The sequence below is a fragment of the Oxalobacteraceae sp. CFBP 8761 genome, assembly GCA_014841595.1.
Taxonomy (GTDB): domain Bacteria; phylum Pseudomonadota; class Gammaproteobacteria; order Burkholderiales; family Burkholderiaceae_D; genus Telluria.
In genome coordinates this window covers 977374-1035044 of sequence record JACYUE010000002.1, presented here as the reverse complement: position 1 = coordinate 1035044, position 57671 = coordinate 977374, and the positions used below count along the sequence as shown (strand labels likewise).

General features: G+C 63.5%; 42 protein-coding genes, 1 tRNA gene and 1 other RNA gene (1 of these 44 running past the window's edge). 16 read left to right on the top strand and 28 right to left on the bottom strand.

Annotation, left to right across the window (positions count from 1 at the left end; genetic code table 11):
* Positions 1-289, bottom strand: the 5' portion of a protein-coding gene (locus tag IFU00_16895) for a phosphatase PAP2 family protein (protein MBD8543962.1). The gene continues 461 nt to the left of window position 1, outside the view; 289 of the gene's 750 nt are visible here — the first part of the coding sequence; its start codon is at positions 287-289; its stop codon lies beyond the left edge, outside the window.
* 140 nt (positions 290-429) lie between these two features.
* On the opposite strand from IFU00_16895, the gene IFU00_16890 reads away from it, so the two are divergent.
* The 3 genes from IFU00_16890 (at position 430) to IFU00_16880 (ending at position 2986) form a co-directional block, all read left to right on the top strand.
* Positions 430-642, top strand: a complete 213-nt coding sequence (locus tag IFU00_16890; protein MBD8543961.1) for a hypothetical protein — start codon at positions 430-432, stop codon at positions 640-642.
* 110 nt (positions 643-752) lie between these two features.
* Positions 753-1754 (top strand): sulfate ABC transporter substrate-binding protein, encoded by a 1002-nt coding sequence (locus IFU00_16885; protein MBD8543960.1) that lies wholly within the window; start codon positions 753-755, stop codon positions 1752-1754.
* A 209-nt stretch (positions 1755-1963) separates the two neighbouring features.
* Positions 1964-2986 carry an SDR family oxidoreductase gene (locus IFU00_16880; GenBank protein MBD8543959.1) on the top strand — a complete coding sequence of 341 codons (1023 nt, stop codon included), beginning with the start codon at positions 1964-1966 and terminating at the stop codon, positions 2984-2986.
* Here IFU00_16880 and IFU00_16875 read toward each other — a convergent pair.
* The 4 genes from IFU00_16875 to IFU00_16860 form a co-directional block, all read right to left on the bottom strand.
* Entirely contained in the window at positions 2948-3382 is a 435-nt protein-coding gene (locus IFU00_16875; GenBank protein MBD8543958.1) for a hypothetical protein, read from the bottom strand. The genes IFU00_16880 and IFU00_16875 overlap by 39 nt on opposite strands.
* Positions 3383-3481: 99 nt before the next feature.
* On the bottom strand, positions 3482-4459 hold the full coding sequence (locus IFU00_16870) for a porin (GenBank protein MBD8543957.1): 978 nt from the start codon (positions 4457-4459) through the stop codon (positions 3482-3484).
* Between the two features lie 130 nt (positions 4460-4589).
* Positions 4590-5321, bottom strand: a complete 732-nt coding sequence (locus IFU00_16865) for a helix-turn-helix domain-containing protein (GenBank protein ID MBD8543956.1) — start codon at positions 5319-5321, stop codon at positions 4590-4592.
* A 55-nt stretch (positions 5322-5376) separates the two neighbouring features.
* Positions 5377-7074, bottom strand: coding sequence for a GGDEF domain-containing protein (locus IFU00_16860; protein MBD8543955.1), 1698 nt, complete (start codon positions 7072-7074; stop codon positions 5377-5379).
* A 274-nt stretch (positions 7075-7348) separates the two neighbouring features.
* Here IFU00_16860 and IFU00_16855 point away from each other — a divergent pair, with 274 nt between their 5' ends.
* Entirely contained in the window at positions 7349-8806 is a 1458-nt protein-coding gene (locus tag IFU00_16855) for a carboxylesterase family protein (GenBank protein ID MBD8543954.1), read from the top strand.
* A gap of 29 nt (positions 8807-8835) precedes the next feature.
* Here the strand turns inward: IFU00_16855 and IFU00_16850 are convergent, their stop codons facing one another.
* Positions 8836-10479, bottom strand: coding sequence for a HAMP domain-containing protein (locus IFU00_16850; protein ID MBD8543953.1), 1644 nt, complete (start codon positions 10477-10479; stop codon positions 8836-8838).
* A gap of 786 nt (positions 10480-11265) precedes the next feature.
* On the opposite strand from IFU00_16850, the gene IFU00_16845 reads away from it, so the two are divergent.
* On the top strand, positions 11266-12588 hold the full coding sequence (locus IFU00_16845) for a DUF4214 domain-containing protein (GenBank protein MBD8543952.1): 1323 nt from the start codon (positions 11266-11268) through the stop codon (positions 12586-12588).
* A gap of 97 nt (positions 12589-12685) precedes the next feature.
* Here the strand turns inward: IFU00_16845 and IFU00_16840 are convergent, their stop codons facing one another.
* The 6 genes from IFU00_16840 to IFU00_16815 all read right to left on the bottom strand — a co-directional run bounded on the left by IFU00_16840 (position 12686) and on the right by IFU00_16815 (position 19144).
* Positions 12686-12973: a hypothetical protein gene (locus IFU00_16840; GenBank protein MBD8543951.1), complete on the bottom strand. Its 288-nt coding sequence runs from the start codon at positions 12971-12973 to the stop codon at positions 12686-12688.
* Between the two features lie 640 nt (positions 12974-13613).
* Positions 13614-13703: transfer RNA gene (locus tag IFU00_16835), tRNA-Ser, on the bottom strand.
* Positions 13704-13834: 131 nt separating this feature from the next.
* Positions 13835-15898: an EAL domain-containing protein gene (locus IFU00_16830; protein ID MBD8543950.1), complete on the bottom strand. Its 2064-nt coding sequence runs from the start codon at positions 15896-15898 to the stop codon at positions 13835-13837.
* Positions 15891-17057, bottom strand: a complete 1167-nt coding sequence (locus tag IFU00_16825) for an HDOD domain-containing protein (GenBank protein ID MBD8543949.1) — start codon at positions 17055-17057, stop codon at positions 15891-15893. Before IFU00_16825 ends, IFU00_16830 begins: the two co-directional genes overlap by 8 nt.
* 91 nt (positions 17058-17148) lie before the next feature.
* Entirely contained in the window at positions 17149-17781 is a 633-nt protein-coding gene (locus tag IFU00_16820) for a response regulator transcription factor (protein ID MBD8543948.1), read from the bottom strand.
* Between the two features lie 4 nt (positions 17782-17785).
* The gene (locus IFU00_16815) at positions 17786-19144 is read right to left on the bottom strand and encodes a cache domain-containing protein (GenBank protein ID MBD8543947.1); all 1359 of its coding nucleotides are present in this window, start codon (positions 19142-19144) and stop codon (positions 17786-17788) included.
* Positions 19145-19346: 202 nt separating this feature from the next.
* Here IFU00_16815 and IFU00_16810 point away from each other — a divergent pair, with 202 nt between their 5' ends.
* Positions 19347-21413 carry a carbon starvation protein A gene (locus IFU00_16810; GenBank protein ID MBD8543946.1) on the top strand — a complete coding sequence of 689 codons (2067 nt, stop codon included), beginning with the start codon at positions 19347-19349 and terminating at the stop codon, positions 21411-21413.
* Positions 21413-21607 (top strand): YbdD/YjiX family protein, encoded by a 195-nt coding sequence (locus IFU00_16805; protein MBD8543945.1) that lies wholly within the window; start codon positions 21413-21415, stop codon positions 21605-21607. Before IFU00_16810 ends, IFU00_16805 begins: the two co-directional genes overlap by 1 nt.
* A 165-nt stretch (positions 21608-21772) precedes the next feature.
* On the opposite strand, the gene IFU00_16800 is transcribed toward IFU00_16805, so the two are convergent.
* From IFU00_16800 to IFU00_16790, 3 genes are all read right to left on the bottom strand, one after another.
* Positions 21773-22333, bottom strand: coding sequence for a GNAT family N-acetyltransferase (locus IFU00_16800; protein ID MBD8543944.1), 561 nt, complete (start codon positions 22331-22333; stop codon positions 21773-21775).
* Positions 22334-22408: 75 nt separating this feature from the next.
* Positions 22409-22627: a hypothetical protein gene (locus IFU00_16795; protein ID MBD8543943.1), complete on the bottom strand. Its 219-nt coding sequence runs from the start codon at positions 22625-22627 to the stop codon at positions 22409-22411.
* Positions 22628-22702: 75 nt separating this feature from the next.
* Positions 22703-23647 carry a LysR family transcriptional regulator gene (locus tag IFU00_16790; GenBank protein ID MBD8543942.1) on the bottom strand — a complete coding sequence of 315 codons (945 nt, stop codon included), beginning with the start codon at positions 23645-23647 and terminating at the stop codon, positions 22703-22705.
* 96 nt (positions 23648-23743) lie between these two features.
* On the opposite strand from IFU00_16790, the gene IFU00_16785 reads away from it, so the two are divergent.
* Entirely contained in the window at positions 23744-24379 is a 636-nt protein-coding gene (locus IFU00_16785) for an NAD(P)H-dependent oxidoreductase (GenBank protein ID MBD8543941.1), read from the top strand.
* A 261-nt stretch (positions 24380-24640) separates the two neighbouring features.
* On the opposite strand, the gene IFU00_16780 is transcribed toward IFU00_16785, so the two are convergent.
* Positions 24641-27298, bottom strand: coding sequence for a molybdopterin-dependent oxidoreductase (locus IFU00_16780; GenBank protein ID MBD8543940.1), 2658 nt, complete (start codon positions 27296-27298; stop codon positions 24641-24643).
* A 2-nt stretch (positions 27299-27300) separates the two neighbouring features.
* Entirely contained in the window at positions 27301-28044 is a 744-nt protein-coding gene (locus IFU00_16775; protein ID MBD8543939.1) for a 4Fe-4S dicluster domain-containing protein, read from the bottom strand.
* A gap of 283 nt (positions 28045-28327) precedes the next feature.
* Between IFU00_16775 and IFU00_16770 the strand changes: the two genes are divergently transcribed.
* Both IFU00_16770 and IFU00_16765 read left to right on the top strand, forming a co-directional pair.
* A complete protein-coding gene (locus tag IFU00_16770; GenBank protein ID MBD8543938.1) occupies positions 28328-31210 on the top strand; it encodes a response regulator in 2883 nt (960 codons plus the stop codon).
* Position 31211: 1 nt separating this feature from the next.
* Complete coding sequence (locus tag IFU00_16765) at positions 31212-33383, top strand: EAL domain-containing protein (GenBank protein MBD8543937.1); 2172 nt, start codon at positions 31212-31214, stop codon at positions 33381-33383.
* A gap of 20 nt (positions 33384-33403) precedes the next feature.
* On the opposite strand, the gene IFU00_16760 is transcribed toward IFU00_16765, so the two are convergent.
* From IFU00_16760 to ubiD, 6 genes are all read right to left on the bottom strand, one after another.
* On the bottom strand, positions 33404-35809 hold the full coding sequence (locus IFU00_16760; protein ID MBD8543936.1) for a penicillin acylase family protein: 2406 nt from the start codon (positions 35807-35809) through the stop codon (positions 33404-33406).
* A gap of 111 nt (positions 35810-35920) precedes the next feature.
* A complete protein-coding gene (gene recR / locus IFU00_16755; protein ID MBD8543935.1) occupies positions 35921-36511 on the bottom strand; it encodes a recombination protein RecR in 591 nt (196 codons plus the stop codon).
* 59 nt (positions 36512-36570) lie between these two features.
* Positions 36571-36900, bottom strand: coding sequence for a YbaB/EbfC family nucleoid-associated protein (locus tag IFU00_16750; GenBank protein MBD8543934.1), 330 nt, complete (start codon positions 36898-36900; stop codon positions 36571-36573).
* A gap of 39 nt (positions 36901-36939) precedes the next feature.
* A complete protein-coding gene (locus IFU00_16745; GenBank protein MBD8543933.1) occupies positions 36940-39153 on the bottom strand; it encodes a DNA polymerase III subunit gamma/tau in 2214 nt (737 codons plus the stop codon).
* A 171-nt stretch (positions 39154-39324) separates the two neighbouring features.
* Positions 39325-39423, bottom strand: an RNA gene (gene ffs / locus IFU00_16740) — signal recognition particle sRNA small type.
* A 69-nt stretch (positions 39424-39492) separates the two neighbouring features.
* Positions 39493-40977: a 4-hydroxy-3-polyprenylbenzoate decarboxylase gene (ubiD, locus tag IFU00_16735; protein MBD8543932.1), complete on the bottom strand. Its 1485-nt coding sequence runs from the start codon at positions 40975-40977 to the stop codon at positions 39493-39495.
* Positions 40978-41484: 507 nt separating this feature from the next.
* On the opposite strand from ubiD, the gene IFU00_16730 reads away from it, so the two are divergent.
* Positions 41485-42396: a transglycosylase SLT domain-containing protein gene (locus IFU00_16730; GenBank protein MBD8543931.1), complete on the top strand. Its 912-nt coding sequence runs from the start codon at positions 41485-41487 to the stop codon at positions 42394-42396.
* A 127-nt stretch (positions 42397-42523) separates the two neighbouring features.
* Here IFU00_16730 and nusB read toward each other — a convergent pair whose 3' ends face one another.
* The 3 genes from nusB to ribB are packed head-to-tail and all read right to left on the bottom strand — an operon-like array spanning position 42524 to position 44639.
* Positions 42524-42994: a transcription antitermination factor NusB gene (nusB, locus tag IFU00_16725; GenBank protein ID MBD8543930.1), complete on the bottom strand. Its 471-nt coding sequence runs from the start codon at positions 42992-42994 to the stop codon at positions 42524-42526.
* A gap of 19 nt (positions 42995-43013) precedes the next feature.
* A complete protein-coding gene (locus tag IFU00_16720) occupies positions 43014-43493 on the bottom strand; it encodes a 6,7-dimethyl-8-ribityllumazine synthase (protein ID MBD8543929.1) in 480 nt (159 codons plus the stop codon).
* Between the two features lie 33 nt (positions 43494-43526).
* Positions 43527-44639: a 3,4-dihydroxy-2-butanone-4-phosphate synthase gene (gene ribB, locus IFU00_16715; protein ID MBD8543928.1), complete on the bottom strand. Its 1113-nt coding sequence runs from the start codon at positions 44637-44639 to the stop codon at positions 43527-43529.
* A gap of 346 nt (positions 44640-44985) precedes the next feature.
* On the opposite strand from ribB, the gene IFU00_16710 reads away from it, so the two are divergent.
* The 5 genes from IFU00_16710 (at position 44986) to IFU00_16690 (ending at position 55655) form a co-directional block, all read left to right on the top strand.
* Positions 44986-47658 carry an EAL domain-containing protein gene (locus IFU00_16710; protein ID MBD8543927.1) on the top strand — a complete coding sequence of 891 codons (2673 nt, stop codon included), beginning with the start codon at positions 44986-44988 and terminating at the stop codon, positions 47656-47658.
* A gap of 114 nt (positions 47659-47772) precedes the next feature.
* Positions 47773-50697 carry an insulinase family protein gene (locus IFU00_16705; protein ID MBD8543926.1) on the top strand — a complete coding sequence of 975 codons (2925 nt, stop codon included), beginning with the start codon at positions 47773-47775 and terminating at the stop codon, positions 50695-50697.
* Positions 50698-50831: 134 nt separating this feature from the next.
* The gene (locus IFU00_16700) at positions 50832-51488 is read left to right on the top strand and encodes an MEDS domain-containing protein (GenBank protein ID MBD8543925.1); all 657 of its coding nucleotides are present in this window, start codon (positions 50832-50834) and stop codon (positions 51486-51488) included.
* Positions 51489-51502: 14 nt separating this feature from the next.
* The gene (locus IFU00_16695) at positions 51503-53950 is read left to right on the top strand and encodes a PAS domain S-box protein (protein MBD8543924.1); all 2448 of its coding nucleotides are present in this window, start codon (positions 51503-51505) and stop codon (positions 53948-53950) included.
* Between the two features lie 415 nt (positions 53951-54365).
* On the top strand, positions 54366-55655 hold the full coding sequence (locus IFU00_16690) for an AAA family ATPase (protein ID MBD8543923.1): 1290 nt from the start codon (positions 54366-54368) through the stop codon (positions 55653-55655).
* A 220-nt stretch (positions 55656-55875) separates the two neighbouring features.
* Here IFU00_16690 and IFU00_16685 read toward each other — a convergent pair whose 3' ends face one another.
* A complete protein-coding gene (locus IFU00_16685) occupies positions 55876-56508 on the bottom strand; it encodes a riboflavin synthase (protein ID MBD8543922.1) in 633 nt (210 codons plus the stop codon).
* Positions 56509-56514: 6 nt separating this feature from the next.
* A complete protein-coding gene (gene ribD, locus IFU00_16680) occupies positions 56515-57624 on the bottom strand; it encodes a bifunctional diaminohydroxyphosphoribosylaminopyrimidine deaminase/5-amino-6-(5-phosphoribosylamino)uracil reductase RibD (protein MBD8543921.1) in 1110 nt (369 codons plus the stop codon).
* Positions 57625-57671: the final 47 nt, after the last annotated feature.

The following is a 57671-nucleotide window of genomic DNA, read 5'->3' as shown; positions in this document are numbered from 1 at the left end:
CGCAGAAGGCAATGATGAGGATCCCTGGCGTACTGTGAATGTGGGTGATGAGCAGGAGCCCATCACGCAAGAGCCCGCCCTGGCGCGCGTGCAGGTGCAGCCAGTTGGCGATGTCGGCGTCGAACTGCGTGATCGGCGCGCCGGCCACGACGGCGCCGGCAAGCTGGGCGAACACGGCCATTGCAGCGAGCAGCAGGGCCACGCCGATGGTCAGGTGCAGCCCGTATTCGCCCTCGGCAGAGAAGCGGTTGGCGGCAAAGCGCTGGAGGCGTGGCAGTGTTTTGGTCATGATGACGCGATTATGACTGACTTGGCGAAAATACCACACACGACAAAAACTACTGTATGCCCGAACAGTAACTGTTGATTCATACAGTAGTTATGGTATTCTTACTTCACTGCATAACCACTCGATACGAGGAAACGAACATGACCACGCTCAATAGCTCTTTTGGTATGGAACACGCCCCGACCCCTTTCATGGTCCGCATTGGCCGTCGCGAAATCCTGGTGACCCGCGACTTCCGCAAGCGTTTCTACGCCGTGAATCCGGTTATCGAGTGCGATACGGGCGTCGAAGCCGGCCACGTTGAGATCCTGCTGTTCCGTCGCTGGCTGGTCATCCTGTCCAAGGCAAACTGAGCCGCACCCGTGCCGGCGCAGAAATCGTATAAGGTTGCTTGAATTTATTCGTTTTCTTTCTATAGCCCGAGACCGTACTCTACTGTCTCTAACCTGGAGAAAGACACTCGATGCTTCGCAAAACCTTCATCAGCTCGCTGGCAGCCCTGACCCTCCTGGCGCACGCGCCTGCATTTGCCGCCGACATCAGCCTGCTCAACGTATCGTATGATCCGACGCGCGAGCTGTACCACGAGTTCGATGCGGCATTTGCCAAGCACTGGAAAGCAAAGACCGGCGACAACGTCACGATCAAGCAGTCGCATGGCGGCTCGGGCAAGCAGGCGCGCTCGGTGATCGACGGCCTGCAGGCCGATGTCGTCACCCTCGCGCTGGCCTACGACATCGACGCGATCCGCGACAAGGGCCTGATCAATCCGGGCTGGGAACAAAAGCTCAAATACCGCAGCGCGCCGTACACGTCGACCATCGTGTTCCTGGTGCGCAAGGGCAATCCGAAGCAGATCCGTGACTGGGGTGACCTCGTCAAACCGGGCATCTCGGTGATCACGCCGAACCCCAAGACGTCCGGCGGCGCACGCTGGAACCACCTGGCGGCCTATGGCTACGCGCTGCGCCAGCCGGGCGGTACCGACGCCAAGGCGCGCGACTATCTGGCGCGCCTGTACAAGAACGTGCCGGTGCTCGATTCGGGTGCCCGCGGCGCCACCACCACGTTCGTCGAGCGTGGCATCGGCGACGTGCTGCTGGCCTGGGAAAACGAGGCACTGCTGGCGCTGCGTGAACTCGGCCCGGACAAATTCGAGATCGTCGCGCCATCGGTCAGCATCCTGGCCGAGCCGCCAGTGGCCGTCGTCGACAAGACCGTCGACAAGCGCGGCACGCGGCCGGTGGCGCAGGCTTACGTCGAGTTTTTATACGGCGACCAGGGCCAGGACATCATCGCCAAGAACTACTACCGCCCTTCGGTCGAGAAATTTGCCAAGAAATACGCGTCGCAATTTCCGCAGATCAAGCTATTCCAGATCAGCGATTTTGGCGGCTGGACCGTGGCGCAGAAAACCCACTTTGCCGATGGCGGTGTGTTCGATCAGATTTACTCCAAGAAATAACCTTGCGCCTGCCCGGACCTGTGCTTGCGCAGTCCTCGTGAAACGCCGTTCCCGCATCGTGTGGGAACGGCGTTTTTCGTTAGCGGGCGACTGCCAGCACCGCCCCGTCACCCGCGCGCCACGTTTTCTCTTGAAATATCACTATGAAACACGAAGTGATCATTTCACTAACACCTTCCTCGACCAAATCAAAGAAAAAAGGATCATCCATGTCAGTCAAACTGAAGAAAATCAACGAGCAAGTCATCGTCATCACGGGCGCCACCAGCGGCATCGGCCTGACCACGGCGCGCATGGCTGCCGAACGCGGCGCCAAACTGGTGCTGGCGGCACGCGCCGACGATGCCCTCGCCCACCTGGCTGAAGAACTGACCACGAACGGCGCCGAGGTCGTCACCGTCACGGCGGACGTGGGCAATATCGACGATGTGGCGCGTATCGGCGACGCCGCCATCGAGCGCTTTGGCCGTATCGACACCTGGATCAACAATGCGGGGATCTCGATCTTTGGCCGGATGGAAGATGTGGCGCCCGAAGACCACCACCGCCTGTTCCAAACCAACTTCTGGGGCGTGGTCAATGGCTCTATGGAAGCGGTCAAGCGCATGAAGCTGCGCGGCGGCGGCGCGCTGATCAACCTGGGCAGCGAGCTGTCAGACCATGCGATTCCGCTGCAAGGCATGTACGCGGCGTCCAAGCACGCCGTGAAGGGCTTCACGGATGCGCTGCGCATCGAACTGGACAAGGAAGGCGCACCGATGTCGGTCACGCTGATCAAGCCGACCGGGATCGACACGATGTTTGCCGTGCACGCGAAAAATTATATGGACAAGGAACCGAAGCTGCCGGCGCCGGTCTACGCGCCAGAAATCGTTGCTGATGCGATCTTGTATGCGGCCCAGCACCCGAAGCGCGACGTGTTCGTCGGCGGTGCGGCCAAGATGAATTCGACGGGAGCACGCTTGCTGCCGCGCGTGTTCGACAAATTCCTGCAGGCGACGATGTTTGTGAACCAGAAGCTGGACGTCGACACCGACCCAAGCCGGCGCGACGCCCTGCACAAGCCCGACTACACGCGTGAATTGCGCGAGCGCCAGGGCTCGCCACATCACGTGATCGAGCACAGCGAATACACGGCGGCAGCGCTGCGCTCGAAATATATCAACGCTGCCCTGTTGGGCAGCGGTGCCTTGTTAGCGGCTTACGTCCTGACCCGGCGGAAGACTCGTTAAGAAGTCGGTGTCATCCTCGTTCAGTGGCAGATCGGGGATCGACTCGATGCGGTCGGTGTCGATGTCGGCGCCGTCCCTGACAACCGCGTCGCGGCCAGCTGCGGCGCGTTCACCCGTGCCGCTGCGATCGCTGTCGCCCGAGAAATCGGCGTCGCCGACATCCGGCCCGGCCGTTTCACCTGCGTGACCGGCTTCGAGGTCGGACGTGGTGCCGCCGTCGAAATCGAGCGTCTGCTCAGGATCGATATTGCTGGCAAAGCCAGGACCGCCCACGACATCGCTGCCGGTATCCGACAAGTCGCTCGGGCCGAGTGCGTCGACGCCATGGCCCTTGCCCAGGCTGCGGTCTGGTGCTTCTGGGAAGTTATCCGGATCAAGTGTGCTGGTACCAGTCATAAGGTCTCCTCAATAGTTAATGAACCATGGAGATACATTACTGAATTTTGCCGATTCCTGTCGCAACGCAGGGCCGGCGCACGAACGGACACGCTGTGATCAGAACGCGCGTCGCATCCCGACGTTGAGCGACGAGCCATTGCTCGGCTTGACGCCCAGATGCACGCCAGCCAGATGCTGAATGCGCGAATACGCAGCGTAGAAATCCATGCGGCGCGAGACGGCGTAGCTGGCGCCGACGGCGACCTGGCGCGCATCGCGGTTGGACAGGTCGCGGTCGTTGCGCCGGATGTAGGAGGCCAGCAGCGTGGTCGAATGGCTCATGGGCACCGCCACCCCGGCGAGCACGTCGCGGCTGTTGGTGGAACGTGTGGCGGCCACACCGGCGCTGTAGGGATTATCGGGATTGAACAGCGGCGAGCTGCCCCAGCCGCGGCTGGCACTGTAGGCGGCATACGCCGTGCCCCAGTCAAAGCGCATATTGGCGGCAACGATGGAATTCTTGGCGGCCATCGTGATGTCGACCTGGTCGTAGCGCGTGACCTTGGCCACATTGCGGTTCTGGTGGGCTGCGCGAATCGTCAGTGGCCCGAGATTGACGCCGACCGACATGCCCCAGGCGCGGCCCGAGGGCGAACCGTCGACGTCGCCCTTGCCCCACTTGGCGCCGGTCGACACGCCAGCAAGCTTGCCTTCGTAAGCGACGCTGTCGTCGGCGCGTGCGCCACGTGGCGCAGCCTGGGCGGCAAGGCCACCGTGGAACGGGTCGCCCACGTCATTGAGCGTCGTGTAGTCGATATTGAATTGCCGGCCAACGGTCAGCGTGCCGGCGCCGACGTGCCCGGTGGTTGGCTCGGGCTCGACGGCAGATTCGCGGGTGAAGACGGCATTGCCGGCTGGTGAAGTCACCCCATCGGCGCGCGCGCCCAGCTGGAGTTGGGCGAGGCAATCTTGCGCGCACACGGTTTCAGGGATCGCAACATTACCCGCGCCCCTTGCGGTGGCCACCGACTCCTGTGCCGAAGCACATACCGCACTCGAACCCAGCACGGCCATAGCGATGAAAGACATTTTCATGGCGTCACAATCTCCCTGACACCTACTATCCGCGAAATGTCGCGAACCCATCTGTCTATTACTTCACATTACTTTGCAGAAGCGGCGACTTCCGCTCCGGCACTGTGCAGCACGTGCAACCGATCATACTCTACCGGCGCAGGCACGCAAAGCCTGCTGGCTCCCATTCGCGCAGGGCAAGCAGCAAGCCGGTACCACGCCGCTGCGCCAGCGGCGCGGCCAGGCTTTCGTCGTGCAATTGCGCAAAGCGGCTGCGCAACTGGCGCAGCTCCTGCTGCAGCTTGGCGCGTGCGCTTTCGGTCAGCATCCCATGCGCAAAATCGAGCGACTCGCCCACCCCGCCGAACGCGCCAGCCACAAATTCGGGCAAGCCCTGCTCGCGGAAATACGCACGGATCGGGCCATCCGGCAGCCAGTCGAAATCGCGCGCCACGTTCACACGGATACGGTTGCCCGGCAAGAGCGAGATCAGTTGCAGGCGATCGAGATGGAGCAGGTGCTGCACGCATTGTGCTTCGGTCAGGGCATAGGCGCCAAGGATGTCGAGCATGCGCCAGTGGTTCAGCGCGCAGACGGCGACGAGCAACAGCTTCGGATCCGACACCAGCTCGGCTTCCTGCCCGGCGCTGAGCGTGCGCAGGCGGCGCTGGCCGGCCTGGGCTTCCTGCGTGATCTCGGCCAGCGTGAAGCCGAGCAGGCTGCAGATTTCGACGATCCGGTCGAGGGTAAATTGCTCGCTGGCGAACAGGCGCTTGACGCTCGGCTCGGACAAGTCGAGCGCGACGGCAACGTCACGGTAGGTCAGCCCCTGCAGTTTCAGCTGACGCTTGATGGTGGCGATGATCTGGCTGATTTGGTTCATGGAGGCTACTGGCAATCGCAAAGGACAACTTGGGGCGTAAAGGCCAGCCTGCGCCTCATATTGGTACGGCAGCCAGCGCCACCGCATTCTTGCCGCCGCGCTTGGCGGCGTACATGGCATGGTCGGCGCGCGCCAGCCAGGCATCGAGATCGGGCTTGTCGCCCGGCGCGAAGACCGCGACGCCAATGCTGGCGCCCACGGTGACGTCGGTGGTGCTGAGCTGATACGGCTCGCGCACGCGGTCGAGCAGCTTCCAGGCAGTTTCCTCGGCATCAGTGCGCGAGGTCAGCATTTCCAGCACGACGACAAATTCGTCACCCGCCAGGCGCGCGACCATATCGGTCATGCGAATCGCACCGGCAAGGCGCGCGCCGAACTGGCGCAGCAGCTCGTCGCCTTCTTCGTGACCGTGGTTGTCATTGACCGCCTTGAAGCCATCCATGTCGATGAACAGCAACGCCGCCGGACGCCCGCCCCGGCTGGCGCGGCCCATCGCCTCGGGCAGCGTTTCGAGCAGTGCCCGCCGGTTCGGCAACCCCGTCAGCACGTCGCGCAGCAGCAGCGCCTGCAGTTCCGCCGTGCGCTGCGCCACCTTCGATTCCAGATGTTCATTCATCTGCTGCAGGGCGCGCCGGTATTGCTCTTCGCTCTCGACCAGGTTGCGCATCGTGCGCGACAGCATATTGGCTTCGTAGAAGCCCTGGATATGCGGAATCGTCGGCAACTCGTGACCGCTGGCAGTCGCTTCGGTCACCCGCTCGATCGCCTCGCCCAAGCGCGTCATCGGACGCGCCAGGCGCTGTGCCAGCAAGGCTGCGACCACAGCGAGCACCACGCCCAGCAAGCCGCTCCACATCAGCATCCGGTGCTGCAGCAGCTTGGCGCTCTGCAAGGCCTTGTCTTCATCCTGGCGCACCAGCACCGCCCAGTTCAGCGACGCCTGGTTGCCGATCTGGCCCGTCTGGCTGTAGCCGGTGAGATAGGTACGCCCATCGGGCCACGCTTCGCGCAGCGCGCCCGTGTCGCCCAGCCTGGCGCGGCGCAGGCTTTCCGTTGAAATCTTTTTCTCGACCAGTTCTTGCGGGCCAAGCATGACCGTCCCGTCATTGCGCACGACCAGGATCTCGGCGCCATATTCGCGCAGTGCCGGGGTCAGAAGCTTGCGCGCCTGGCGCCGCGCCCAGTCCCAGCTCAGGTGCAGGCCGAGCACGGCGAACATCTCGCCGTCATGGCTGAAGACGGGCGTGGAGACATCGACGAAGCGCCATGGATCGCTACCATGGGGCATGAGCTTTTCAAGCATGACGGCAGGATGGTAATCGGTAGCGCGCACGCCCACCTGGCCGGACTTGAACCACGGCCGGGCGCTGACGTCCGCGCCTTCAAGCAGGCCCTTGGTCGAGGCAGTGACCTTGCCGTTGATGTCGGCCAGGCCGATCCAGGCGTAATCGGGGAACGTTTGCTGCAGACTTTCCAGCGCAATGCGCGCGGACGCCGGACTGCGTGCATTGCGCACTTGCGGCAAGGCGGCCAGCAGGCGGGCGTCGCCCGTGGCCTGCTCGACGACGCGATTGAGCGAATCGCGCATTTGCCATGACAGCTGTTGCAGGCGCAACTGGGCTTCAGCATTGGCCTGGCGCACCGCAAAATGATTGACCACCGCGAGCAGCAGAGCGACCGTCAGTGCCACCGTGGCGCACACGGCCAGGGTCATCAGGGTGGACAGTCGAAATCTACAGAGCAAACCTTGCATGTGCGGTATTAGCAAACGAGTAATAGCTCATCATCATAGCGCCGAAACCGGTAGTGAATTCGGATTACTACAGATGCGCCGTGGAAATACAATTTCCGATCCGCTATTTTGGATGAATTGCAACACTGTAACGGAGATTGAGGGGCTTGACCACCTCCAGGACAAGATTGCCCCCCCGCCCCTCTGCCGGTAGCCGTCCGTACCGCCTTCACTGTCGCAGGTCGATTACTATCTGCTAACAACCGTTCAACCACCCGATCAAGAGGCCCCATCCATGTCGCATCGTTCTCTGCTTTCCTTGTTTGCCGTGTCCCTCGTCGTGGCCGCGCCGGGCGCGACCGCGTCGCCAGACGCACCGGTGATCACCATCGACACTGGCAAGGTGGCAGGCTCGACCGATGCGGGCGTCGCCAGCTGGAAAGGTATCCCGTTCGCTGCCCCGCCGCTGGGCATGCTGCGCTGGCGCCCGCCCGTGCCTGCCAAGCCGTGGCCGGGCGTACGGCAGGCAACCGCCTACGCGGCAGATTGCATGCAAGTGCCCTTTCCCAGCGACGCCGCCCCACTGGGCACGACGCCCAGCGAAGACTGCCTGTACCTGAACGTCTGGAAGCCGGCCGATGCCAAGGACCCACTTCCCGTGATCGTCTGGATCTATGGTGGCGGCTTCGTCAATGGCGGCGCGTCGCCCCCGACCTATTCCGGCGCCGAACTGGCAAAACAGGGCGCGCTCGTCGTCAGCTTCAATTACCGCATTGGGCGCTTCGGCTTCTTTGCCCATCCACAGCTGACGCGCGAGACGGGCACCAGCGGCGCTAAAGGCGTGGTTGGCAACTATGGCTTCATGGACCAGATCGCCGCGCTGGAATGGGTCAAGCGCAATGTGGCGGCGTTCGGCGGCGATCCCGCCAATGTCACGATCGCCGGTGAATCGGCGGGCGGCATGTCGGTCAATACGCTGCTGACCTCGCCGATGAGCAAGGGCTTGTTCGCCAAGGCAGTAGTCATGTCGGGCGGCGATGGTGGGACCGCGCCGACGCCGCTGGCCGACGTCGAACGAATCGGCGTGCAGTTCGCGAGCGGCAAGGGCATCGCGGCGGACGATCCAAAAGCGCTGGAGAAACTGCGGGCGCTGTCGGCGGACACGATCGCCGACGGTTTGAACCTGGCGAACTTCATGCAGCGCGACAAGCCGACGTACCACGGCCCTTATGTCGACGGCAAGCTGGCGATCGATTCACGCGCCGCGTTTGCCGAAGGCCGCATGCACAAGGTGCCGGTGATGATCGGTGCAACCAGCGCGGATATCGGTGGCAAGACCGGGTATATGGTGGCCGGTGCGCGCAGCCTTGCCGGCACGCTGGCCGGGCACGGCGCGCCCGTGTATGCGTACCGTTTTTCGTACGTGCACCAGGCCAACGAGAAGCCGGGTGCCGGCGCCGGGCATGCGACGGATATCCCGTTCTTCTTCGACACGGTGGCCATCAAGTACGGCGCGCAGGCGACGGCCCGTGATCTTGGCATGGGCAAGACGATGAGTACGTATATGGTGAATTTTGCGAAGCGCGGGGATCCGAACGAGGCCGGACTGCCGGTGTGGGAACGCTATGCGCGTGCGGCCGACGCCATCATGGACTTCACCGCCAACGGCACCGCGGTGATGGGCAAGGATGCCTGGGGCGCCGACATCGATGCGGCGCAAACGACGCCCGCCAAGGCTGGCGAGCGTCGCTGAAGCGCCAGTTTCTGGCGCTCGGATCTATATCAGGCCAATTGCGCCTGGAACGTCATTGCGTTCGGACGGCGCGTTGTAACGGCCTGGACCGGGGCTGACACGGCGGCCGGCGCGACCTTGAACACGCTGACGCGATCGGCCAGTCCGGCAGCGCTTTCCTGCAACGACGTGGCGGCGCTGGCAGCTTCCTCGACGAGGGCGGCGTTCTGCTGCGTGACCTGATCCATCTGGCTGATCGCCTGGTGGATCTGTTCGATGCCCGAGCTCTGCTCGGCGCTGGCCACGCTGATCTCACCCATGATGCCCGCCACCCGGCGCACGCTCTGCAGGATTTCTTCCATCGTTGCACCGGCCTGGTCGACCAGGCGCGTGCCCGCATCGACCTTGCTGACCGAGTCGCCGATCAGTTCCTTGATTTCCTTGGCGGCACTGGCCGAGCGCTGCGCCAGATTGCGCACTTCGCTCGCAACGACGGCAAAGCCACGGCCCTGCTCACCGGCACGCGCTGCTTCCACTGCCGCATTGAGCGCCAGGATGTTGGTCTGGAACGCGATGCCATCGATGACGCCGATGATATCGACGATCTTGCGGGCCGACGCATTGATCTCGCCCATGGTACCCACGACTTCGGTCACGACCGAACCGCCACGGGTCGCGATCTGCGTGGCCGATGCCGCCAGCTCATTGGCCTGGCGCGCATTTTCCGCATTCTGGCGCACCGTGCTGGTCAGCTCTTCAACGGACGCGGCCGTCTCTTCAATCGCGCTGGCCTGCTGTTCGGTACGCGACGACAAGTCCATATTGCCGGCGGCGATCTGCGTCGATGCCGTGGCGATCACTTCACTTTCGCTACGCACATCCTTGACGATACCGGCCAGCGATGCGGTCATGTCACGCAAGGCAGCGAGCAGCTGACCGAATTCATTGGTCGAGTTGACCGGCGCCTGGACACTCAGGTCGCCATCGGCAACACGGCGTGCCACGGCCACGGCTTGCATCAGCGGCGTGTTGATCGCACGGACCAGGTAGAACGCAGCACCGATGCTCAGCAGGATGGCCACGACGATAGCGGCGATCACGACGGTGTTGAGCACGGCCAGCTCCTGGTGCAGTTCCTTGCCCTGGCGGATGTTGCGATCGCTCATCAGCTTCTGCAATGCAGCGAATGCCTCGGTCGACTTGTTGTAGGTGGGGTTGATCTGCTTGCCGAGCATCAGGTTGGCGTCATCCCACTGACCCGATTGAATCGCGCGCATGGCATTGCCGATGATGTCGATGCCCAGATTGTCGCTGGCCGTCATCCACGCAGCAAAACGCTCGCGCGTTTCGGGGAAGCGCAGACTCGCCTGCAGCTCCTGTTGCTCCTTGCGCATTTCTTCGCTGTTCTTGGCGATGAAGTCGCTGTGGAACGTCAGCGGATGGTTATGCAGCCCTGCATGCTTGTTTTCAGGGTTGTGCTGCAGCGCCTGCAGAATGTGGCTGCGGTTGGTTTCCATGCGCATTTTCAGGTCGGACATGCCGATCTGCTGGTTGGCTGTAGTGAGTGCAAGGTTTTCGAGGAGGTCAACGGAGCGCTGCGTGGCGTGGTAGCCGAGGGCGCCGACGGTGATGACGGCAAGGATGAGCAAGCCGATGACGGCGGCGATCACGTACTTGATACTGAAATTTTTCATGTTGGATGGAAAGTGGGGGCGAACGATGTCGCTGAGGGGGTCGATTATCCACGCACTTGAGCCAGATTTCGAACAAGAAACCTTGCTTTCCGTCTGACAATATTTACAGTTGTGTTTCTTACAGGAAAGCTAAAACGAAAGAAGCATATCTATTTGTACAGTCATTAACGTTACCGTTTTAGCACCAGATTGGGGGCTGACCATTACAGAGGCCAGTGCAAAGCAGTGAGCGTCTTGACTCATCCCTGAATTGCACCCTCCGCCAATCACCCGGAGAGAGAGGAAAGCCAGCACGCCAGCGGCCTGAACCAGGACGCGGCGAGCGAATAGGCAGTAGACCGGATATCAATGACACGCGCGCTGATTGAGCAACCATCAAATGAGGGGGTACGGCGACCGACTACACCTTTGCCGATGCTGGTAGAAACGCGCGATCGACGCGTTTCCGTGGGTGTCCTCATCATTCCCCATGTTGAGAATTCCATCGCGAGCGCTTTTAGGCCAAGTATTGTCAGACCGGCGCCCGACTTGCATTTTTGCACTGCATTGACGCGCTCCAGACTTTACGACCGATTTACTTTCTCTGTACGAATCGGCGTCAATGGTCTTCAGGAGAGTAAACACAGTCGGCAAGAGCGAATATACGATGTATTTGAACGACATGGCTTTTAAAAATATTGGGTTAAACAGGATTTACAGCTACAGGTCATTTGCTGATGAACTACAATCCAGAAACAGGGCAAGCACCATCATGCTGCCGTTTCTTTTATAGATAAGGGAGCTTGGTTGAGCACAAATTACACCGTCACATTGGCAGGCGAAGGCCTGGCCGGACAAGAACAGAAGCAGGCGCTAATTCTCGAGACTGCACGCGCCGCGGGCCTGTGGCTATCGACGTACATCAGCGGCACGGGCTCAATCTCCGTTGACCTGCGCTTCGATCCCGTTATTGCTACGATGAGTGCTAGTGCTATCCACTCTGCAGCGTCCGGCCAGATCAAGGCGCAAGACGGTAAAGCCTATACACTATACGAGTCCGGCGTGGCAGCAGAAATCAGGACAGGTGTCGATCCCAATAGTGTCAGCCCCGATGCAGTCATCAACGTCGGCATTGCCAATCTCGATCGCTACTACTGGTTTGATCAGACGATTAGCACTGGCAACGATATTCCTGTCGATAAGACCGATGGTTTTCGAGTCATGTTGCATGAACTTTTGCACACCGTTGGATTCAATGGCTGGCTGGCTAATACCGGCGCCTCGTTTACGGGACCCGTCATTAGCAATTTCGACAGTTTGGTCAAGTTCGAGGGCGACCGAAGCTTCTTCGTCGGCGATCACGCGCGCGCAGCTTATGGCGCCAATGTCCCGCTGACTAACGTTCACCTTGGCGATGCAATCAGCTTTGCCGAGGGACGGCTGACCGGTGCCGAGAGTCTGATGAGTTATTCGGCCCCGCTCAATGGCATCCGCATTTCACTCGACCCGGTTGTCATCGGCATACTGCGCGACCTGGGCCACACGGTGCGTGACCAACAGGCCGTCCTTTCTGGCGATGGAAAACCTGGCAGTATGGTCGCCGTTCAGGCGAAGTCCGATACCTACAGCATCGACAGAGTGCTAGATTTGACTTTCCTTAGTTCCATCGGCAAGGATACCGCGGTCCTGATCGAGGATGCGGACAGGATCAAGTTCACAGATACCACGATCGCACTCGATACAGGTGCGGACATGGTCGGCGGTCAGGCTTACCGGATCTACCAGGCGACATTCGATCGCATGCCGGATCAGGTTGGACTCGGTTTCTGGATTGCCCAGATGGACCGCGGCATGGCATTGAGCACGGTGGCAGAAAATTTCATCTTGGCCGACGAATTTCTTAAAATATACGGCAGCGCGCCCACGCACGCTGCCATCGTCGACAAGTTCTATGAAAATGTTCTCAACCGCGCCGGTGATGCTGGTGGTATCGCTTACTGGAATGGCTTGCTCGATCAGGGGAAGCTGACGGTCGCCGAAGTACTGGCGAGCTTCAGCGAGAGCGCGGAAAATTTCACGAGGTTGGCTACAGTGATCGGCAATGGCTTCGAATATACGCCTTATGGATAACGCCTCGAACTGGTGAAACCGCAGGGAAGTGAACTGGTATGCGTAATTAGCTTTACGGGCTGCTTTCCTTCCTTGCCGGAGTGCTTTTATCCTGCGCTTAAAGCGCAAGGCCAGCGCCGCCCCAATGGGCAAAGGCGGGAGAATTTACCGCATTGCGTCTTAGCTGGTTCACTGCGTTGATGTGCAGAGCAAGTCCTTCACGCAGCTTTGCGCTGTGCATGAATTCGCCTGTCATATCCCGCGCCAAAACTGGATAATTTTTCATTAGCCTGCTTTTCTTCGGATTTGCTAGCGCGAAGTTAAGATGGCCCATCATCGTAGAGGTTTTCCACCGCAGTAACACTTGTGCAAAGCTGCCGGTGAAGAATATTCTCGATACGTCCACGCAATCGGGCCGCGGCCTCAAATTTTTTCTACTAATCCGCGACAACACTGTTACACCCAATCCGGTATTTATCTTCACAAAAAGAAATGTTCCAGTTAAGGACGAGACAGAGGTGACGAAGGAGTTTAGCCACCGATTAGCATTCTTTGCATTTTTCCATCTGGAACGGTGGACTTGGATGTAGCGCACTGCGCGCTAATCGTACATTGTAATTTTGGCAGTCGTGACAGCAAGCAATTCAGCGTATCCGTGATTTTCGGGATGCGGCTCGATGCCGTCCAAGAGCAGCATCCTGCACGCCTTGGAGCTTCTCGCGGCAAACGGCGAAGCTTACGACAGTAGCGAACCGGGTCCTATCTCGCGCCGCCCCATCGCAATTGTGTATCGAGAGATTCAGTTCTTAATCACTGTCTTAGAGCATGAAGCCGAAGGGCACCGCCATTACCGCAGCAGCCTGGTTCCTTCAACTTCGGCACTGATCGTGTTTTCAATCGATTATGAACGATCACCGTTCCTGCTCCAACCTCTACCAATACGGTCTAGGCCGATTCAATCGGACGAAGGCGGATAGAGTTTGAACCAATGAGCTCTATGAGAACTAATGAAAAGAGGCCCTATTGCTAGGGCCTCTTACTTGACTTGGCGGAAGCGGTGAGATTCGAACTCACGAACGGCTCACACCGTCGGCAGTTTTCAAGACTGCTGCCTTCAACCACTCGGCCACGCTTCCTGTTGCACGGCATTATACATAATCATCGGCAGGATGAGGGAGTTCTGAGCCAGCCGCACTTTCCGTGCCCCCTTACCTTGACGAGATCGGCATGCGAAGGCGGCGCGGCAGCAGCAATCACGCGCGCGCCCTCACCCCACCAACGCCCAATTCTCCCTTAACGCCTTCTCAAACGCATACGCCGGCAATGGCGCCGCATACAAATACCCCTGCACCTCATCACACCCCGCCCCGCGCAGAAACGCCAGCTGATCCAGCGTCTCGACACCCTCGGCAATCACGCGCAAACACAATTGCCTTGCCATGCTGATGATCGTCCCCGCAATCGCGCAGTCGCTGCCATCCGCCGGTATCCCCATCGTGAACGAGCGGTCGATCTTCAGGGTATGAATCGGGAATCGCTTCAGATACGACAGGCTCGAGAACCCAGTGCCGAAATCATCCAGCGACAGCGACACGCCCAGCGCCGTGATCTGGTCCATGATGGCCGTTACGCGATCCACGTCGTGCATCAGCGTGCTCTCGGTGATCTCCAGCTCGAGCCAAGACGGATCGAGCTGATAGCGCTGCAGCGTGGTGGCCACGCGCTCTGGCAGCGATGGCGTGAATTCGCGGGCCGATACGTTCACCGCGACGCGGAACGGCGCGATGCCCGAGCGCTGCCAGATCGACGCCTGCGCACACGCCTCTTCCAGCACCCACTCGCCCACCTGCACGATCAGGCCTGTCGTTTCAGCCAGCGGGATGAATTCGCCAGGCGGCACGATGCCGCGCTCGGGATGCATCCAGCGCACCAGCGCTTCCGCGCCCACCATGCGGCCGCTGGCGATTTCGAATTTCGGCTGGTAGTACAGCACCAGCTCGCCGTTGCCCAGCGCATGGCGCAGGCCGGATTCGATGCGCATGCGTTCCTGCATGCCCTTGTTCATGTCCTGGCTGTAGAACGCGACGCTGCGGTCCGGGTTGGCGTCGTCGCCCTTGGCCCGCTCCATCGCGATGTCGGCCAGCGCCAGCAGGGTTTCGGCGTCGTTGCCATCCTGCGGGTAGACGCTGATGCCGATGCTGGCGCCCACGCGCAGGTCGTGGCCGGCAATCATGAACGGCGCGTCGAGCGCGGCCTGCAGTTTTTGCGCCACGGTAGTGGCTTCGAAGTGCTGGCGCACGTCGGCCAGGCCCACCGCGTATTCGTCGCCCGACAGGCGCGCCACCAGGTCTTCGTCGCGCAGCGTGGCCTTGAAGCGCTGGCCTACCTGCTTGAGCAATTCGTCGCCGATGCGCCGGCCCAGCGTGTCGTTGATGCGCTTGAAGCGATTCAGGTCGATGAACAGGATGCAGCCGGCCGTCTCGTTGCGCTGCGCCACCATCAGGGCCTGGTCGACCAGGCGCGCGAACAGCGTGCGGTTCGGCAGGCCGGTCAGCTCGTCGTAGTAGGCCAGGTGGTGCAGCTGCTCTTCGGCCTGCTTGCGCTCGGTGATGTCGGTCAGGTAGGCGATCAGGCCGCTCGGGCGGCCGGCAAGGTCGCGCAGGGGGGACAGCGACAGGCTGGCCCAGAAGATGTCGCCTGACTTCTTGCGCCGCTTCACCTCCATCATGCGCCCGCCGTGCTCCGCGAACAGGTCGGGCAGCGCACCGCCCTCCTCGTCGCCCAGGTCTTCGTCGGCGTACAAGAACAGGATGTTGCGGCCCACTGCTTCGAGCGATGTGTAGCCGAACAGGCGTTCGGCGCCCCGGTTCCAGCTGGTGATGTAGCCCATCTGGTCCATCGTCAGCACCGACTCGTGGATCTGGTCGAGGATCTGCGACTGGTGCGCCAGTTGCGCTTCCATCTGGGCGTAGGCGTGGGTCGAGCGCTGCGCCAGCGAATGCATCTGCATCAGGCTCGCGGTCAGCTGTGCGAGCGCCGCGAGCGCGTGGGCGCTGGCCTCGGCATGGTCGTCAAACCCGCTCACTTCATACCAGCCGAATTGTTCAAGGCCCACGGCCACCACGTGGCGCAGCACGCGCCCGCCCGGCGGACCGGGATCGACGAGGCCAGGGCCGGGGACGAAGCGCCCCTGCGCGCTGCCCGTCAGGGCGCGCGCCAGGCGGCCCAGCTCCTGGGCCAACGTATCGCCGCGCAGGCGCAGGACGGCGTCGCCGACGGCGCTCGTGCCCTGGACGAAGGCGGTCGGGGCCAGTTCGCGCACGTCAGACATTGCGGCCTACCTCGATTGCCCAGTGGTAGGCGTGCAGCTGGCTGCTCCACCAGTGCTCCAGGCTCACGCCGGCCGCGTGCAGCACCGCCTCGGTGGGATTGGCGTCGACCAGTTCGAGCCACGCGCCCAGCTGGCCGCTGCGGTTCACGAGCGCGCCGGCGACTTCGTCGGGCAAATACAGTTCGGCCGCGATCTCGGGCATCGGCATGTGCAGCAGCCGGTCGAGCAACGAGAACACGCCGGTCATGAAGGCCAGGTCCTGCGCATCGCGGTCATCGCCCTGCAGGCGCGCGAGCGCTTCGAGCTGGGCGCCGCGGCGCGCGGCCAGCGGCAGCAGCAGATTGGGCAGGCCGTCCGGTTGCTGGCGCGCGTACAGCAGCAGTTGCAGCCAGCGCTGCAACTGGCGCCGGCCCAGCACCGTGATCGCCTGGGCAAAACTGGTCACTTGCGTGGCGATGGTGAATGCGGCCGAATTGACCAGTTTGAGCAGGTTGTAGGCCAGCGCCGGATCCTGCTTGACTTGTTCTTCGAGCTCGCATGAATCGGCGTCGCGCGCCAGCAGACCGAGCAGCGTGAGGATGCGGCGGCGCGAACTGCCGTCGTCGTCGGGCGACGGCGCGATGTCGGGGTCGTACGCATAGTCGCCGATGAACCAGTCGAAGCCGGCGATCTCGCAACCGAAGAAGCGCCGCGCGCTGTCGACGCCGTAGGCGATGTGCGGGGCGAACAGCGCCACCAGGCGCCCTGGCGGCAATGGGGCGACGCGGCAGTTGCGCGCGACCGAGCGCAGTGCGGGCGGCGCAGTGACGCCGTCAGGAATGTCGCCGTCCAGCCAGATGCGGTAACCGCAGGCATGCAGTTCGACAAGCTTGCGCGCCACGCCGTCGGTGGCCAGTGCGTTTGCGTTGATCACGAATCCGACGCGATTGGCAGGCACCAGCGCCAGCACCGGCGGGGTCAATGGGGCAGGGTCGTCCAGCGTCAGCAGGCAGTCGAGCGGCGCGACCGCGGCCAACAGGTCGGGCGTGCCGAACACGGTGTGCAGGCGCTGCGCCAGGTCGGCGCCCGGCGCCAGGCGCAGGCTGAGCGCGACCCATTCATTTTGCGCATTCGCGACCGGCTCGATTGCCACCAGCGGATATGTTTCCTGCTCTGCCATGGAAAGTTTCAAAGTGGTATCCAGGCAATCTTATTGCACCGAATGCCATAAAGCAAATCGAAGTTTCCTACTGGACAGCCCGTATTGACCATCAGTTACCGCCGGCGCGCTGCACCGCAAAGCGGATCAGCTCTGCCTGGCCTTCGATACCCAGCTTGCGCTTGATATTCAAACGGTGCGTTTCGACAGTGCGTACCGACAGGTCGAGGTCGCGCGCGATCTGCTTGTTCGACTGGCCGGCGGCGATATGCCCCAGTACTTCGTGCTCGCGCGCCGTGAGCTGGTCGCTCGGAGCGGCCGGATTGGCCAGCTGGCGCGCCAGTGCGGCGCTGTAATAAATGCCGCCGCCCATGACGGTGTCGATGGCCAGCACGATGTCCTTGCCCGGCGCATCCTTGAGCACGTAACCCCGGGCACCGGCGCCCATCGCCTGGCTGACGTACTCCGGTTTGTCGTGCATTGACAACATCAGGACTGCGATACCGGGAAATCGCGCGGTGAGCTGAAACGTGGCTTCGATACCACTACCGCCGCGCATGTTCACGTCCATCAGTACCAAATCGGGATGGTATTCGCCAGCGCGTTCGAGCGCCTCGGCGCTCGAACCGGCTTCGGCCACGACGTTCAGGTGCGGCGCTGACTCGAGCCGCGCGCGCAGGCCGTCGCGCACCAAAGGGTGGTCGTCCACCAGCAGAATCTTCACTTCTTTCGTTTCACCGTTCACTGCCCTACTCCTTCAAGTCGATGCTGGCCACCACGCTGGTGCCGCTGGACGTCGAATCGACCGACAGGCGTCCGCCGATCGCTTCCATCCGTTCCATCATATTCCTCAAGCCGATGCCCCGCTTCGGGTGCACGGCCACGTCATCGGTGTCGAAGCCCACGCCATCGTCGGCAATCGACAGGCTGACGCGGTTGGCCACGCGTTCGAGCGAGAGCTCGATGGTGCTCGCCTGGGCGTGGCGTTCGACATTGGTCAGCGCCTCTTGCGCGATGCGAAACAGCACCGTACCGACCATGTCGGGCAGCGCATCCACGGCGCCGGTCGCGCGGAAACGCACCGGCGTGCCCGCGTCCTCCCCGAATTCGCGCGCCAGGTATTCCAGCGCGGGCGCCAGGCCCATGTCGTCGAGCAGCGTCGGACGCAGGTCGTGCGAGATGCGGCGCACTTCGCCCAGCACCGTGTTGACCTGGTCGACAGTGCGCTCCAGGCCCGCGCGCGCCTGCTCGCGCTTGCCCGCATCGCCGTCGAGGCGGATGATGCCCGCCTCCAGCTGCAGCTTGACCGACACCAGGGCCTGGCTGATCCCGTCGTGCAGGTCGCGCGACAGGCGCGCCCGCTCTTCTTCCTGCGATTCCACCACGCGCTGGGCCAGCGCGCGCAGCTTGGCGTCGGCCAGGCGCCCTTCGCTGATGTTCAGCGCCAGCCCGCCACCGGCCACGCCGATCGTGGCCAGCGTGGCCAGGACCGCCATCCACAGTAGCGTCTGGTCGCTGTTGCGCGACTGCTGGGCCTCGACCAGCTCGAGCGCCGCCTCGACATCGTCGAGATAGATGCCGGTGCCCATGACCCAGCCCCAGTGCGCGACCGGGACCACGTAGCCCAGCTTGGGCGCCGCCGTCTTGCTCGACGGCTTGGCCCATGTATAACGCAGGAAGCCACCACCTCCCTGTGCCAGCCCGATCAGGCGCTGGATCGTCAGCGAACCGGTCGAATCGCGCCAGTCCCACATGTCGGTGCCGACCAATTCCGGCTGGCGGGGATGGGCCAGATTTTTGCCGCGCGTGTCATACACGAAAAAGTAACCGTCGCTGCCGTAGCTCAGCGACGACAGGATGCGGATCGCCTCGGCCTGCGTGGCCGGGTCGCTGCGCCCGCTCTGGGTCAGGTGCGCGATCGAGCGCGTGGCAAGCTCGACGTAGTGGCGCAGTTCGGCTTCCTTGCTGGCCAGGTAGGCGCTGCCGATCGTGTCGCGCTGCTGTTGCGCCAGAGTGACAGCCTGCTGGCGCACGTAGAGGGTAATTGCGCACAGGGCCACGACCAGCGGCGCGACCGCCAGCATGATGACTTTTTGCTTGAGCCGCATGAGCCGACTGCCTTGTGATGGGGAAAGCAAGGCATTTTACGTGCGTTATGGGCATGCGTCCTACGTAGTGGTACGTAGCTTCTGCGTAATAGTTGCGCTTGCAGTCCTGATAATTGTGCAAGATACTCATTGCCATGCTGTAAAGAATCGCGCCGGCATGTACTGGCGTACGAAGCATCAATCCATATCGGAGGAGTCACCAATGAAGAAAATGACGAGCATGCTCGGATGGATCGCCTTGTCCATCCTGGGCGCGTTTTCGCTCGGGTACATCGCGCTCAAACGCGGTGAAACCATCAATGCCATTTGGATCGTCGCGGCCGCCGGCTGCGTCTATCTCATCGCTTACCGCTTCTACTCGAAGTTCATCGCCAACAAGGTGCTGGGGCTCGACGCCACCCGCCAGACACCCGCCCACAAGTTCAATGACGGCCTCGATTACGTGCCGACCAACAAGAACGTTTTGTTCGGTCACCACTTCGCGGCGATTGCCGGGGCCGGTCCGCTGGTCGGCCCCGTGCTTGCCGCGCAGATGGGCTACCTGCCCGGCATGATGTGGATCCTGGCCGGCGTCGTGTTTGCCGGCGCGGTGCAGGATTTCATCGTGCTGTTCATGTCGACGCGCCGCGACGGCCGCTCGCTGGGTGACCTGATCAAATCCGAAATGGGCGAGATCCCCGGCATGATCGCGCTGCTCGGCACCTTCATGATCATGGTGATCATCCTGGCCGTGCTGGCGCTGATCGTCGTGAAGGCCCTGACCGGTTCGCCGTGGGGCACCTTCACCGTGATGGCCACGATCCCGATCGCGCTGTTCATGGGCGTCTACTCGCGTTATGTGAGGGTGGGTCGCATCGGTGAGATTTCCGCCATTGGTTTCGTGTTGCTGATGCTCGCCATCGTCGGCGGCCAGTGGGTGCACGATTCGCCAGTCTGGGGCCCGATGTTCACCTTCACCGGCACCGAACTGACCTGGATGCTGATCGGCTATGGCTTTGTCGCCGCCGTGATTCCCGTGTGGCTGCTGCTGGCGCCGCGCGACTACCTGTCGACCTTCCTCAAGATCGGCACCATCCTGGCGCTGGCGATCGGTATCCTGGTCGTCGCACCCGACCTGCGCATGCCAGCCGTGACGAAGTTCGTCGATGGTACCGGTCCGGTCTGGTCGGGCGGCATCTTCCCGTTCCTGTTCATCACGATTGCCTGCGGCGCCGTGTCGGGCTTCCACGCCCTCATCGCCTCGGGCACCACGCCGAAGATGCTGGAAAATGAAACGCAGGCGCGCTTCATCGGCTACGGCGGCATGCTGATGGAAAGCTTTGTCGCCATCATGGCGCTGATCGCCGCGTCGACCATCGACCCGGGCGTCTACTTCGCCATGAACAGCCCGGCTGCCCTGCTGGGCACCACGGCGCAATCGGCCGCCGCTGCCGTCTCGCAGATGGGCTTCGTGATCACGCCGGAGGCACTGGAACAGATGGCCCGGGACGTTGGCGAGCACACCATCATCTCGCGCGCCGGTGGCGCACCGACGCTGGCGGTGGGCATGGCCCACATCCTGTCGAACGTGGTCGGCGGCCAGACCATGATGGCGTTCTGGTATCACTTCGCGATCCTGTTCGAGGCGCTGTTCATCCTGACCGCGGTGGACGCGGGCACCCGTGCCGGCCGCTTCATGCTGCAGGATCTGCTGGGCGCATTCGCACCATCGCTCAAGCGCACCGACTCGCTGCCGGCCAACCTGCTGGCCACCGGCCTGTGCGTGGCGGCTTGGGGCTACTTCCTGTACCAGGGCGTGGTCGATCCGCTGGGCGGCATCAACACCTTGTGGCCACTGTTCGGTATCGCCAACCAGATGCTGGCCGGTATCGCACTGATGCTGGGCACCTGCGTGCTGTTCAAGATGAAGCGTGGCAAGTACGCGTGGGTCACTGCACTGCCGACGCTGTGGCTGCTGGCTTGTACGCTGACGGCGGGCTACCAGAAGATCTTCCACGTCGACCCGCGTATCGGCTTCGTGGCGCACGCCAACAAGTACCAGGCTGCGCATGATGCCGGCACGATTTTGGCGCCGGCCAAGTCGATCCTCGACATGGAGCGGATCATCTTCAACGACTACGTCAACGCCAGCCTGGCCGGCTTCTTCATTTTCGTCGTGCTGGCCGTGCTGTTCTATGGTCTGCGCACGGTGATGGATGCCCGCAAGGCGAACAGCCCGACCGCGAAAGAGTCGCCGTACGTCGCCATGCCCGCACCGCAGGTGGCCTGATGTTCGGCACCCTGAAGCAGGCCGGAAATTACCTCGGGCAGTCGCTGCGCCTGATGGTCGGCCTGCCCGAGTACGACACGTACCTGGCGCACATGGAGCGTACGCATCCAGATGAGCCGGCGATGACGTACGAGGAATTCTTCCGTGAGCGCCAGGAGGCGCGGTATGGGGGAAGTCGGGCGTCGTGCTGCTGAGCCTGTAGCAGCTGAGCGTCGCAGAGGCGACGCTGCGTGAACTGAAAACCCCAAAAGTTGAATGTCAACTTTTGGGGTTTTTTCATGGCCAGGTATTCGCTACCAGGAACGCGGCTACGCCTTGTGAGCCAGCGCTGCCAGAACGCGATAAGATTTGAGGTTGCCTCAGTCGAGCAGGCTAAGGTTGTACGCTACAAAGGCCTCTTCGCGTACCCAGCCGGTCTCCTGATACAGCGTCTGTGCAGTCTCATTGGCTTTTGCAGTGGATAAGCCCAGGCGGATCGCGCCAGTCGCCTTGCCGTGCCGAATCGCAGCATCGATCAGGGCCTTGCCGACACCGCGGCGGCGAACGTTTTCTGCGACAAACAGATCGTTGAGTGTAAAAGTTCGGGCCATTGATACGGACGAAAAGCTCGGATACAGCTGAGTAAATCCAAGCGCCTCCTTGCCTTCCTGCGCAAGAAACAAGACTGAATCACCATTCTTTAAACGCTCTGCCAGGAACGTTCGCACTGCGGCGGGACTGCTGTCCCTGTCGTAAAACTGGCGATATTGGTCAAACATCGGAACGAGTAGCTCAAGATCCGCGAGGCTGGCCTGAAGGACCCGGATGCTGGCAGATTTAGCGGGTAATTCGTTATGCACATTGACTCCAGTATTTGAGAATGAAAGTTGCCGCTTGACCTGACCAGCGACCAGAATCACAGCGGGGGTCAGGTCTGACATTCGGACACGAGTTCAACAATAGTCTGTTTATGAAAGACCTTGTGAACGGACTAAAGAAGAGCCCGTGTCCAAATGTCAGACCTGACCCCGGCTATTTGCATTTGCCCGCGCTGCGACGAGCATGTCGATCAGTGCGCGCGACGCGGCCGAGAGGCCCCGGTGGGCTGGATAGACGACCGAGAATGCGCGCGTGCGGCCACTTAGCTGCGGCAATATCTCCACTAACTGTCCGGCCGCCAGGCTGGCTTCGGCAAACAGGCGTGGACACAGCACAGCGGGGGTCAGGTCTGACATTCGGACACGAGTTCAACAATAGTCTGTTTTTGAAAGACCTTGTGAACGGACTAAGGAAGAGTCCGTGTCCAAATGTCAGACCTGACCCCGGCTATTTGCATGACCCCGGCTATTTGCATTTGCCCGCGCTGCGACCAGCATGTCAATCAGCGCGCGCGACGCGGCCGAGAGGCCTCGGTGGGCCGGGTAGACGACCGAGAATGCGCGCGTGCGGCCACTTAGTTGCGGCAATATCTCCACTAACTGTCCGGCCGCCAGGCTGGCTTCGGCAAACAGGCGCGGACACAGTGCGATCCCCATTCCCTGCTCGGCCAGCCAGATAACGCCCATCGCGTCGGTCGACACCATCACCGATGCCGGCGGGATCCAGTCGATGTCGCGCCCGCCGTCCCGCAGCTGCCAGGAAAACACCCGTCCGGTGTTGGGTCGGACAAAGGCGATGCATTGCTGGCGCGCCAGGTCGTCGAGCGTCGCCAGCGATCCGGCTGTCTCCAGGTAGGCTGGGGATGCCAGCAGGCATAGTGGCGATGCTTCCAGCTGGCGTGACGCCATGGTGCTGCTCGGCAGCGGGCCGGAGCGGATCGCCAGGTCGAATCCTTCGGCCACCAGATCGACGTTGCGGTTGGTGATATCGACGTCCAGCTCGACCAGCGGATAGGCGCGCGCGTAGGCCGCCAGTATCGGCGGCAGGCGCTGCTGGCCGTAGCCGGTGGACACGCTCATGCGGACCTTGCCGCTCAGTTGCGCCGTCGTGCTGCGCATCGCCTGCTCTGCCTGCCCGAGCCGGGCGAAGGCATCGCGTGCCTCGTTGGCGTAGCGCTGACCGGCGTCGGTAAGGCTGAGGCTGCGTGTGGTCCGGCGCAATAACTGTGTGGCGAGCCGTGCTTCGAGTCGCGACAGGGCCCGGCTCAGCACCGAAGGCGTGGTCGACAGCACGATCGCGGCTGCGCTGAACGAACCGTGCTCGACGACGCTCAGAAACACCTCGACATCGGCCAGGTGATCGAACTTGCGTGCCATCTTGTCTCCTCAAGAACAAATAATTTGCCAGAATCATAGTTTATCTATCTGCTGAGAAAAAATACAATGGTGCATCTATCTTTAAAAAGGAATCACATGGAATTGCTAGACAAACTGAACTGGCGCTATGCCACCAAGGCAATGGACCCGACCCGCAAGGTGCCGCAGGATAAGATGGACCGGATCATCGAAGCGGCGCGCCTGGCGCCGACGTCGTCCGGCTTGCAGCCCTATGAAATCCTGATCGTGAAGAATCAGGCGCTGCGCGCCAAGATCAAGGACGTCGCCTGGAACCAGGCGCAGGTGGTCGATGCCTCGCACCTGCTGGTCTTTGCGGCCTGGGACAACTACACGCCCGAGCGCATCAACCACATGTTCGACCTGACCAACGAAGTGCGCGGTTTCCGCAACGAAGGCTGGGAAGCCTACCGCCAGCAACTGCTGTCGACCTATCCGGGCCGCGATGCGCAGGTGAACTTCGAGCACGCGGCGCGCCAGGCCTACATCGGTTTCAGCGCGGCGATGATCGCGGCCGCCTTCGAGGAAGTCGATTGCACGCCGATGGAAGGCTTCGATCCGGCCGCTGTCGACAGCATCCTGAACCTGGGCGAACGTCACCTGCGTAGCGTGGTCATTCTGCCGCTGGGCTACCGCAAGACCGAAGATGACTGGCTGGCAGGCCTGGCGAAAGTGCGCCGCCCGCTCGACCAGTTCGTCAGCGAAATCGACTGATTCCCGATTTTCCGTAACCTGCGGGGCGGCGGCGATCTGCGCACGCCGCCCGCGTTCCCAACCACTAACAGGCGAGTGACCCGCTGTCCGAGTATCGCTTTACGTACTGCCCTCCCTTCCTCAACGTTCACCCATGAGACGTCGTAAGTGAGGGATGGCCTTGAAGACCGCTCTTTTCCGCCTGGTAGTCTTACTGTTGGTTAGTTACTTATTAGGACGAAAGCCGAGCGCACTACTGGAAACCGTGCGCTGCGGCAGCCATCAAGATGACACTTTGCGCAGCGAACACACCGTATCGAACCATGCCTGCATGCCCACCAGCGGCTGGGGATTGATCGGCAGCAACGCATTGATGTTGACACCATTGCCCCGCCCGCCGTTCTTCTTGTCCCACCAGACGCCAGCGTTCAGGTCATCCAGCGCCGGCGCAGGCGCGTAGCCTTTGGCCGCATCGGGACTGATGCTCCGCGCTGCCACATCGGCCCGCCAGCCGCTCTTGCCTTCACTGGCGCGGCCGCCACTGATCCACCCGAGCGAGTTGGACACGGCCACCACCCGCGGATGGATGCCGCGCGTGACGAACACGCGCATGCGCGCCGAACCGATCACTTCGCCTGTTCCGCGATACGCCTGCTGCGCCTTGTGCTCGCCGGAACGCGGGCGGTACGTCGTCAGCTCGACCATGTCGCCACTTTTCACGCCCAGCTTTTTCGCTGTCGCTACGTTGATCCACATGGGATTGTCGTGCACGATCTCGGACAGGTATTTCTGCGATGCCGTCCTGCCCTGCGTGTGCACGTTCCATTTGAAAGACGTCAGAATGAACCGGTCCGCCGGCAAGTCCACGTGCGACGGAATGCGTGCAAAGGTCGGCATGCCATCGTCGACGATGCCAAGCGCCCTGGCCACCTGGGTGATCTCCGGCGCGTGGATTTCGAACTTGCGGGACGGCGTGGCAAAGCCCCGCACTGCCTTGCCATCGACCTGCAGGCCCACGGCGCTGTCCTTGCCCTTGTCATTGGGGCGGTAGACCACGCCGCTCCCTGCCTCGACGCGCGAGCCAGCCAGTTGCTTGTCGCTGAGCGGCTTGCGGTAGATCTCGTACGGTTTCGGCGCCGACTTGTCGACGAACGCGCCGTAGAATTTCATGTACTCGAACCCGTCCTTGAACTGGCGCCCGTCCGGCCCCACCGTCGGCAGTTTCGAACACTGGACGCGCACGAAATCCTCGTGGCTGCCGAACTGGAAATATTTCGCCTGCTCCGGCCCCAGACGCCGGCCGATGTCGAACAGGACGTCGGCAAAACTGCGTGCATCGCCTGGTGGACTGGTCAGCGGCTGGCGCAGCGTGACGAAGTGGGTCAACTCGAGATTGTTGCGGATATCCAGGCCCCAGCGTTCCAGGTACGTCGCATCCGGCAGGATCAGATCAGCGTAATGCGCCGTTTCAGAATAGACGATGTCGGAACACGCATGGAACGGGATCAGCGTTTCATCGAGCAGCACCTCGACCGTGGTGCTGCGGCCCTCCGGCCACGTCATCGGCGAACCCAGCGTGTAGGTCAGATAGACGTCCAGTTTGGCCCGGCCCTGGCGCAGAAAATCGTAGACGATCTGGCCTACTTTCATCTTCTGCCAGCGGTTCGCCAGCGGCCACTCGGGCGGGTCTTCCAGGTCCGTGCGAATTTTTGGTGCCGGCGGCAGCGGCAGCGGCTGGGGGTAGCGGCCGATCGACAATTTTTCGTCGAGACCGTAGCAATACCCGCCCGGCCTGGCGATGGAGCCAGCCAGCGCATTGAGCATCACGACCGCACGCTCGGCATTGAAGCCGTTGAAGTGCGCGCCGACGCCCCGGTTAGAGAAAGCAACGGTGGCGGGACGTGCGCGCGCGAATTCCAGCGCCAGCCGTTCGATGTCGGCCACCGCGATGCCCGACAGTTTGGCGGCCCATGCCGGCGTGCAGTCGGCCAGCCACGTGCGCAGCGTGGCGACACCCGGTTGGACGTACTGGTCCACGAACGCCTGATCGAATTCGTTTTCACGCAGCATGACATGAGCCATCGCCAGTGCCACCGCGCCTTCGGTGCCAGGAAACGGCTGGTGCCACTCGTCGCTGCGCCCGGCCGTGTTGGACAGGCGCACGTCGAACGTCACCAGCTTGGCGCCATGGTCGTAGCGCGCCTTGACGACGCGGCTGACCAGGTGCAGGCCGCCCTGGTGCGCCTCGTAGAAATTGGCGCCGAAATTAAGAAAGTACGTGCAGCGCTCGGCGTCGATCGATTCCCAGTCTGTCTCGCCCAGCGATACATAGTTCGCGGCCCGCTTGTTCGATGAGCACAGGGCGCGATGGTTCAGTTGCACGGGCGTGCCGATGGCCGATAAAAACCGGTTGATTTCCGCGTCGATGCGCGAGCGGCCCTGGTGCAGCGCCACGCGCTCCGGATGGCCACTGGCGATGCTTGCCTTGATGCGGTCGGCCACTTCGGTATAGGCCTCGTCCCAGCTGATGCGCTGCCACAGCCCCTCGCCCCGCTTGCCCACACGCTTCAATGGATACAGCAGGCGCTCCGGATAATCGTTGATCGTCGGTCCCGACTGGCCCTTGGCGCACGTCATGTAGCTGCCCATGTTCGGGTCGAGCGGATTGCCCCGAATCTTGATGACCTTGTTGTCCACCACATGGGCCTCGATGCCGCAGACGGTCGAGCAGTTCAGGCACACGCTGGTGATGCGCTTGGCGGTGCGGTAATTATTTTTTACCTTGCGCAGCTGGCCGGCGCGTTCGCCCGCCAGCACGGGCGTGTAATTGAGCACCTGCTCGGCCGCCTGGGCGGCGCCGTGCGTGAGCAGGATCGTGTCGCCCAGGCCCAACGTCGCCATGGCGCCGAAGCCCCGCTTGATGAAATGACGGCGGTCCATGATTACCCTTTCCGTGGTGTTGTCGGGTGGGGCGTCGACGCTGGCGCCGGCGAGAATGCCGCCTTGAGCTGGTCCCAGGTATCGGTCTCGTACGACATCGGGTCATGCGGACGCCCTGTCGGCACCTTCTTTTCCATTGCCAGCGGCACGGCCGTACCAAGGCCGCGGTACTGCACGCGCGGGCGTGTCTTTTCTTCCGCCTTCATCGCCTTGACCTGCGTGCCATGCCTGGCGTTGAACACACTGACAGGGCTGGCAGGATCCTTCAGGTCACCAAAGGCAAACACGCCAGCTGGGCACACCTCCACGCAGGCTGGCGCCATATCCGCCTCCAGCCGGTGCGCGCAAAAATCGCACTTGTCGGCCACTTGCGAGACGGGATCGATGTGGATGGCGCCGTACGGGCAGGCCTTGATGCAATCGCGACTGCGGTCGCAGACGTCTGCATCGATGCGCACGATACCGTCGGCACCGCGCGTGATGGCATCGGTGGGACAGGCGTCCAGGCACGGCGCGTCGGTGCACTGCATGCACAGCGTAGGCAGGAACGCCCGTTTCGTCGTTGGCTGGCGATTGAACGGATTGGTGGCCGCGTAATCGTAGTAATACACCTTGGTGCGGAAAAAGCCCAGTGACACGGCATTCTCGACCTTGCAGGCGACGGAACAGGCGTGGCAGCCAATGCAGCGTTCGAGATCGACGGCCATGCCCCATTGGGGACTGGCGGTAGCGGAAGCGTTGTTCATGAACATCCTTGTGAGTCGTGCCAGGCAGGATTGTATGACAGCCAGCCGGTCGCGTTATCAAAATACCCATATGGGGTTATCCCACAGTCACCGATGTGGCCCACTTCGGCACATTGACGAATTGGGCGTATTTGCAACACGAACCCGGTTCGCCCGCCCCCTTTGCGCTCACGCAAAGCCGCGCACGCTCCTACCCCGTATATTTTTTTCCTGCGGGCTCTTTCCCGCGCGGAGGATCCGCGTCGTGCAGGTCCATGCCGCTGTGCCCACCGCGGGAATTGCGATGCCGAACTTCGAGCGCTCAAGCCTGAACCGGAAGCTGACCATCATCTCGCTGCTCTCGACCGCGACGGCGTTGCTGTTCGTGTTCGCCGCGTTTGCCGTCACCTCCATCCACAATCACCGCCGCGCCGAAGCTGCGCAACTGACGGCATTCGCGCGCGTCATCGGCGCGGCCTGCGCCGGCGACCTGATGCTGGTCGACCGCAAGCAGGCCGGCGCGACGCTGTCGGCCCTCGAAGCCCGCCAGAGCGTCTCGGCCGCCGTGCTGTACGACCGTTTCGGTCAGCCCATCGCCGCCTACCACACGCCGGGGCGCCAGGCCGCCGCCCTCGCGCCGCTGGACGACATCGAGGCCGGCACGCTCGAGCAGATCAACCGCGGCGGCCGCGCGCTGCTGGCGCGCCACATGCGCGTGGTGCAGGCAGTGCGGCACGGCGAACTGGTGGTGGGCGCGGTGATGATCGAGGCCGACCTGTTGCCGATGTGGCTCGACATCGCCACGAGCCTGGGCGTGATCGGGCTGGCGATGGGCGCGGCGCTGCTCGTGTCGCTGGTGCTGGCCGGACGCCTCAAGCACAGCATCGCCGAGCCGATCACCAAGCTGATCCAGGCCGCGCACAAGGTTTCGGCCAGCCAGAACTACGGCCTGCGCATCCCGCACACGCGCAGCGACGAACTGGGCGTGCTGATCGACAGCTTCAACGGCATGCTGGCGCAGATCGAAGAGCGCGGCGCCGCCCTGCTGCACCACCGCGACGAGCTCGAACGCCAGGTCGGCGTGCGCACCGAGCAGCTCGAGAAAGCCAAGAATGCGGCCGAAGCGGCCAGCCGCGCCAAGAGCGGCTTTCTGGCCACGATGAGCCACGAGATCCGCACGCCGATGAACGGCGTGCTGGGCATGACCGACATGCTGCTGGCCACGTCGCTCACCGACGCCCAGCGCAACTACACGCAGCTGGTGAAACGCTCGGGCGAGCATCTCCTGGTGATCATCAACGACATCCTCGATTTTTCCAAGATCGAAGCCGGCAAGCTCACGATCGAGTACATCAACTTCAACCTGTGGGACCTGCTCGACGAGATCCACAAGGTCTACACGCCGCAAGCCGCGGCCAAGGGCCTGGCGTGCGACTTCGACATCGCCAATGACATCCCGGTCGCGATCTGCGGCGACCCGAACCGGCTGCGCCAGATCCTGGCCAACCTGCTGGGCAACGCGCTCAAGTTCACCGACGATGGGCGCATCCTGGCGCGCGTGCGCGTGGCGGGCGAAGACCCGCAACAGGTCGTGCTGCGCTTTGAAGTGCACGACACCGGCATCGGCATTTCGCGCGAAGCACGGGCGCGCCTGTTCAACGCCTTCTCGCAGGCGGACGACTCCACCACCCGCAAGTACGGCGGCACTGGCCTGGGCCTGGCGATTTCGAAGCAAATCGTCGAGCTGATGAACGGCGCCATCGGCGTCGAGAATGCACAGCAGCGCGGCTCGGTGTTCTGGTTCACGGTCAGCTTCGACAAGCACCGGGTCGACGCGGACGCGCCGGGCCATCACCTCAACACACTCGATGGCCTGCGCGTGCTGGTCGTCGACGAGCAGGACACCAGCCGCAAGGCGCTGGTACAGCAGCTGACGACGTGGCATGCGCAGTGCGACGACGTCGGTGGCGCACTCGCGTTCGAGTGGCTGGTCAACGCGGCCCGCGCCGGCCGGCCCTACGATGCGGCGGTGCTGGACATGGAACTGTGCGAGACCAGCGGCCTGGCCCTGGCCGCCGCAGTGCGCGCCGAACCGCTGGCGCGCGACACGCACTTGGTGCTGCTCAGCCCCGAACGGCTGGCCGCCGATCCGGTACAACGGCGCGAAGCGGGCGTGGCGTACCAGCTGGTCAAGCCGGCGCGCGCGGCCGATCTGTATGCGTGCCTGGCGGTGCGGGCGGCGCGGCTGCAGCGGCCGGCCGCGCCGCCGGCTGAGGGCAGCGGCCAGGAGCCGGCGCTGCATCCGGCCCGGCGCGCGCGGCGCGTGCTGCTGGCCGAGGACAACCCGGTCAACGTCGAAGTCGCCCGCGCGATGCTGGAAAGCCTGGGCCTCGAAACGGGCTGCGCGAAAAACGGCCAGGAAGCGCTGCGCGCCGTGCACGAAGGCCGCTGGGATGCGGTGCTGATGGATTGCCAGATGCCGGTGATGGACGGCTTTGCGGCCACCGGCGAAATCCGGCGCCACGAGCGCGAGATGGGCCGCCAGCGCGGGCTGCCCGTGATCGCGATCACCGCCAACGCGCTGCAGGGCGACCGCGAAGCATGCCTGGCGGCGGGCATGGACGATTACCTGTCCAAGCCCTTCACCCAGCAGCAGCTGGCCACCGTCATCGGCCGCTGGATCGCGATGCCGCTGCTGTCGGCGCGCGAGCATGGCGACGAGCCGGTTGTCGAGATCGCGCCAGCGACGCCGCTGCCGTCATCCCGGCCTGCGCCTGCGCCTGCGGCGGCTACTGCCTCCACGCGCACCGATCAGCACACTACCCCAGGCGCCGATCCGATCAACCGCACCGCCCTGGAGAATATCCGCGCCCTGAGCCGCGACGACGGCGACGCGCTCGTGCAGAAAGTGATTGCCGCCTACGTCGGCGACACGCCGCGCCAGTTGCATGCGCTGCGCCAGGCGCTGGGCGAAGGCGACGCCGAAAGCGTGCGGCGCGTGGCCCACGGCCTCAAATCGGCCAGCGCCAATATCGGCGCCACGCACTTGTCAAGCCTGTGCCGCGAGCTCGAACAACTGGGACGCAGCGGCAATGTGGACAGCGGCGGCCCGCTGCTGGCCGACCTGGCACGCGAATTTCGCGCGGTAAGACTGTCGCTGCACGCAGCGCTTGAAAAGGAATCCTGACATGCCTTCCGCTCCCACCCAGCGCGTGACGGTCCTGGTTGCCGACGACGATCCGGTCATGCGGATGCTGATGCTCGAAATGCTGGCACAGGTTGGCCTGGACGGGATCCAGGCCGGCGACGGCATCGACGCCCTCGACCAGGCCCGCACCGGCCAGCCCGACCTGATCCTGATGGATGTCGACATGCCGCGCATGGACGGTTTCGCTGCCTGCCGCGCGATCCGCGCCGCCGAACGCGATGGCGTCTGCGTGCCGGTCATCATGGTGACCGGCAGCGACGACATCGAAGCCGTCACCCACGCCTACGAAGTGGGCGCGACCGATTTCGTGTCCAAGCCGATCAACTGGCAGATCCTCGGCCACCGCGTGCTGTACGTGCTGCGCGCCAGCGACGCCATCGCCCGCCTGCGCATCGCCGACGCCCAGAACCGCGCCGTGCTGGCGGCGATTCCCGATACCTTCTTTCGCCTGAACGCCGACGGCTTCTATCTGGATTACGAGCAGGGGCACGAACGTCCCGGTCACGAACAACCTGGCCAGGGCAGCCTCACGCGCCCGGACCCGCCCGACAGCGCCGGCGCCCGCTTCATCGGCAAACACCTGACCGCGACGCTGCCGCCGGACATCGCCGGGCGCATGCTGGAGCAGATGAAAGCCGTGCTGACCACGCACCAGGTGCGCTCGGTCGAATACGAACTGGTCGACGCCGGCGTGGCCCAGCATTTCGAGGCGCGCCTGGTGGCCACCAGTTCGTCCGAAGTGCTGGGTCTCGTGCGCGATATCAGCGAGCGCAAACGCGCCGAAGAACAGATCCGGCGCCTGGCCTATTGCGACGGCCTGACAGGGATTCCGAACCGCCAGGCGTTCCTGGAAACGCTCGAACGCGAGCTGCACCGCTCGCGGATCGGCAACAAGAAGTTCGCGGTGCTGTTCATGGACCTCGACGCATTCAAGCGCATCAACGACACGCTTGGCCACAATGCGGGCGACCAGCTGCTCAAGATGGTGTCCGAGCGCCTGCGCGAGACCACGCGCCCGAGCGACGTGGTCTCGCGCGGCGACGGCGGCGAGGTGAACGAAGACGGCGCCAGCAACCTGGCGCGCCTGGGTGGCGACGAATTCACGATCCTGATCCCGGACCTCGAACGGGTCGAGCACGCGCTCAACGTCGCGCACCGCGTCAAGGAAGCGATGCAGCGTTCGTTCATCATCGAAGGCAACGAGATCTTCGTCACGGCCAGCATTGGCATCTCGCTGTTCCCGGAAGACGGCGACGATTGCGTCTCGCTCCTCAAGTTTGCCGACACCGCGATGTACCACGCGAAGAGCTGCGGCAAGAACAACGCGAAGCTGTACAGCTCATCGCTGACGATGCAGATCATGAGCCACGTGAAGCTCGAGGTCGGCCTGCGCCGCGCACTGCAAAACGACGAGCTGTACCTGGTCTACCAGCCGCAGCGCGACGTGGCCAGCGCGGAGATCGTCGGCGTCGAAGCGCTGGTGCGCTGGCGCCATCCCGAACGAGGCCTGATCGCGCCGACCGAGTTCATTCCGCTGGCCGAAGAAACGGGCCTGATCGTGCCGATCGGCGAATGGGTGCTGCGCACCGCCTGCCGCCAGGCACGCACGTGGCAACGCCTGACGCAGCGCACGCTGCGCATCGCGGTGAACCTGTCAGCCAAGCAGTTCAAGGACGAGAACCTGTCGCAGATCGTGCTCTCGGCGCTGCTCGACACGGGGCTCGAGCCGCGCCTGCTCGAACTGGAGCTCACCGAAGGCACGCTGATGGACGATGCGCGCGCCACGATGGTCACGCTCGAACGCCTGCGCAATATCGGCGTGCACCTGTCGATCGACGACTTCGGGACCGGGTATTCGTCGATGAATTACCTGAAGCGCTTCGACGTGCGCGCATTGAAAATCGACCGCAGCTTCATTTCGGGCCTGCCGCAGGATTCTGAAAACGCGGCCATCACGCGCGCGATCATCGCGATGGCGCACGGGCTGAAAATGGTCGTGGTGGCCGAAGGCGTCGAGACGGGCGAGCAGCTCCTGCTGCTCGAAGAATATGGCTGCGATCTGGTGCAGGGCTACTATCTCGGCCACCCGTCCGGCGCCGAGACGATCACCGAGCTGCTGCAGGTCGTGCAACTGGTGCTGCCGGCCAGGTAAGGCCGGCAGCACCAGCAGTATCAGGGATGGAGGCGCAGCGTGTAGCGCGCCGCGCCTGGCAACAACGGCGTCGGCTTGCCATCGACCCAGGCCCGGTGCCCGGTCAGGAAAAACGGCGACAGCGGATGGCCGCTCTGCCCGCCCGGCATATTGTACAAACCTTCTTCTTCGCGCCCCGGCGACACGACCAGGCGTTCGGACTGGCCGAACCTCGGCCCCGCCACGCGCGGCATGTGCGCATCGCCGGCCAGCTGGTCGGCCGGTGCGGCGAGCCAGGGCCGCAGCGCCGGCACTGCCATGCTGATCGGATGCGCAACGCCTGCCGTGTTGCGCTGGCCCCAGGTGGCTTGCGCCAGTGGCGTGCCGGCGTCCTGCAGCGCGGCGATCGCACGGTCCACCGCGGCCAGTTGCAGCGCCTGCCAATCGGCGTGCCCCGGCGGCAGCCAGCCGGCCGGCCGTGCGTCGAGCAGGCGCGCCACGACGGCCGGCCAGCGCGCGCTGGCGCCGGCGGCGCTGGCTTTCGGGTCGAGGTCTTTCAGCGCCAGATTGGCGCCGCCGTACAGCAGGTCGTGCAGCGCCCACAGAAAATCGCGCGCGAGGCGGTAGCCGACCGAATTCACACTGGCGCGGCCATCCCAGCTGGTCTCGAGCAGGCGCCGGAACTCGGCGCGCGCCGGATGCCCTGCCAGCGCCCCGGCGTCGAGCGCGGCCAGCGCACGTTCGCGCCAGGCACCGATCAGGATCGCGCGGTCGTCCAGCGCCGCGTCGAATGCGCGCCGCACGTCGGTCTGCGCGCCCAAAGCGGCCAGGCCATCGTGCAGCTGGTGGTTGCGCATGCCCAGGTCGTAGCCGCCGTCGCCCAGCAGCGCATAACCGGCGCCCATCAACTGGCGGCTGTTGGCAGTGGTGAGCTGGCCGTTGGCGGGATTGACCACGCGCGGATGCACCGCATAAGGCAGCGCGCCTGCCCAGGTAGGCGTTGCCGCATCGGGCGTCAGCGGGAACGTCGTGGCACTCGGCGCCGTCGTGCGCTGCGGCAGCAGGCCGGCGATCGTCCAGCCGATATTTCCCTGCGCGTCGCCGGCCACGAAGTTCTGCGCCGGGATGCCATCGCTGGCGGCCGTTGCCAGCGCGGCAGCCAGCGTGGCGCTGGACTCGAGTTTCAGGTGCTGCATGTTCAGCGCCGCCGGGTCGTGCGCGATCCAGTGCACGGCGTAGCTGCGGCCGGCGACCTCGCGGATCGGGCCGAGCGAGGTCTCGTGAATGACCATTCGTTCGGCCGGCGCGCCTTTCACCAGGATCGACTCGACGTGTTCCTGCGGCGTTTCCCACTGGCCCGCCACCTTGAACTGGCCCGGGCGCGCGGCGTCCACGCCCAGTTCGACCAGGTCCAGCGCATCGGCATAGCTGTTGGTGAAGGCCCACGCTACCTGGCCATTGCTGCCGACGATGACGGAAGGCGGCGCGCCGGGCAGGCTCACGCCGACGAGACGCCGCTGGCCGCCGGGCGCCGCCGGATCGGGAAAGCGCAGCGCCAGCCGGTACCAGATGTTCGGCAGTTGCAGGCCAAGGTGCATGTCGTCGGCGACGATCGCCGCGCCATTCGTGCTGCGGCTGCCGGCCAGTGCATAGTTGTTGCTGCCGACGGAATCGGTCACGTCGAGACCGGCCAGCTTGACGGGGGCATCCGGAGGGTTTGGCGCCGCACCCCACCAGGCTGGCGCACGTGCGGGAATCGGGGCCGGCGCTGGTGACGCGCCGCCATCGAGCGTGGTATCGAACGCGGTCGCCTCGGGCAGCAGAAAGGCCAGTTGCGCGGCGTCGCTGTGCTCGCGCAGCCAGCCGCGCGCCAGTTCGCGCGACGCCTGCATGCCTTGCAGGTCGATGTACATGGCCCAGACGACGAGCAGCGAATCGGCGCCATGCCACGGACGCTGCGCAGCGCCGGTCAGCGCGTATTCGAACGGCCGCGCGTTCAGCGCCGCCAGCCCGGCGTTGACACCGGCCGCGTAGCGTTCGAGCAGCGCACGCTCGGCCGGCGCGAGACGCGCGAACGTGGCCTGGGCCCGGGCGGCGAAACGGTGCAGCCGGTTGGCGCGGTCGAGGGGTACGGCGCGTGGACCGAACAACTCGGCCAGCTCACCGGATGCCGTGCGGCGCAGCAGGTCCATCTGGAAGAAGCGCTCTTGGGCGTGCACGAAGCCGGTCGCATATGCCACATCTGGCCGTGTGGCGCCGGTGATCATGGGGACACCGCTCGCGTCACGCTCGATGCGCACCTCGGCCGACAGGCCCACTCCCTGACGCTCGCCATCGAGCTGCGGCAGGCTGGCGCGCAGGAACAGCCACGCACCCAGCAGTACCAGCAGCACGAGCCCCAGCAACGCGGCCAGGCTGCGCAACGTCCATTTCTTCCATCCCTGCATGGTGTCTCCCTGAGAGCTGCGCTAGTGCTGTGTATGTTGCCAGAAAACTGTGCCACAAAGAAACGAGGCCCGCGTGAACGGGCCTCGTCGGGAGCCTGCTGACAATGTCAGCTACGTGCTGCGCCGATCGAGCATCGCGCGCGCAATGGTACCCGCGTCGACGTACTCGAGTTCGCCGCCAACGGGAACGCCCCGTGCGAGACGGCTGACCTTGAGCCCGCGCGCCTTGAGCATTTCGCTGATGTAGTGCGCGGTGGCTTCGCCCTCGTTGGTGAAATTGGTCGCCAGCACCACTTCACCCACCACCTCGTCGGTGGCGCGCGTCACCAGTTTTTCCAGGTGCAGATCGCGCGGTCCGATGCCATCCAGCGGCGACAGGCGCCCCATCAGCACGAAGTACAAGCCGCGCCAGGTCAGCGTCTGCTCGACCATCAACTGGTCGGCAGGTGTCTCGACCACGCACAGCAGCGTGTGGTCGCGCTCGGTATCGGCGCACAGCTCGCAGATCTCGATGTCGGAGAAGGTATTGCACTTGATGCAGTGGTGCACCGTGTCGACCGCCTGGTACAGCGCGCGCGACAGTTGCGCCGCGCCTTCGCGGTCATGCTGGAGCAGGTGAAACGCCATGCGCTGGGCGGATTTGGGACCCACACCAGGCAGGCGCCGGAGCGATTCGATGAGAAATTCGAGGGATGTCGACATGGATGGGTGAATAAAACGGCCCGCCGGCATGGCGCCGGCAGGGCCGCATCATCCCTGGATCAGAAAGGCATCTTGAAGCCAGGCGGCAGGCCCGGCATGCCGGCGGTCACGCCGCTCATTTTTTCGGCGGCGGTGGCTTCTGCCTTGCGCGACGCGTCGTTGAACGCGGCGGCCACCAGGTCTTCCAGCATGTCGCGGTCGTCGCCGAGCAGCGACGGGTCGATCGTGACGCGCTTGACGTCGTTCTTGCAGGTCATGACGACCTTGACGAGGCCGGCGCCCGACTGGCCTTCGACTTCAACCAGGGCCAGCGCTTCCTGCGCCTTTTTCATGTTGTCCTGCATGGCTTGCGCCTGTTTCATCAAGCCTGCGAGCTGGTTTTTCATCATGGTGTGGTTCTCCAAATGGGGTTATCTGTAGTGATTGGATCAGGCGATCTTGACCGAGCCGGGCACGACGAACGCATCGAAGCGTTGCTCGAGTTCCTGCACGAACGGGTCGGCCGCGACCAGGGCCTCGGCTTCGCGCTGGCGCGCCTCGCGCGCCGCTTTCTGTTCGGCGCCGGCGGTGTACCAGACCGGGCCGATATCGGACTCCACGCAGACGCGCAGGTTCGGGAAATGTTCTTGCAGCGCCGCCGCCAGCTTCTCGCTGTTGCCGCTGGCGCGCAGCGTGTCGACCGGGACGCGCAAGCGGAACGTGACCGCATTGTCACGCGCCTCGCATGCGACCAGCTCGGTCTGCAGCGCCAGTTGCTGGGCCACGCCGCGCAGCGGCAGGCTGCCAGCCAGCGCCGGCCAGTTGCCGTCCCAGTCGATCTCGGGGACCGGCGTGATGACGTAGGCATGCGGCGCCACACGCGGCGCACGGACAGCCGCAGCCGCAGCCGGGGCAACCACGACGGCTGGCGCGGCCTCGGTGGTGACGGTGGCCACAGCCGTGTCATCCGAAAACTCGGTAACCCAGGACGGCACATCGTCCTCGGGCGGCTGCTGGGCGCGCAGCGTCGGCTGCGGCGATGCGACCGCTTGCGCCTGCGCCGGCGCAACGGATTGCGCAACGGCCTGCTGGCCGCCGCCTTCCCATGGCGGCGCGGACCGGCTTTGCGGCGCCGCTGAGGCCGCGTGCATCGTGGCGCCCGGCCCTGGCGCGGCAGGCGCGGAAGGCCGCGGTGGTGGCGGTGCAGGGTCAGCAGCAGGCGCCGGCGCGGACTCGGGACGCTTGTTGCCGCCTGGTCGCATACCGGCGCCGGCGCGTGCTGCTTCCAGCGCTGCATTGATTGCAGCCCGCGCCGATGTCATCGGCGGCGCGCCGGGTGCCGATGCACTGGTCGGTGCAGCAGGCATTGGCGGCGGTGGCGCTGGTGCTGGCACTGCGGGACGTGGCGCAGGTGCCGGTGGCGTCGCTGCGGTAGCGGGTGCAGCCGATGCAGCCGCGCGCGGCGTCACCGCTGCATGGCTGGCAGCGGCGGCGGCAGCTGCGCGGGCGCCGGGCACATTGATCGGTGCGGCGGCGGGCGGGGCCTGGACCTCGGCGCCACCCTGGCCGGGGCGAAACGCCAGCATGCGCAGCAGCGTCATGGTGAAGCCCGCGTATTCGTCGGGCGCAAGACCGATCTCGTTACGGCCATGCACCGCGATCTGGTAATACAGCTGCACTTCTTGCGGCTCGAACAGGCCGGCCAGGCGCATGATGTCGGCCAGCTCGGGCAAATCCTGCGGCACCGCGCCCGGCACCGATTGCGCCAGCGCGATGCGGTGCAGCAGCGTGCCCAGATCTTGCAGCGCGCCGTTGTACGACAGGCTGCGGCTGGCCATTTCATCGGCCACCGCCATCAGGTCGGCGCCATCCTGCGCGGCAAGCGCATCGAGCAGGCGCACCAGGTACGACTGGTCGAGCGCGCCGAGCATGCCCTGCACCGATTCGAGCGTGACCTGGCCGGCGGCGTACGCAATCGCCTGGTCGGTCAGCGACAGCGCATCGCGCATCGAGCCGTGGGCGCCTTGCGCCAGCAGGCGCAGCGCCGGCTGCTCGAACGTGACGCCCTCTTGCCCCAGGATGTCTTCGAGGTGGCCGACGATATGCCCCGGCGGCATCTGCTTGAGGTTGAACTGCAGGCAGCGCGACAGCACCGTCACCGGAATCTTTTGCGGATCGGTGGTGGCGAGGATGAACTTGACGTGCGGCGGCGGTTCTTCGAGCGTCTTGAGCATCGAATTGAACGCGTGGTTGGTCAGCATGTGCACCTCGTCGATCATGTAGACCTTGAAGCGCGCATTGCTTGGCGCGTAAACCGCCTGTTCGAGCAGCTGGGCCATCTCGTCGACGCCGCGGTTGGACGCCGCATCCATCTCGATGTAATCGACAAAGCGGCCAGCATCGATGGCGACGCAGGCTTCGCAAACGCCACAGGGCTGCTCGGTAATGCCGCCCTGCCCGTCCGGGCCAATGCAATTGAGCGACTTGGCCAGGATGCGCGACAGCGTGGTCTTGCCAACCCCGCGCGTGCCCGTGAACAGATAGGCGTGGTGCAGCCGCCCGGTGCGCAGGGCGTGGCTCAGTGCACGGACAACGTGCTCCTGGCCGACCAGCGTATCGAAATTCTTGGGACGGTATTTGCGGGCGAGGACTTGATAGGACATGTCACGATTTTACCGCAGATGACGCCCGCCGCGGACATTCGGCGGATGCGCTGGCATACAAGACAGCACGCGACGCTGACGACAGGCGTGACGACGCCATGCTGGCGAAGGTGATGCAAAAAGGGGGGCAAAAAGAAAATACAGACGCCAACTACGGCGAAGAACAACGAAAAAGGCGAGCCTGATCTGCGGCACTTGCGGTGAACGGCTTTGGCTGCTTCGTTCCCGACCTGACCAGGTAAACCATGCCGCAATGCGCAGGGGCCCGCCAGCGCGAATTATACCGCACGCAGGCGGTTTGGGGAAATGGCCGGCAACATCCATCGCCGGCCACTGTCGTCAGATCCCCAGCTCTTGCCAGATCGCATCCACGCGCGCCTTGACGTCCGGCGCCATCACGATCGGCGTGCCCCACTCGCGGTTGGTCTCGCCCGGCCATTTATTGGTCGCGTCGATGCCCATCTTGCTGCCCAGGCCACTGATCGGCGAGGCGAAGTCCAGGTAATCGATGGGCGTATTGTCGACCAGCACCGTGTCGCGGGTCGGATCGACGCGGGTCGTGATTGCCCAGATGACTTCTTTCCAGTCGCGCACATTGACGTCCTCGTCCACCACCACGATGAACTTGGTATACATGAACTGGCGCAGGAAGCTCCAGACGCCGAACATCACGCGCTTGGCGTGGCCCGCGTACTGTTTCTTCATCTGCACGACCGCCATGCGGTAGCTGCAGCCTTCCGGTGGCAGATAGAAGTCGGTAATCTCGGTGAACTGTTTCTGCAGCAGTGGAATGAACACTTCATTGAGTGCCACGCCCAGCACGGCCGGCTCGTCCGGCGGTTTGCCCGTATAGGTCGAGTGATAGATCGGGTCGCGCCGCATCGTGATGCGGTCAATGGTAAACACCGGGAAACTGTCCTGCTCATTATAGTAGCCAGTGTGGTCGCCATATGGCCCCTCGAGCGCATGCTCGAAACCGGTCGGGTGGTTCGCATCCGGATAGATATGACCTTCCAGCACGATCTCGGCTGACGCCGGCACACGCAGTTCGCTGCCGATGGCCTTGGTCAGCGTCGTGCGACTGCCGCGCAGCAAGCCGGCAAACTGGTATTCGGACAGCGAATCAGGTACCGGCGTCACCGCGCCCAGGATCGTCGCAGGATCGGCGCCCAGCGCCACGGCGATCGGATACGGCTTGCCCGGGTTCGACAGCGCGTGCTCGCGAAAATCGAGCGCGCCACCCCGGTGCGCCAGCCAGCGCATGATGACCTTGTTCCGGCCCAGCACCTGCTGGCGGTAGATGCCCAGGTTCTGGCGCTTCTTGTTCGGCCCCTTGGTGATCACCAGGCCCCAGGTAATCAATGGTGCGACGTCACCGGGCCAGCAATGCTGGATCGGCAGGCGTGCCAGATCGACATCCTGCCCTTCCCAGACGATCTCCTGGCAGGACGCGCCCTTGACTTCCTTTGGCGCCATGTCCCACACCGCTTTTACCAGGGACCCCATGCCCATGATGTCGGCAAACCCCTTGGGCGGCTCGGGTTCCTTCAGGCGCGCCAGCACGTGACCGATGCGGCGCAGCTCGCTCACATCGCTCGCGCCCATCCCCAGTGCCACCCGCTTTGGTGTGCCGAACAGATTGGCCAGCACCGGGATCGTGTGCCCGGTCGGCTTGGAAAACAGCAGCGCAGGACCCTCGGCACGCAACGTGCGGTCGCACACTTCGGTCATTTCAAGGTGCGTCGAGACGGCAAAATCGACACGTTTGAGCTCACCCATGCGCTCCAATTGGGCCATAAAATCACGCAGATCTGTATATTTCATCAAGTTTTAAGCTTTTCTTCGGTTGGAGAACATTAGTGAAGCGACGCCGCCAAGTGATTGATTCGACAAGTGTTTCACGCTCATCAGTACCCCCTTAATAACTGAAAGTAATATAGAACAGTCGTGCTAGGGTTGACTTGATATAAGCTCGCCCATACAATCCGTCCTACTTGATGAGGCAGCGATACTTTTTTTGACACAATTTTAGCTGTTCTCATGCATTCACGGGGTCGGGGCCCCACATGACATTGTAGGAGTGTTTTCAACGGGCGTCTGCCCACTCCCCCGAGACAGTTGTTGAGCCACTGGCACCAGTCCCCATGTTGGACGGCAGCCAGCTGAAGCAAGGCAATGACGGCGTTAGTCGGCCGCGTCGCGGCGACAAACGATTTTCTGATGCACGGTCCAGAGCACCCCACGTAACGCCTTTGGCGCGACGACGGGCTTCTTTTTGCCGCGACAAGGGGAAATTCGATGTTTCATCGTTTTATCATGAGCGCAAAGTTCATGCACTCCAGGGCCAGCCAGCCCATCACGGTATCCTCCGTGACCAAAACGGCACGCAGTGTTGTACAAACTGCGCGTTCTACCCTGACCGTATTCGGTCTTAGCGCTGTGGCCCTGATGGCCCTGATCTACTCCAACGACAGCGTCGCCAAGCGCGTCTCCGAGATGCTGCATCCGGAACCGGTTGTCGCCGTCAACATGTCGGCAGCACCCGTCGCCATTGTCGTGCCTGCAATGCAGGCCACGGCGCAGACGGTTGCCGTTGAAACGACCCACATGGGCACGTCGTCCGCCACGCTTGGCAACAGCAAGCAGCAGCAGTACGTGACCAAGTGGCTGTCGAAGCGTTACCGCGTCGCCAGTGACGCCGCCAATATGCTGGTCTCGACCGCCTACCTGACGGCGCACGACCTGAAACTCGATCCGCTCCTGATCCTGGCGGTGATGGCGATTGAATCGGGCCTGAACCCGTTCGCCGAAAGCGCGATGGGCGCCAAGGGCCTGATGCAGGTGATGGCCAAGGTCCACCACGACAAGTTCGAGAAAGTCGGCGGCCAGCAGGCAGCCCTCAATCCCGTGGCCAACATCCGTGTCGGCGCCTTGATCCTGAAAGACTACGTCAAGCGTACCGGTTCGGTCGAAGGCGGCCTGAAGACCTATGTGGGCGCGGCCGACATGGACAGCGACCAGGGTTACGGCGCGAAGGTCATCAACGAGTACCGCCTGCTGAACCAGGTCGCGAAAGGCCAGAACGTGCCGGCCATGAAGCGCAACAAGCCGACGCCGGCACCGATCGTCGTCAGCAAGCAGCCTGAAGCCGACAGCGTCAAGCCGGATGCAACGCCAGTGCCGGAAGCGACGACCGCCGCCACCGCACCGGTGGTTGCCTCGGACGCTTTGGCCGGTCTGTAAATTCGACGGCTCATCTGAAAACCACCGCCTCGGCGGTGGTTTTTTTACGCCGGTTACGCGGGCGACAATCAACAAAAAAGCCACCGGCTTGCGCACGGTGGCTTTTTACATGGTGCAGGCCAGACGATCAGCGGCGCTGATCGCCTGCCGCTTCGTCCGGACGCAGGCGCTGGGCCAGCTTGTCCAGCACGCCATTGACATACTTGTGGCCATCGATACCGCCAAACGACTTGGTCAGCTCGACCGCTTCGTTGATCACGACGCGGTATGGCACTTCGGGATGGTTCTTCAGCTCGTAGGCGCCCAGCAGCAGGACCGCGTGCTCGATCGGCGACAGTTCGGCGATCGAACGGTCGATCAGCGGGGCGATCGACTCACGCAGCTCGACCGAGGTGCTGATCGCGCCATTGAGCAGCGCCGAGAAGAACTCGCTGTCAGCTTTGTCGAAACCATGTGCGCTGCGGATATTGGCCGCCACGATACGTGCCGGTTCATTGTTCAGCAGCCATTGGTACAGACCCTGGAGCGCGAACTCGCGCGCGCGGTGGCGCGGCGTGCGGTTCTTGCTCGGGTTGGCGTGCATATTCTTGTCAGTCATTGTTCTCTTGCCTTTAGTGTTATTCGTCTTCTGGCACCAGCTCGTCCAGCGCCATCAGCAGGTTGGCCATTTCGACGGCGACACGCGCGGCGTCGGCGCCTTTTTCGGCCATGCGCACTTCTGCCTGCGCATCGTTCTCGGTGGTCAGGATCGCGTTGGCAACCGGGATGCCGTAATCGAGGCCGATGCGGGTGATGCCTGCGCCCGATTCGTTCGACACCAGCTCGAAGTGGTAGGTTTCACCGCGGATGACCGCGCCCAGTGCGATCAGCGCGTCGAACTGTTCGGTCACGGCCATGCGCTGCAGCGCCAGCGGCACTTCGAGTGCACCCGGCACGGTCACGTGCAGGATGTCTTCATCGGCCACGCCCAGGCGCTTGAGCTCAGCCAGGCACGACGACAGCAGGCCATTGCCCACGGTCTCGTTGAAGCGGGCCTGCACGATACCGATGCGCAGGTCTTCGCCCTGCATATTGCTTTCAAAAGTTCCTACCGTCATGACTGACCTCTTGTATTAGTTGGATGGGATGATTCAGGCGTCGGGACGCGGCACGTAGCCGGTCACTTCCAGGTCGAACCCGGTCATCGACGGCATCTTGCGGGGATTGGCCAGCAGCTGCATCTTGCGCACGCCGAGTGCGCGCAGGATCTGCGCGCCGATGCCATAGGTACGCAGGTCCATCGACGCGGCGCGTGCGCCGGCGCGGCTGCCCTTGGCATCCTGCGGCGCCAGTTGCGCAAACAATTGCTCGGCCGTTTCGCCGCAATTGAGCAGCACGATCACGCCGGCGTCGCTGGCCTTGATCGTGCGCATCGCCGAAGCCATGTCCCACGAGTGGGTGGTGGCGCGGTTTTCCAGCAGGTCGAGAATCGACACCGGCTGGTGCACGCGCACGAGCGCTTCCTTATCAGGCGACAGTTCGCCATGCACGAGCGCCAGGTGGGCCGAGCCGCTTGGTGCGTCGCGGAATGCCACCAGCTTGAATTCGCCCGCCTCGGTCGACAGCGCACGTTCGGCAATGCGCTCGACCAGGCATTCGTTCTGGCTGCGGTAGTGGATCAGGTCAGCGATGGTGCCGATCTTGAGATCGTGCTCGTTGGCGAACTCGATCAGGTCGGGCAGGCGCGCCATGGTGCCGTCTTCCTTGATGATCTCGCAGATCACCGAGGCGGGCGACAGGCCGGCCATCTGCGTCAGGTCGCAACCGGCTTCGGTATGGCCGGCGCGCATCAGGACGCCGCCCTTCTGGGCGCGCAGCGGGAAGATGTGGCCCGGCTGGACCAGATCGTCCGGTACGGTGCTTTTGTGGACCGCCACCTGGATGGTGCGCGCGCGGTCGGCCGCCGAGATACCGGTGGTCACGCCTTCGGCCGCTTCGATCGACACGGTGAAATTGGTGCCGAACGAGGTGCCGTTCTTGGACGTCATCATCGGCAGGGCCAACTGATCGCAGCGTTCTTCGGTCAGGGTCAGGCACACCAGGCCACGGGCGTGGCGGATCATGAAATTGATCGCCTCGGGGGTGACGAAATCGGCTGCAAGCACGAGGTCGCCTTCGTTTTCGCGATCTTCTTCGTCGACCAGAATGACCATGCGGCCAGCGCGCAGTTCGGCGACGATTTCCTCAGTGCTGGAAATGGACATACAGATTCCTTGAAACAGGGGTTTTGCGTAATCCGCTATTTTAAAGGATTTACAGACGCCCAACGGCATTCCCGATGGCCACAGCGCCAAATTGACAGCACGATGTGCCCTTGTCGTCAACCATGCGTTGCCAATAGACAACCACAGGTGACCGCGTGTCGGTTAATTGTTAAGCTTGTTCATTCGCGTGGCAAGCCCGCGGCACGACCGTCACCAACTGGATTATGATTAGCACATTATTGCCGTATTTACCCTTCCACAGCGGCAGTCTTTCCGACGGAGTTGCCATGCCGCTTGCTTGCCCCCTTCATCCTCCAGGCGCCACTGCCAGCGGCAGGCTTCACTGATGGCGACCATCCTGATTGTCGACGACCGGCCCAGCAACCGCAGTTATCTGAGCGCCCTGCTCGGCATGAGCGGGCACCGCATCCTCCAAGCCGAAAACGGCGCCTGCGCGCTGGCGATCACGCGCGCCGAGCTGCCCGACCTGATCATCACCGACATCCTGATGCCGACGATGGACGGCTACGAGTTCGTCCAGCAGCTGCGCGCCGAGCCGGCGCTGGAAAACACGCGCGTCATCTTCTTCTCGGCCGTGTACTCCGAGCGCGAAACGGTGGCGATGGCGGCGCGCTGCGGCGTGACCACGGTGCTGGGCAAGCCGGCCGACCCGCACCGCATCCTTGACGCCGTTGACGCCGAACTGGGCGTGGCCGGCGGCGCGCCGGTGCCGTGCCCCGTCACCGAGCACGAACACGAGCGCGACTTGCCGTTCGACCTGGGCGCGCGGCTCGGCGAACTCGAACGCATGTGCATGATGCTCGTCGGCGAACGCCGGGTCGAGGCGCTGGCCGCGGCATTCGTCGACGCCGTGCGCCGTGTGCTCGACGCCGATTGCGTTGCCCTGTGCCTGCTGGGCAGCTCCGAAAACAGCGTGCGCCACCTGAGCACGTATGGTGTCGACGCCGCCCTGCTGTTGCCATCGGCGCTGGATGAGCACGACCTGCCGGGCGTGCTGCTGCGCGCCCGGGCCCCATTGCGGCTGGATGCGGACGATGCACTGCTGGCCACGCTGCCCGCCGGCCATCCGCGCGTCGTGCACCTGCTCGGCCTGCAGGTCCACGACCTGCAGCACCCACTGGGCTGGCTGTATTGCACGCGCGCCGACGGCGGCGCGCCCTTCACGGACGAAGAAGAGCGCTGGGCCACGGCGCTGGCCGCACAACTGGCGGTGGCCTACGAAAACCTGAACCTGTACGAAGTGGTCCAGCACCATGCGGCGCAGCTGCAGCTCGAGGCCATTGCCCGCGCCGATGCCGACGCCGCGCTGCGCGACAGCGAGCACCGGCTGGAACTGGCGCGCCAGGTGTTTGACAGCACCCAGGAAGCGATCCTGATGACCGACGCCGACGCCAATATCGTCGCCGCCAATCCGGCCTTCGAGACGATCACCGGCTATGTCGAAGCCGACGTCATGGGGACCAATCCGCGCTTCATGCGCTCGGGCCGGCACGACGCCGCGTTCTACGCCAGCATGTGGAACTGCCTCGAACAGGACGGCCAGTGGCGCGGCGAAATCTGGAACCGCCGCAAGAATGGCGAAATCTACCCGGCCAGCATGAGCATCAGCGCGGTGCGCGACGATGCCGGCAACCTGACGGCCTACGTGTCGGTGTCGACCGACCTGTCGGCGCTGAAAGCGGCGCATCACCAGCTCGACTTCCTGTCGAACCACGACGCGCTGACGCAATTGCCGAATCGCTCGCTGTTCAACGACCGCGTGGGCCAGGCACTGGCCGCGGCGCGCCAGGATGCCAGCCAGGTCGCGCTGCTGCTGTTCAACGTCGACCGGCTCTCGCGCATCAACGACAGCCTGGGCCACTCTGCCGGCGACACCGTGCTGCGCGAAGTCGCGCGCCGCGTCAGTGTGCTGGCTGGCCCCACCGATACCGTGGCGCGCCTGTCGGGCGATGAGTTCGTGCTCTTGATGACCGATTTCGACGACACCGATGACGTGATCTACTGCGCCCAGAAGCTGATCGACGCCGTCGCCGAACCGCATGGCGTGGGCGGTCACGATCTGGTGGTCACAGGCAGCGTGGGCATCAGCATCTATCCGCGCGATGGCGATGCGCCGGGCGACCTGCTCAAGGCGGCCGACGCCGCACTCACGCACGTCAAGGAATCGGGGCGCAATGGCTTTCGCTTCTTCAAGGGCGAGATGAACGCCGAGGCGCTGCGCTGGCTGGCGCTGGAGACGCGCCTGCGGCGCGCGATCGAACGTGACGAACTGGCGCTGCACTACCAGCCGCAAGTGTCCCACGTGGACGGCACACTGGTCGGCATGGAAGCCCTGCTGCGCTGGAACAGCGGCGAGATCGGCAATGTTTCGCCGGCCGACTTCATCCCGCTGGCCGAAGACACGGGCCTGATCCATCCGATCGGCGAATGGGTCATCCGCCAGGCCTGCTTCCAGAACAAGGCCTGGCAGGATGCGGGCCTGGCGCCGGTGCGCGTGGCGGTCAATGTCTCGGCCCACCAGTTCAAGGCCGGCGCCGTCGTGTCGGTCGTGCGCAGCGCGCTGCGGGACAGCGGCCTTGCACCGCGCTGGCTCGAAGTCGAACTGACCGAAAGCGTGATGCTGGGCGACAGCAGCGCGGCCGAGGCCCAGATGGCCGAACTGCGCGCGCTGGGCGTCTCGCTTTCGCTCGACGACTTCGGCACCGGCTACTCGTCGCTGGGCTACCTGTCGCGCTTCCCGCTCGACAAACTCAAGATCGACCAGACCTTCGTGCGCAACATCACCAGCGAGCAGCGCAGCGCAGCGATTGCCCAGGCCACCATCGCGCTGGCCAAGGGCTTGTCGCTGGCCGTGGTCGCCGAAGGTGTCGAGACGATCGGCCAGCGCGATTTTCTCGGCTCGCTCGGGTGCGACGTGATGCAGGGGTATCTGTATGGCCGCCCCGTTCCGGCCGTCGACATGGCGCGGTTGCTGGCGCTCGGTCGTGTGATGCTGTAAGGGCTGCGCCGTCGCTGCACGGTCCCTGCAGCGTTCGTTAGCGTAGCCTTAAGCCCAGCCGTGCAGCGGCGCGCGCGCTGTAAAATGCTCCGATCAAGTCACCGGGAACCCCCAATGAGCAACAAATTCGTACGCGGCGCTTGCCTGGCCGCGTTGGTGTGCGTGTCCTCGCTGGCGCACAGTGCGCCGCAGGTCAGCGCGCCAAAGGCAGCCGTCTCGAAAATGGACGCGCTGCAGCTCGACGCCGTGATCCCGGTCGGCCCGCAAGTCAAGGTCGGCAAGCTGGCCAATGGCCTGACCTACTACATCCAGCGCAATGCGCGCCCCGAACACAAGCTCGAACTGCGCCTGGTCGTCAAGGCCGGCTCGATCCTCGAAGACGATGACCAGCGCGGCCTGGCGCACTTCGTCGAGCACATGGCGTTCAATGGCTCCACCAACTTTCGCAAGCACGAGCTGGTGTCGTACCTGCAATCGATCGGCGTGGGCTTCGGCGCCGACCTGAATGCCTACACCTCGTTCGACGAGACCGTGTACATCCTGCCGATTCCGACCGACAAGCCGCAGAACGTCACGCGCGCCTTCCAGGTGCTGGAAGACTGGGCCCACGGCGTGAGCTTCGATAGCGACGCCATCGACAAGGAGCGCGGCATCATCCTCGAAGAAGCGCGCCTGGGCAAAGGCGCCGCTGACCGCATGGGCAAGCAGATCTACCCGCGCCTGTTCAACGGCTCGCGCTACGCCGAGCGCCTGCCGATCGGCCGCGAAGACGTGCTGCGCAATTTCAAGCCCGAGACGCTCAAGCGCTTCTACAAGGACTGGTACCGGCCCGACCTGATGGCGGTCGTCGTCGTCGGCGACATCGATCCGGCGCAGGCCGAGAAGCTCGTCAAGCAGCACTTCACGCGCCTGAAGAATCCGGCCACGCCGCGCCCGCGCGACTACGCCGCGATTCCGGCGCGCGCCGACACCGAGGCGCTGGTCGTGACGGATCCGGAAGCCGATGGCAATGCGGTGCTGATCCGCTATCCGGTGCAACCGGTACGCGACCTGGGCACCGTGCGCGCCTACCGCGAAGAGCTGGTGCAGGGCCTGTTCGCGTCGATGCTCAGCGCACGCCTGGCCGAGATCTCGCAACTGCCCGATGCGCCGTGGCTGGGCGCCAGCAGCTCGCTGGGCAAGCTGACCCCGCGCTACCGTGCCTACAACGCGTCGGCCGCCATTGGCCCGCGCGGCGCGCAGCCCGCCATTGCGGCGCTGGTCCAGGAAAACGAACGGGCACGCCAGCACGGCTTCGGCGTGCAGGAACTCGAGCGCGCCAAGAAAAACCTGATGCGCACCTACGAGCAGGCCTGGAACGAGCGCGCCAAGAGCGATTCGGGCACCTACGCCGCCGAGTACATCCGCAACTTCCTGCAGGACGAAGCCATTCCCGGCATCGAGACCGAATACCGCTACGTGCAGAACCTCGTGCCCGGCATCACGCAAGCCGAGATGAACGCCTACGCGCGCAGCACGATCCCGCAAGACTCGGGCAAGCTGGTGCTGTACACGGGCGTGGCCAAGTCCGACACGCCCACCGGCCCGCAATTGCTGGCCGCGGTGAGCGAAGCCGCGCGCCTGCCCGTCGAGCCATACGATGAAAAATTGCTGGCAGCGCGCCTGATGGAACGCCCGGCACAACCCGGCACGATCACGCACGAAGAGCACGACAAGGCGCTGGGCCTGACGCGCCTCACCCTGTCGAACGGCGTGAAGGTGATCCTGAAACCCACCGACTTCCTGAATGACCAGGTGGTCCTGAGCGCGGCGCGCCCCGGCGGGCAAAGCCTGTTCCCCGACCAGGACATCCTGAACGCGCGCTTTTCCAATGCGATCGTGGCCAGCATGGGCGTGAAGGATTTCACGCCGCTGGACATGCGCAAGATCCTGGCCGGCAAGGCCGCCGGCGTGACCGTGGGCCTGGGCAGCTACACCGACGTGATCGCGGGCGCCTCGGGCGCCACCGACATCGAAACGATGCTGCAACTGCTGTGGCTGAAGTTCGCGGGCGTGCGCCGCGACGAAGACCTGTTCCACGCATATATCGACAAGCAGGCCGAGATTGCGCGCAATGCCAGCGGCCAGCCGGGGCGGCGTTTCGGCGACGCCGTGGTGTCGGCGCTGTTTGGCGACCACCCGCGCGCGCCACGTTCGCTCGACGCCGGCGAGTATGCCAAGATCGACCTGGATCGCAGCATCGCCATCTTCCGCCAGCGCTTCTCGAGCGCAAAGGACATGACCTTCATCCTAGTGGGCAGCTTCGACGAAAAGGCGATCCGTCCGCTGTTGACGAGCTATCTGGGCACCCTGCCCACGCCCGCGCTGCCGGTGGCGTACCGCGACGTGGGTCTGCGCCCGGTGACGGGCGTGGTCAAGCGCGAAGTGCGCAGCGGCACCGAGCCCAAGAGCAGTATCTCGATCAACTTCACGGGACCGGCCGTGTTCTCCGAGGCCGAGCAACTGCGCCTGTCGGCACTGATCGAAGTGACCAATCTGCGCATCATCGAGGTGCTGCGCGAAAAGATGGCGATGATCTACGGCGGGGGCGCCAGCGGCGCGCTCAGCAAGATCCCATACGGGAACTACTCGATCGGCATCAACCTGCCGACCGGGCCAGAAAATGTCGACAAGGTCGTGGCTGCGACGTTTGCTGAAATCAGGCGCCTGCAAGAGAACGGACCGGACGCCGCCGAGCTGGAAAAAGTGAAATCCGGCTGGATCCAGAACCATCGCCGCTCGCTGCGCGAAAATGGCTACTGGGTGGCGAACCTGCAATCGAGCCTGACCGAAGGCACCGATCCGGCGTCGATCCTGAAGGTCGAGCAGCAGGTGGCTGCGCTGACGGCGCAGGACGTGCAGGCGGCTGCGCGGCGTTACTTCGATACGAAGAACTATGTGCAGGTGGTGCTCAATCCGGAGCTGGCCAACAAGGCCGCGAACGTGGCCAGGGCGCTGGCCACGGGCAGGCAGGACGTGCCAGCAACGCCTGGCACCTGAGCCTCGCACGACCGTTCGCGTGGCGGCGGGCATCGTCTATACTGTGCGTGTCCGCTGCCGTTGCAGCGGACATCCGCCCACGTACAGATCAACGCCGGCGCCCGGCATCACCGGCGCTCTACTGGTGAAACACCATGCGCATTTCCGATAACCCGGTTCACCTGGCCGGCAAGCCCCTCACCCACGCGTGCCATGCCTGCGCCTTTTTTCATACGGACGAAGAAAAGTACCGTGTGCTGCTGCCGTTCATCCTGGAAGGCGTTGAACACGGCGATCTGGCTGCCCACATCGTCAACCCGGCGCAGCGCGACATGCACCTGGCCCGGCTGGCGCAGGCGGGCGTGGACACCGATGCCGCCCAGGCGCAAGGCCAGCTTGCCGTGCGCACCTGGGACGAGACCTATCTGCAGGACGGCAAGTTCGACCAGCAGCGCATGATCGCCACGCTGCTGGCGCTGATTGCGCCGGCTGACGCACTACCCGGAACCGTCTCGCGCAATATCGCCGACATGGCCTGGTCGCCCGGCGCGCGTCCCGACGCCCACGACATCGTCGAATACGAGGCGCGCCTGAACCAGGTACTCCCTGAGCACCACAACCCGATCGTCTGCACCTACGACCTGACGCATTTCAGCGCCGATATCGTGATCGACATCCTGCGCACCCACCCGATGGTAATCATCGGCGGCATCCTGCAGGAAAATCCCTTCTTCGTGCCGCCGGCCGAGATGCTCGAGGAGCTCGAAGCGCGTCGCCTGGCAGGCGCCACGCCGGCCAGCGCTGCGCGATAGGCAGGCACACCGGCATGCATTCACCCGACGAGTACCGCGCCGAGATCGACCGCCTGCGCAAGACCACGCGCGACCTGGTGGCCATGACCACCCTGCCAGCCGTCTGGGGCGACCTGCCGCCGGAAGGTGTCATCGACAGCCTGGCCAGCGTCCTGCTCAACACCCTGAACCTGGATCTGGTCGGTATCCACCTGCCGGGCAAGGGCGAGACCGATTCACTGGAAATCATCCGCGTCCGGCGCGACGCGACTGACAGCCTGCTGCCCGCCGCACGGGCGGCGCTCGATGCCGCCATGCAGTCGGGCGCCGTAGATGGCATGCAGCCGGCAACGCTGCAAACCGGCGACACGTCACTGCAATTGGGCACCGCCCGCTTTGGCATCGGCAACGATCCCGGCATGGTGGTGATCGGCGCGCGGCGCGCCGGCTTTCCATCCGAGCACGAGCGCCTGCTGCTCGGTGTGGCCGCCAACCAGGCCGCCGCCATCCTGCAGCGGCGCCTGGCCGAACGCGCGCTGGCGCGCAGCGAGTCGCGCTTTCAGGACCTGGCCGACGCCGCACCGGCCATGCTGTGGGTCACCGAACCCGATGGCAAACTCTCGTTCCTGTCGCGCGCCTGGCACGAATTCACGGCCCAGGACCGGGGAACGAGCCTGGCGTTCGGCTGGACGGCAGCCGTGCATCCCGATGAGCGCGACGCGGCGCTGCACGCGGTCGTCGATGCCAATGCGCGCCGCGTGCCATTCAGCATGGAGCATCGGCTGCAGCATGTCGTCGATGGGTACCGCTGGGTGATTGCGACCGGACAGCCGCGCTTTGCGGCGAACGGCGACTTCCTGGGTTTTGTCGGCAATGTGCTCGACATCAGCGACCGCAAGCGCACCGAACAGGCGCTGCACGAGACACGCGACACGCTCGTGACGATGTTCGACGCCCTGCCGGCGGGCGTGGCCGTGGCCGGCCAGGACGGCAAGCTGTTGCTGTCGAACCAGGCAATGCACCGCTACCTGCCCACCGGCGTGCTGCCATCGTTGGACGAAGAGCGCTACATGCGCTGGACCGCGTTCGATGCGGATGGCCGGCCGCTTGAGCGCCGTGATTTCGCTGGTGCACGCGCGGCGCGCGGCGAGCGCGTCGTCCCGGGCATCGAAGCGCGCTACCTGGGCGACGATGGTGTCGAGATCTGGACGCAGGTGGCGGCCGTGCCGCTCAAGGGCCGCGACGATGTCACACGCGGCCACGTGGCGATCGTTACCGACATCGACGCCTTCAAACGCACCGAAGCAGCGCTGCGCCTGGCCGAATCCCGCCAGCGCGAACTGTTTGACGAAGTGGCCAGGGCCAACCGCAACCTGAGCGAATTCCTGGCCGTGCTGGCGCACGAACTGCGCAATCCGCTGGCCCCTTTGATGACGGGCCTGGAATTACTGCGCGTCGGTCCCCGCGACCCCGCCGTGGCGGCCAATGTGCGCGACATGATGGAGCGCCAGGTCCGGCAACTGGCGCACCTGATCGACGACCTGCTCGACATTGCGCGCGTCACCAACGGCAAGGTGGAGATACGCAAGACCCGCGTCGACCTCAACGCGATCGTGAACAATGCGGTCGAGACCAGCCTGCCGCTGATCGACAAGCATCGGCATGCATTCGACCTGCAGCTGCACGCTGCGCCGCTGCCGGTACAGGCCGACGCCACCCGCATCGCACAGGTGATCGGCAACCTGTTGACCAATGCGGCCAAGTACACGCCGCCGGGTGGCGCGCTGTCGCTGTACGTGACGCAGGACGGGACTGACGCCGTCATCACCGTCACCGACAACGGCGTCGGCATTCCCGCCGCTTCTCTGGAATCGGTGTTCGAGATGTTCAGCCAGGTGGGCAGCAACCGCCAGCACGCGCAGGGCGGCCTGGGCATCGGCCTGTCGCTGGTACGCCAGCTAATCGATTTGCATGGCGGCACGGTCAGTGCGCACAGCGAGGGCATCGGCAAGGGCAGCACGTTCGTGGTCAGGCTTGCGCTCGATCAGGCGACCGTGGCGCCGGCGCCTGCCAACGCGCCAGCAGCACTGGGCGCGCCAGTCGGGCCGCTGCGCATTCTCGTCACGGACGACAATGTCGATGCGGCAGAGACGCTGTCGATACTGCTCGAGATGGAGGGCCATGACGTCACGCTTGCCCATGACGGCCAGCAGGCGTTGCAGATGGCGGTGCAATGCCTGCCGGACGTAGCGTTTCTGGATATCGGCTTGCCGGATATGTCAGGCCACGAGGTGGCGCGCCGCCTGCGGCAGATCGCCGGCCTTGAACATTGCGCCATCGTTGCCGTCTCCGGCTGGGGCTCGCTGGACGACCTGGCGCGCTCGAGCGCGGCCGGCTTTGACGCGCACTTCACGAAGCCGGTGGCCTCGAGTCGCGTAATCGATTACCTGGCGGTGGTGGCTGCCAGCATGCGCTCGACGTAGCGTACAATTTTGTTTACTATCTGCTATCCCATTGATTCAATTGAGATAATAAATCCTCTACTGACAACTCATGGAGGCTATTGTTAGATTCTTGCGCTTGAATGGAAAAGCACGAAGCGCATAGAAAATCATGTTGAGAGACTAAAAGCGCTTATTCTCTATGTTGAAAAAATGTAGGTTCTACATGCCACACACGTACGCCACTGCTCCGCTTGCAATGGTTGACCCATACCGCTGTGATTCTACATAAGCCCTGCTTCGTTACTGCATTGGTCCCTTCTATAGTCGTACCAGCATACGGCTTCGGTTATAGCGCAACCTACAGATCAAGATATACAAGCGGTGAAAAATCGCCAACAACCGGCTGGCATCATGCTATTCTCTGGACGAGATAAATTACCATACCGGAGGACGAATGAGCGAGCCAGTAGCCGTAACGCCGTTTAACGCTTTTACACCTGCAAAAGAAGTTCGCGACATTGATCGCTTCGCTGGCAGGAAAACTGCACTTAAAGATCTCGCCGCTGCATTGCAAGCGGAGGGTGCGCAGCTCGTACTTTATGGACAACGAGGCATCGGCAAATCTTCGCTAGCGCGCATTCTCGAAAAACTTGCGACCAATGATGAGGACGTGCTAGCGCGCTTAGAAGAAAGGCCGTACAGAGAGTTTGACTATTTACCGGTATATTTTGCCTGTGATGATTCAGTCAATTCAATCGAGCGTTTGCTGGTAAGGTTAATGACCGAAGAGAGCGGATTAGCTCCATGGGTTCCGTTCAAAGTAGTAGAGCGGAAAGTCACCGGAGAGGGCGGAGGAAAGGTTGGCATTAAGATCATCGAACTTTCGGGGAAGGTTTCGGAATCCATCACTGAACGCATGACTGAGGTAGACGCTGATATCTTCTCCACTTTTAGCAACGCTTGTAAAGAGATCGCAAAGTCAGATATTGCTAAGGATGGTCTTCTCATTATCATCGATGAATTTGATAGGATTAAGGACTCAAGTGGAATTGCATCATTGCTAAAAACCCTTGGCCCTGAAAAAGTTACTTTTGCACTCGTTGGAGTTGCGTCTAGCATCGAGAAATTAATCTCAGAACATGAATCAGTTGCAAGACAACTTTCAGAAGGAGCGATCCACATTAAGCCGCTGGATCCTGCCGAGCTCGAAGAGATTATAACAAGAGCAATGGATGCATTAGACAATAAATACTCTTTCGCTCCCGAAGCAATTAACTGGATCGTATCGATTTCGCGTGGCCATCCGTTTTATGTTCACTTGGTCGCGAAGCACGCTCTGCTCGGAGCAATCGCAAAACGACAGAATGTAGTGTCAGAGCAAATTGCTCGTGAGGCACTTGCGGAAATTGCTTTAAAGGGATCAGCGCCCATTCAAGAGGCCCTCTATAAAACCGCGATAGGGAACTCATATGTGCGAGAAGTGATTCTTAAACGCTTCGCCTCTCAGGACGCAGACGAAATCTATACAACAGATATTTATGCGGGGATTGCGGCGGAGCTGGGAATTGACCCTAGCGCAGTATCTGTTTATGTGGGTCACCTAGCAAGCAGCAAATACGGCTCAGTACTTATTAAAACGCGTGATCGCTATTATCGTTTCGGCGATAGCCTTTTCAAGGCTTACGCTGCTGCGAGGCCACATGAGCGGAAAAAAGGGGATTTGGAAGAAGAAGTGTTAACATAATCAGCAGCATTGCACTCTCGCCTACCTCACAGTCCAAGGTTGTGCGAGAGTTATCTACCGATATAACTACGCTATTTCTGCATCGTCTCCAAAGATTCTTATGCACAAAGAACGTTGCTTATTGGTTTATCGCCGTAATATTTCGTTAGCTGATTAAATATCTGAAATAATTCAGGAACTTACGCTAAATTACTGATTCCTGAACATTTTTACGTCAAAATTAGACGGGCCGAGAAATTGAAAGCATGCGTTCGACGTAGCGCGCAATCAGGTCGATCTCGAGATTGACGCGCGAACCGGCCGCCAGGTGGCGCAGCGTGGTGACCTCGATCGTGTGCGGAATCAGGTTGATCGAGAAGCGGCAGACTTTCTGGCCGCCCTCTTCCAGGTCAGCCACACGATTGACGGTCAGCGACACGCCATTGACGACGATCGACCCCTTATAGGCCAGGAATTTGCCCAGCTCGTGCGGCGCATCGATGATCAGTTCGCGCGATTCGCCGACCGGTTCGAAGCTGTGCACGACGCCCAGGCCGTCGACGTGGCCCGACACCAGGTGCCCGCCCAGGCGCTCGGCCAGCGTCAGGGCTTTCTCGAGGTTGACTTCACCGGGCGCGTCCAGGCCCACGGTCTTGTTCAGGCTTTCGCGCGAGACGTCCACCGTGAACCCTGTGGCGCTCTTTTCGGTGACGGTCATGCAGGCGCCGTTGATGGCGATCGAGTCGCCCAGGCCCACGTCGGCCAGCGACAACGGGCCGGCATCGATGGCGAGACGCACGCCGGCGTCCAGGCCGCCGGCCAGCGGCGCAACGGAAGTGATGGTGCCGACAGCGGCGACGATTCCAGTAAACATACGACGTTATTCCTTGTTGGGGGTAGCAGAGGATGGGGAAGCAGCTTCGGCAAAGCGGGCCAGGATGCGCAGGTCGTCGCCCACGCGCGTGACGTCGTGGAAGCGCAACTGGCGCCGCTCGGTCAGTTGCGTGAGCGGCGGCAGGTCGAACATCCCCTGCCCCGGGCCGATCAGGCTGGGCGCCAGGTAGACCAGCAATTCGTCGACGCAGCCTTCGCGCACGAGCGAGGCATTGAGCTTGCTGCCCGCTTCGACGTGGACTTCATTGACTTCGCGCCGGCCCAGTTCGCGCATCAGCGCCGGCAGGTCGACCTTGCCGTGGGCGTTCGGCAGGTACAGCACCTCGTGGCCGGCGGCGCGCAGGGCGGCGGCTTTCTCGTCGCCCGGTTGTTCGGCCGCGGCGACGAGCCAGCACGGTTCGCCCTGCAGGATGTGCGCATCCAGAGCGATCTCGAGGCGGCTGTCGACGATCACGCGACGCGGCTGCATCGGCGTGGCCAGGCCCTGTACGGTGAGCTGCGGGTTGTCGGCCTTGACGGTGCCGATGCCGGTGACGATCGCGCTGGCGCGGGCGCGCCAGGCATGGCCGTCGGCGCGGGCGTCGGGCCCGGTGATCCACTGGCTTTCGCCGCCGGCCAGGGCCGTGGCGCCATCCAGGCTGGCGGCCACTTTCAGGCGCACCCACGGCAGGCCGCGCACCATGCGCGAGAAGAAGCCGATGTTCAGTTCTTGCGCCTCGCGCGCCATGATCCCGGAACGCACCGCGATGCCCGCTGCTTCCAGCTGCGCCAGGCCGCGCCCTGCCACGAGCGGATTGGGGTCGACCATTGCGGCGACCACACGCCCCAGGCCGGCGGCAATCAGCGCGTCCGAACAGGGCGGCGTGCGGCCGTGGTGGCTGCACGGTTCGAGCGTGACGTAGGCGGTGGCACCACGCACATCGTTGCCGCGCGCGGCGGCGTCGCGCAGCGCCTGGATTTCAGCGTGCGCCTGACCGGCCGGTTGCGTGTGGCCGGCGCCAATGACGACGTCGTCCTTGACGATCACGCAGCCGATGCGGGGATTGGGCGCCGTGATGAACATGCCGCGCGCCGCCCAGGCCAGCGCCGCGGCCATGCCTTCGGTGTCGTTGAGAATCGGTTGGCTGTCGTGCGTCACGTGGT

Bases quoted from the DNA above. Each gene is read 5' to 3' on its own strand.
- IFU00_16890 (MBD8543961.1), top strand. From the start codon at position 430: ATGACCACGCTCAATAGCTCTTTTGGTATGGAACACGCCCCGACCCCT.
- IFU00_16885 (MBD8543960.1), top strand. From the start codon at position 753: ATGCTTCGCAAAACCTTCATCAGCTCGCTGGCAGCCCTGACCCTCCTG.
- IFU00_16880 (MBD8543959.1), top strand. From the start codon at position 1,964: ATGTCAGTCAAACTGAAGAAAATCAACGAGCAAGTCATCGTCATCACG.
- IFU00_16875 (MBD8543958.1), bottom strand. From the start codon at position 3,382: ATGACTGGTACCAGCACACTTGATCCGGATAACTTCCCAGAAGCACCA.
- IFU00_16870 (MBD8543957.1), bottom strand. From the start codon at position 4,459: ATGAAAATGTCTTTCATCGCTATGGCCGTGCTGGGTTCGAGTGCGGTA.
- IFU00_16865 (MBD8543956.1), bottom strand. From the start codon at position 5,321: ATGAACCAAATCAGCCAGATCATCGCCACCATCAAGCGTCAGCTGAAA.
- IFU00_16860 (MBD8543955.1), bottom strand. From the start codon at position 7,074: ATGCAAGGTTTGCTCTGTAGATTTCGACTGTCCACCCTGATGACCCTG.
- IFU00_16855 (MBD8543954.1), top strand. From the start codon at position 7,349: ATGTCGCATCGTTCTCTGCTTTCCTTGTTTGCCGTGTCCCTCGTCGTG.
- IFU00_16850 (MBD8543953.1), bottom strand. From the start codon at position 10,479: ATGAAAAATTTCAGTATCAAGTACGTGATCGCCGCCGTCATCGGCTTG.
- IFU00_16830 (MBD8543950.1), bottom strand. From the start codon at position 15,898: ATGTCTGACGTGCGCGAACTGGCCCCGACCGCCTTCGTCCAGGGCACG.
- IFU00_16825 (MBD8543949.1), bottom strand. From the start codon at position 17,057: ATGGCAGAGCAGGAAACATATCCGCTGGTGGCAATCGAGCCGGTCGCG.
- IFU00_16815 (MBD8543947.1), bottom strand. From the start codon at position 19,144: ATGCGGCTCAAGCAAAAAGTCATCATGCTGGCGGTCGCGCCGCTGGTC.
- IFU00_16810 (MBD8543946.1), top strand. From the start codon at position 19,347: ATGAAGAAAATGACGAGCATGCTCGGATGGATCGCCTTGTCCATCCTG.
- IFU00_16805 (MBD8543945.1), top strand. From the start codon at position 21,413: ATGTTCGGCACCCTGAAGCAGGCCGGAAATTACCTCGGGCAGTCGCTG.
- IFU00_16800 (MBD8543944.1), bottom strand. From the start codon at position 22,333: ATGTCAGACCTGACCCCCGCTGTGATTCTGGTCGCTGGTCAGGTCAAG.
- IFU00_16795 (MBD8543943.1), bottom strand. From the start codon at position 22,627: ATGTCAGACCTGACCCCCGCTGTGCTGTGTCCACGCCTGTTTGCCGAA.
- IFU00_16790 (MBD8543942.1), bottom strand. From the start codon at position 23,647: ATGGCACGCAAGTTCGATCACCTGGCCGATGTCGAGGTGTTTCTGAGC.
- IFU00_16785 (MBD8543941.1), top strand. From the start codon at position 23,744: ATGGAATTGCTAGACAAACTGAACTGGCGCTATGCCACCAAGGCAATG.
- IFU00_16780 (MBD8543940.1), bottom strand. From the start codon at position 27,298: ATGGACCGCCGTCATTTCATCAAGCGGGGCTTCGGCGCCATGGCGACG.
- IFU00_16775 (MBD8543939.1), bottom strand. From the start codon at position 28,044: ATGAACAACGCTTCCGCTACCGCCAGTCCCCAATGGGGCATGGCCGTC.
- IFU00_16770 (MBD8543938.1), top strand. From the start codon at position 28,328: ATGCCGAACTTCGAGCGCTCAAGCCTGAACCGGAAGCTGACCATCATC.
- IFU00_16765 (MBD8543937.1), top strand. From the start codon at position 31,212: ATGCCTTCCGCTCCCACCCAGCGCGTGACGGTCCTGGTTGCCGACGAC.
- IFU00_16760 (MBD8543936.1), bottom strand. From the start codon at position 35,809: ATGCAGGGATGGAAGAAATGGACGTTGCGCAGCCTGGCCGCGTTGCTG.
- recR (MBD8543935.1), bottom strand. From the start codon at position 36,511: ATGTCGACATCCCTCGAATTTCTCATCGAATCGCTCCGGCGCCTGCCT.
- IFU00_16750 (MBD8543934.1), bottom strand. From the start codon at position 36,900: ATGATGAAAAACCAGCTCGCAGGCTTGATGAAACAGGCGCAAGCCATG.
- IFU00_16745 (MBD8543933.1), bottom strand. From the start codon at position 39,153: ATGTCCTATCAAGTCCTCGCCCGCAAATACCGTCCCAAGAATTTCGAT.
- ubiD (MBD8543932.1), bottom strand. From the start codon at position 40,977: ATGAAATATACAGATCTGCGTGATTTTATGGCCCAATTGGAGCGCATG.
- IFU00_16730 (MBD8543931.1), top strand. From the start codon at position 41,485: ATGCACTCCAGGGCCAGCCAGCCCATCACGGTATCCTCCGTGACCAAA.
- nusB (MBD8543930.1), bottom strand. From the start codon at position 42,994: ATGACTGACAAGAATATGCACGCCAACCCGAGCAAGAACCGCACGCCG.
- IFU00_16720 (MBD8543929.1), bottom strand. From the start codon at position 43,493: ATGACGGTAGGAACTTTTGAAAGCAATATGCAGGGCGAAGACCTGCGC.
- ribB (MBD8543928.1), bottom strand. From the start codon at position 44,639: ATGTCCATTTCCAGCACTGAGGAAATCGTCGCCGAACTGCGCGCTGGC.
- IFU00_16710 (MBD8543927.1), top strand. From the start codon at position 44,986: ATGGCGACCATCCTGATTGTCGACGACCGGCCCAGCAACCGCAGTTAT.
- IFU00_16705 (MBD8543926.1), top strand. From the start codon at position 47,773: ATGAGCAACAAATTCGTACGCGGCGCTTGCCTGGCCGCGTTGGTGTGC.
- IFU00_16700 (MBD8543925.1), top strand. From the start codon at position 50,832: ATGCGCATTTCCGATAACCCGGTTCACCTGGCCGGCAAGCCCCTCACC.
- IFU00_16695 (MBD8543924.1), top strand. From the start codon at position 51,503: ATGCATTCACCCGACGAGTACCGCGCCGAGATCGACCGCCTGCGCAAG.
- IFU00_16690 (MBD8543923.1), top strand. From the start codon at position 54,366: ATGAGCGAGCCAGTAGCCGTAACGCCGTTTAACGCTTTTACACCTGCA.
- IFU00_16685 (MBD8543922.1), bottom strand. From the start codon at position 56,508: ATGTTTACTGGAATCGTCGCCGCTGTCGGCACCATCACTTCCGTTGCG.
- ribD (MBD8543921.1), bottom strand. From the start codon at position 57,624: ATGGCCGCGGCGCTGGCCTGGGCGGCGCGCGGCATGTTCATCACGGCG.